This is a genomic window from Epibacterium sp. Ofav1-8, from assembly GCF_022348185.1.
GTDB lineage: Bacteria > Pseudomonadota > Alphaproteobacteria > Rhodobacterales > Rhodobacteraceae > Epibacterium.
The window spans coordinates 1-54,717 of sequence record NZ_JAKRFD010000011.1 but is presented as its reverse complement, the minus strand read 5'-3'; the positions used below and the strand labels follow the sequence as shown (position 1 = coordinate 54,717).

Below are 54,717 nucleotides of genomic sequence, written 5' to 3'. Positions count from 1 at the left end.
TTGCGCAATGATGCGTTGGAAGTTCGAGTGCTCGGGCCGGAAGGGCAGGGAGCCGCGTTTGATATGGCGCTGTCTGTGCCGACAGCGCGGCTCGACCGCCTGATCCTCGGCGCGCTACCGGGCTGGCCCGCGAGCCGCTGTCGCATCGGCCATCCTGTGTTGCATGACGCCATGGGTCGCGAGTTGGCATGCTGGGATCTAGCGCGTGCGGCGGCGCATCCGATGGCGGTTTCTGATAGGCAGCTCGGCGCTTTCGACGGCTGGCTGCACGGTGCCCCGCGCAGGGCGGTCCCCGCTCGCGGTTGGACCGGTGAGCATGTCCCTGGCACCGCACCCGAGCAGTTCAACGCGGTCGACCTGAGCGGCGACGATCTGGAGGACGCGGGCTGGCCTGTGCTGACCACCCTGACCGCGCCGGAGGAGACGGGCGTCTATTCCGCGATCCTGTCGACCGGGCCAGAGGTCAACTGGGCGGATCGCGAGAGTTTCGACGCGCTGCCTCTGTTCGTGACCCCCGGTGCGGCGACAGGCGCACGGGTCGCGCTGGTGATGCCGACCTTCAGCTATCGCGCCTATGCCAACAACAGTTTCTGGCAACCCGAAGACCCCGAGCAGTTCCCGCAGGCGGGGCCGACGCAGTCGGCGCCCCTGTATGAGGCGGCGGCGCAGATGGGGTTGAAATCGCTCTATTGCCAGCATGGCGATGGGAGCGGCGTGGCGCTGGCCTCGGCGCGGCGGCCGCAGTTGACGGTGCGGGCGGATTTCCACTCGCAGCTTCTGGGTATGCCGCATCAATTCGCTGCCGATCTTGCGATCCTCGACTGGTTGCGGGTCAGCGGAACTGCGTTTGATGTCCTGACCGACGAATGCCTCGACGATGAGACCGCGGATGTTCTGGCAGGGTACGATGTGGCGATCACCGGATCGCATCCCGAATATTGCACCCGCGCCTCGCTCGGCGCCTATGACCGGCACCGGCAGCGCGGCGGTTCGATCCTCTATGCGGGGGGTAACGGGTTCTACTGGCGCATCGCGCGTGCTCCGCAGGCGCCGCATCTGATCGAAGTGGCCCGCCGCGAGGGTGTGCGCACCTGGGACGCCGAGCCGGGCGAGGCCTGCCATGCCCTCGACGGCAGGCCGGGCGGGCTGAGCCGCAATTTCGCCCCCGCGCCAGAGGCAATCTTCGGCAACAGCTTCTGCGCCATGGGGTTCTCCGGCGACGGTTCTTACCAGCGAGCGCCGGATCTGGACAGCGGGTCTCTGCCGCCCCGGATTGCGCAGGTGTTGGCAGATCTCGGCGATGCGCCCTTCGGCGTTGCGGGGCTGGAACTTGATGGGGTGCGTCCACAGGGGTTCCGCGCCGGGCGGCGGCATGTGCTGGCGCAAGCGGTTGAATTACCCGCGGGCTATGTCCCGGCCATCGAAGATTTCCCGTCGTTGGACGGCTTTTCTACCGGTGCGGAGGCAAAGCTGCGCGCCGCGGTGCGGGGGCAAATCGTGCTGGTGGAGCATGCTGCGGGGGGCCTCGGCCTCTCCATCGGGTCCATCCGCTGGGCCGAGGGGCTGCGCGACTCGGGGGACCGCCGGTCCTGTGCGGCGCTGTTGACGGCGGCGCTGCACGACATGCTGGAGCGGTCCGGCCACAGGACAACAAAAACACAAAAAACTACAGAACAAGAACCGACAAGGAGGTCACTAGATGACGGATCAGGAGGCAAGTCACCTTGAATTTCGCGATATCAGCAAATCGTTCGGACCGGTCGTCGCCAACAACAGCGTGTCCTTCAAGGTCGAACGGGGCACCGTTCACGGGCTGATCGGCGAGAACGGCGCCGGCAAGACCACGCTGATGTCGATGCTCTTCGGGCTGTACGATCCCGACGGTGGCGAGGTGCTGATCAATGGCGCGCGGGCCGATATCAAGACGCCGAGCGATGCCATCCGCCTCGGCATCGGCATGGTGCACCAGCATTTCATGCTGGTGGAGCGGCAGACGGCGCTGCAAAACCTGATGCTGGGCAGCGAAGGGGGCTTCTGGCTGGGGCGGCGCAATGGCCAGGCCCGCCGCGAAATCGAGGCGATCCAGCAGCGCTACGGGCTGGAATTCCCGCTAGATGTGCCAGTGGGTCAGTTGGCGGTCGGCATCCAGCAGCGGATCGAGATCGTGAAGGCGCTCTATCGCGGGGCGGAGCTGCTGATCCTGGACGAGCCGACCAGCGTGCTGACGCCGCCCGAGGTGGAGCTGCTGTTTCATGTGATGCGTGATCTGGTGGCGGACGGCAAAACCGTGGTGCTGATCACCCACAAGTTGCAGGAGGTGATGGAGGCGACCCGGAATGTGACCATCCTGCGCCATGGCGAGGTGGTCGATACCCTGCGCACCGCCGAGACCAGCCGCGAGGCGCTGGCCGAGGGCATGGTGGGCCGGGCGCTGCGGGCGCGGCCGGTGGAGCGCAAGCCCTGCGGCGAGGCGGTGAAGGTGAGCGTCGAGAACCTGACGGTCTGCGACAGCCGCGATATCCGGCTGGTGCGGGATGTGTCCTTCGAGATCCGCGAGGGGGAAATCCTCGGGGTCGCCGGGGTTTCGGGCAACGGCCAGTCAGAAATCCTGCGGGCGATGGCGGGGTTGATGCCGGTCACCTCCGGCAGGATCCGCATGCGCGATATCGAGATCGGGGCGGGCGACAGCATCGGTCTGGCGGAGCTGCGCCAGCGCGGTGTCGGCCTGGTGCCAGAGGATCGGCTGGGCGAGGCGCTGGTCGGCGCCTGGCCGGCCTCGGAAAACGCGGTGCTGGGGCTGACCCGGACCCCGTTCTACGACACTTTGACCGCGCGTTATCCTGGCGCGGAGATGCACAGCGAGTGGTGCGGCGACCTGATGCGGGACCATGATGTGCGCCCCGCCGACCCGGCGCGGCGGATGAGTTTCTTTTCCGGCGGCAACCAGCAGAAACTGGTGATCGGGCGCGAGCTGAGTTTCGACCCGGATGTGCTGTTGATCGGCCAGCCGACCCGGGGCGTCGACATCGGCGCTATCGAGTTCATCCACGACCACTTGCGCCAGGAGCGCGACAAGGGCAAGGCGCTGATGGTGGTTTCGGTCGAGCTGGAGGAACTGATCGCATTGTCGGACCGGGTGCTGGTGATGTTCGAGGGGCGCTCCATGGGGGTGCTGGACAAATCCGAGTTCTCCGAGCGCCGGATCGGCATGATGATGGCGGGCTACAGCAAGGAAGCCACCGCCGAAATGTCCCAGGAGGTGGCAGAATGACCGCACATACCCAATCCGCACTCGGCGGCCTGCTGGCCTCGCTCCTGAATATCGCCGCTGCCCTGTTCCTGGGCGGGGTGCTGATCCTCGCGGTCGGCGAAAACCCGTTCCGCGCCTATGCGGCGGTGCTGGAGGGGGCCTTTGGCACCGTCGACGGCATCGGCTACACGTTGCATTACGCGACGAACTTCATCTTTTCCGGCCTCGGCTTCGCGCTGGCGGCGCATGTGCGCCAGTTCAATATCGGCGGCGAAGGGCAGGCCTATTTCGCGGGGCTGATCGTGGCAGTGCTGTGCATCTGGCTGCCGTGGATGCCCTGGTGGGCGCTGCTGCCGCTGGCGGTTGCGGGGGCGGCGCTCTTCGGGGCGGCCTGGGCGGCGGTGCCCGCCTATCTGGTGGTGCGGCGCAATTGCCACCTGGTGATCACCACCATCATGTTCAACTTCATCGCCTCGCTCCTGATGATCTACCTGATCGTGAGCGTGCTGCGCCCGGCGGGGTCGATGGCGCCTGCCGGACCGGGGCTGGAACCGGGGCAGCGGCTGCCGCAGATCATCGACATGATCAACAGTTTCGGCTTTCGCTTCCAGCCCGCGCCGCTGAACGTGATGATCTTCGTGGCGCTGGCGGTCAGCTATGCGGTCTACCGGGCGCTGTGGCGCACCAAATGGGGCTATGAGCTGCGCGCTGCCGGGGCCAACGACCGTGCGGCCCGGGTGGCCGGGGTGCCGATCGGGCGGATGACCGCGCAGGCGATCTGCCTGTCGGGCGCGCTGGTCGGGCTGATGGCGGTGAACGAGATCATGGGCGCCCAGCATCGCCTGACGCTGGATTTCGCATTGGGATACGGGTTCATCGGCATCGCGGTGGCGCTGATCGGGGCCAATACGCCCCTTGGCATCGTGGCGGCGGCGGTGCTGTTCGGGGCGCTCTATCAGGGCGGGGCCTCGCTGGTGTTCCTCTTCCCGAGCGTCTCGCGCGAGGTGGTGGTGGTGCTGCAAGGGCTGGTCATCTTCTTCGCGGGGGGCCTGGCGACGATGCTGCGCCCCTATGCGGACGCATTGACCGGGGCGCTCTTGTCGCGGTCCACGGCTAAAACAGAAGGAGCCTGAGCATGGATTTTGCAGATATTCCCCTGTTGCTGGCCTCGGCCATCCGCCTGTCGATTCCGCTGATCTTCGCGGCGATCGCGGGGCTTTACGCGGAACGTTCCGGGATCATCGATATCGGGCTGGAGGGCAAGATGCTGCTGGGGGCCTTTGCCGCCGGGGCGGTGGCCTCGGTCGCGGGCAACCCCTATGTCGGCCTTCTCGGCGCGATGGCGGTGGGCGTGATGGTTTCGCTGGTGCAGGGCGTCGCCTCGGTGCGGTTCCGTGGCAACCAGCTGGTGCTGGGGCTGGCGATCAATATCATCGCCACCGGGCTGACGGTCTTTGTCGGCATCGCGCTTTATGCCCGGGGCGGCCAGACGCCGCCCTTGCCGGACGGCGCGCGGTTCTCGGCGATTGCGCCGCAGTTTTCCTGGCTGGAGGGCGTTCCGGCGCTGCAGTCGGCGCTGGCGGGTCTGGCCGGGGGCCATACGATCCTGACCCTGGGCGCCTTTGTCGCCGTCGCGGTCACCTATCTGGTGCTGTATCACAGCAGCTTTGGCCTGCGCATGTATGCCTGTGGCGACAAGCCCGAGGCGCTGGATTCGGCAGGGGTGTCGGTCTACCGGATGCGGTATCAGGCGATGGTGATCAACGGGCTTCTGTGCGGCGCCGCCGGGGCCTATCTCGCCATCGTGCAGGGCGGGGCCTTCTACCGCGACATGACGGCGGGGCAGGGCTATCTGGCGCTGGCCGCCCTCATCTTCGGCAACTGGAAACCGGTGCGGGTGCTTCTGGTCTGCCAGCTCTTCGCGGCGACGGATGCGCTGCAAAGCCGTCTTCAGGGGCTGAGCATCGCGGAGGTCGATGTGCCGGTGCAAGCCATACAGGCGATGCCCTATGTGCTGGCGATCCTGCTTCTGGCGATCACCGCCGGCAAGAGCGAGGCACCGCTGGCAGGCGGCAAACCTTACACCAAAGGTCAACGTTAATCCCGCGCGGCTCTGCGCGGCACTATGGAGAATACTATGAAAAAAGTCATCATTGACACAGATACCGGCATCGACGACGCGCTTGGCTGTGCGCTGGCGCTGGAATCGCCCGAGCTGGACATTCTGGCCTTCACCAGCATCTTCGGCAATGTGTCGGTCGAGCTGACCACCGAGAACACCGCCTATCTGATGGAGGTCTACGACCGCACGGATATCCCGCTGGCCAGGGGCGCGGCGCGGGCACTGGTGGGCACGCCGAACTATGCGGATTTCGTGCATGGACAGGATGGGGTCGGCAACGCCGGTTATCCCAAGGCCACCAAGGTCAAGCCGGTGGAGAAAAACGCCGCGCAGTTGACGGTGGATCTTGCGCATGAGCATCCCGGCGAGATCACCTATATCGCGCTCGGCCCGCTGACCAATCTGGCGCTGGCGATGCAGATCGACCCGACGCTGCCCGAGGTGCTGAAATCCGTGGTCTGGATGGGCGGCAACGTCTGGGTGCCGGGCAATGTGACCCCGGTGGCCGAGGCCGACGCCTGGCACGACCCGGAGGCGGCGCAGATCGTGTTGCAGGAACCCGGCTGGAAGGTCACCATGGTTGGGCTGGACGTGACCGATGACACATTGTTCTACGAATCCGAGCTTGCGCACCTGAAGGCCGCCGGTCCGCGTGGTGAATACCTGGCGGCAATGTTGCCCTTTTATATCGACTTTTACGAGAACAAGCTGGAACAGCGCGCCTGTGCGATGCATTCGGCACTGACCGTGGGCGTAGTTGTGGATGAGAGCCTGATCACCGAGGTCGAGGAACTGCCAGTACAGGTGGAGCTAAACGGTACCCACACTCGCGGCATGACCGTGGCGGACCGGCGTCTCAACGCCTCCAACGGCGGCGAGAAGCAATGGCCCGATACGCCCGACACACGTATCGTGAAGGATGTGAACCGGGAAGGCTTCCGCAGCCAGCTTCTGTCCCGCCTGACCGGCGGCGCTTACGATCCCGCCAAGGCATAACGACATAGGACCCCGGGTGTAATTCGATGGCAAAGCAAGGCAAACGTCTGAGATCCCAGGACTGGTTCGACAGCGAGGACCGGCTGGATATGACGGCGCTCTATCTGGAGCGTTTCATGAACTATGGGATTACACCCGGAGAGCTGCGCGAGGGCAGGCCGATCATTGCCATCGCGCAGTCGGGCAGCGACATGTCCCCCTGCAACCGGGTGCATCTGGAGCTGGAACGGCGGGTCCGGGACGGGATCCGGGACGCGGGCGGGATCGCGCTGTCCTTCCCGACCCATCCGATCTTCGAGAACTGCCGCCGCCCGACGGCGGCGCTGGATCGCAATCTGGCCTATCTGGGCCTGGTGGAGATCCTGAACGGCTATCCCATCGACGGGGTGGTTCTGACCACCGGCTGCGACAAGACCACGCCCTCGGCGATCATGGCGGCGCTGACGGTGAATATTCCCGCCATCGTTCTGAACGGCGGGCCGATGCTGAACGGCTGGGCGGGGGAGGAGCGAGTCGGCTCCGGCACCGTGATCTGGCGGGCGCGCCGTGCGATGGCGGCGGGCGAGATCGACGGCGATGCGTTCCTCGACCGCGCCGCCGCCTCGGCGCCCTCGGTGGGGCATTGCAACACCATGGGCACCGCCAGCACCATGAATGCGGTGGCCGAGGCGCTGGGGCTGACCCTGCCCGGGGCGGCGGCAATCCCCGCCCCCTATCGCGAGCGCGGGCAGATGGCATATCGCACTGGCAAGGCAGCGGTGGATCTTGTGCAGCGCGACCTGCGCCCGCTGGATATCGTAAACCCCGCCGCGCTGCGCAATGCGATCCGGGTGATTTCTGCCATCGGCGGATCCACCAACGCACAGCCGCATCTGACCGCCATCGCCGCCCATGCGGGCCACGACCTGCCCGCCTCGGCCTGGCAGGAGGTCGGGCTGGATATCCCGCTGCTGGCCAATGTGCAGCCCGCGGGCACATATCTGTCGGAGGATTTCCATCGCGCGGGCGGCGTGCCCGCGGTCATGGCGGAACTCAACGCCGCCGGTCTGCTGGAGCCGGACTGCCTGACCGTCAATGGCCAGACTCTGGGCGCCAATCTCGCGGGCCACAAAAGCGGCAACAGCGATGTCATCCGCCCGGTTTCGACCCCGTTGGCGGAGCGCGCGGGATTTGTGGTGATGCGCGGCAATTTCTTCGATTTTGCGATCATGAAGACCAGTGTGATCTCGCCCGAGTTCCGCGCCCGTTTCCTGAGCGACCCGGAGGCGCCGAACCGCTTCCGGGCGCGGGCGGTGATTTTCGATGGTGGCGAGGATTATCACCACCGGATCAACGACCCGGCGCTGGACATCGACGCGCAGTGCATTCTGGTGATGCGCCATGCCGGTCCCCTGGGCTGGCCCGGCTCGGCGGAGGTCGTCAATATGCAGCCGCCGGATCGGCTGATCACCAAGGGGATCGCCAGCCTGCCGTCGATCGGCGACGGGCGTCAGTCGGGCACCTCGGACAGCCCCTCGATCCTGCATGTCTGTCCCGAGGCCAGTACCGGCGGCGGGCTGGCGCTGCTTCGCGACGGCGACTGGCTGTCGGTGAATCTAGCTGTGGGATGCTGCGACCTACTGGTTTCAGCAGAAGAGCTGGCGGCACGGCGGGCCGCCACGGTCGCGCAGATCACCGCACCTTCGACCCCCTGGGAGGCGATCTTTCAGCGCACCACCACCTCGCTAAGCGAAGGCATGGTGATCCGCGATGCGCCGGAGATGCGCAATCTGTCAAAACGGCTGCCGAAGCACAATCACTGAGGTGGGCACTGAGGTGGGGCCGCGGGGCGTCACAGCAGCGCCTTGATCGGTATCGGAGCGGGGGCGCGGTGCGCCGTCGCCCGGTATAGCTCGGGTTGCACCTGTTCGATGACTGGCGGGCTGTCGCCTTCCAGCAGCGCAATGGCGCGCTGGACCAGCATTTTATGGCGTTGGCGCATCATGTGAACGGGAAACCGTAGGAGTTGGCCGAAGGGTTCGTAGTCGAAACTCGGCGCTTGAAGCGCGAACGCACCACAACAAATCTGTCGTGGCGCTGGCCAACAAGCTGACCCGGATAGTTTGGGCTATCCTGACGCGACCGGGCTCCGTCTACTTGCGGTCAAAAGGGGGCAGCTCCCGTCTGAAATCTCCATACTCGAAGGCGCCGATTGGCGCAGCAAGATCTTTTCCGGGGGCTGGATCGCCTCGGAGGGCGGTACGGCAGAGGTGGTCGCATTGGCCTCCGGTGCGCCGCTGGCCGAGGTCGGCATGGCGTCTGTTACCGATGTGCGGCGCGCTGCGGAGGCCGCCCAGCCGTCCTGGCAGGCGACCCCTGCGGCGGAGCGCGCGGCGCTGCTGTTGCGGGTGGCCGACCTGATGGGAAGACACCGGGACGAATTGCTGCCTTGGCTGGTCCAGGAAAGCGGCTCTATCCCGCCGAAAGCGGCGATCGAATTCCAGCACAGCGCGGCCTTCCTTCGGGCTGCCGCCGCCACTGCCGTCGAACCGATGGGCCGGATCATCCCGTCTGACGACGGTCGCCACGAGGAACTGCACCGGGTGCCCCATGGGGTGGTCGGGGTGATTTCGCCCTTCAACTTCCCGCTGATCCTGTCGATCCGCGCCATTGCGGCGGCGCTGGCCACCGGCAATGCGGTTGTGCACAAGCCCGATCCGCGCACGCCAATTTCCGGCGGTGTCATCATGGCGCGGGTGTTCGAGGAGGCAGGGTTGCCCGACAACCTGCTGCATATCCTGCCGGGCGGCGCCGATGTCGGCACCGAACTGTGCGAAAACCCGATCATCTCCAAGGTCTCCTTCACCGGCTCGCCCGGCGTCGGCTCCAAGGTCGCCGAAGCCTGCGGGCGCAACCTCAAGAAAGTGAATCTGGAGCTTGGCGGTAAGAATCCGATCATCGTGCTGGAGGATGCGGATCTCGATACTGCCGCCTCGAACTGCGCCTGGGGGGCCTGGCTGCATCAGGGCCAGATCTGCATGGCGACCGGCAAGATCCTGGTGCCCGTCGCCCAGGCCGACAAGATGGCTGAGGCGCTGGCCGCCAAGGCGCGGAACCTGCCGGTGGGCGATCCTATCAAGGGCGATTGCGCCCTGGGGCCGCTGATCGCGGAGTCTGAGGCCAAGCGGATCGAGGGCATCGTCGAGGATGCAGTGACCAAGGGCGCGACATGTCTGGTCGGCGGCACCGCGGATGGCAAGTTTTTCCCGGCCACGGTCCTGTTCGGGGTGACCCCGGAGATGCGCGCCTTCCACGAGGTGGTCTTCGGCCCCCTTGCCATCGTCGTGGCCTATGACGATTTGGATCAGGCGGAAGTCGCTCATCAAATGGGTGTTTCACAAGGGCAGTATAGCAAAGTGGTTGCTGGTCGCGTCCCGTTGGCGCCTAAGATGGAAGCCAGGATGAAGGCTTGGTTAGAACGGCGGGAATCAAGAGTGGCCAGTGGTGATCAGGAGATTCTTGAAAAATGCATTGAGTTGATGCATTTGCTCCGTGCTCGTATCGGAGAAGGCAAAATTCCAGTCAAGGATAGCGATTAAAGGGGCTTGGCTGAGGGCTTAAGGACAGCGGCCCTGCACAAGCCGCAACAACGTGTGAATACCTGCGCAGGGAATCTGGTGCCAGCGTGGACCGGGAAGGCGGCCGTGACGGCGCTGGAACAGCGCGACCGCTTCGCGCAGGTATTGCTCCACTTGGGCTTCGGTTACATCCGCGACCGGGATATTCCGCTGCGCAAGATGGTCAAGGAAGCCGCGCGCATAGGCGCAGTAATTCCTGACCACCACCGGGCTGTATTCTTGGCTGGGCAGTACGGCTTCGAGTTCGGTGATTACTTGGCGATCGGCTTTTGTCATCGCTGGCTCCCCCGCTGGTCAAAAAACCGCAGAGGTTCGTCCGAAAATAATGCGGAGCAAAGCCGTCGATTAATGGCAGAAATACGGGGATTTCATGCGCCTGTCCCACGGTCCTTCGTATTATGGCCACCTGATGATAAGTAAAGTAATGACCACCTCTGCATTACTTCACGAATGGCTTGACGTAGGCAGGCGGCACCAATCTGATGGTATGTCCCAGAACACAGATCTCACGTGCCCAGCAGTGGGCCGTGGCGCAGGCCTCCATAGCAACCACGCAGAGCCGCAAAGCTGCAAAAAATGCCAACACCTGACCCCGTGACAGGTTCTTGCGAATAGCAACGCCGCCATCGGCCGTCGCACCATGAACCTGGAAAACCCGCTTTGCCAAATCCAGCCGAGCAATGGTAACTTCTGTCATGGATACTTCCTCCCTCTTGTGCTGTGACCCACATCACCTTGGCACATTGCGATGCCGTCGGGAGGTGTATCCACCCCATCAGCTCTCAGTGACAATCAACAGCATCGAATGCTCGGGCAGCTATGGCGCGGGATTTTTGCGTTACATGCAGGCGGCTGGTGTCGAGGTTCCGGAGGTCACTGCCCTAGACAAGTATGACCGACGACGCCGCGGAAAGAACGACCACTTCGATGCAAAAAGCGCGACTCATGCCGCCTTTGCCGTGCGGCAAACCGAGACACCAAGGAACCGTGATGGAATGGTCGAAAGTCTCGGTGTTCTAAGGGTTTGTCGTAAGACGGCCGTTCAGGCGCGCCGCATCGCCTTGCAGATGATTCAAACGACGATTGTCTGCCCGCCCGACAGGTTGGGGGACCCGTTGCGGCAGATGACCCGCATGCAGTTAATCCGCACGTTCGCAGCTTGGCGGCCTGATCTCACGGTGTATCGGACGGCGTATCGGAAGGTCGAAGAAGCCTATTGAGCCGCACCGGGTTTGCCGGAGGCTGAATTCAGTTAGTTCCACGGCAATGTCTTCAGTTTCCAGAGCGGCACAGAAATTGGCCTCTGCTTCTGTCGACGGGATGGTCGCTGTCACCAGCCTACGTTCTCAATCCGGTGCCGGTTGACATCAAGGCACGGGTGCTGACTACGGTCACCGCTACTTGACGTGAAACCGCGAAGTCGGTCGGAGCGTGATGCGCCGTGGTCAATCGCATGGCCAGCGCGTTCGAGCATGATGATCTGCAGTGCGCGCTGGGGCTATGACGCGACCATGCTTGCCCACATTTGACACGTCGACGATAAGGGTGCAGCCTTCTGAGGGCGTGCGCCAAGCGCTCGCGACAAGGATGACCCTCGGAAAGGGAAAGCGCATGATTGGTCCGATGTTCTGCATAGCTGGCATATTAATCTGCGTGGTGGGGTCCGTCCATTGCTGGCTGGTCTACCGGGGTACCTCGCGGCGGGTCTGCGTCGACCCTGAGAAGGTCAGGTACTTCGTGGAGAGCGCACCGCTGCATCTCCTGGAAGAACTGAAGGCGAAGCGCTCGGTGTGTCAGTGCTGCGGTGCGCCGCTTGAGGCGCAGGCGGAGTAAATTCAGACCGTTTAGAGCAGCTCATGGAATTTACGAGAGATCAACAATGGGGCCTGAAAATGTGCTCCGCGTGTCTCTTCATGGAGATTATTTTCCAGTAAGCCAGCTTGTAAAGACGCGCATCGCCGGGCTTGATTGTCGATCCGACGGCCAAGCTAGGTAATATCTGCCGATATTGACTGTGACACCAAAAGGCTGCGCCAAACGGTCCAGCGTGATCCAACCTTCGAACATGGCCACCGGCAGCAAAGCCGCACCTGCGCCTGAGGCGGCAAGTTCTGCCAGCGCGATTGAGCTATCGAATATCGCGCCCGTCACAGGTGGGCAGGTCGTGCCCGCAGCCTCAAACCATCCTGCCCATTCGGCACTACGATAGCTTCGCAACAGGCTCACCTGCGCCAGATCGGCGGGCTCCAGCAAACGCGTTGCATGGACGGAGCACAGAGCGGAGAGAGTGGCGCCTCGATCAACGGGACCGTCTCATGACCGGTCCAGCCACCAGTGCCGAAACGGATCGCCATATCTAGCCCTTCGCGCAGGATCTCAACGCGATTGTTGTTGGTCGAAATCCGTAGGTCGATTTCCGGATGAGCTTGCCGGAACAGATCAATTCGGGGCATCAGCCAGCCAAGCGCAAAGGTTGTGTTTACGCCGACTTGCAGCACCTCGATGTCGCGGCGGCTACCAATTCGATCCAGCACCCGGGCCATCGCATCGAACCCATGTTCCAGCACCGGAAAGAGCAAACGTCCCTCGTCAGTTGGCACAAGGCCCTGCGAGGTCCGAAGGAACAGGGTTGCCCCCAGCAGATCCTCAAGCCGCGCAACCTGATGGCTCACAGCGGCTTGCGTCACGCGCAGCTCAATCGCAGCCTTGGTAAAACTCCCCTGCCGCATGGCGACCTCAAAGACTCGAAGCGCGTTCAGGGGTAGATCTGGGCGATCCATGTCATGACCTCAGCTAATGGCAAGCTATAATATTTGTCGTTTGCGACGGCCAAACAAGACCAAATATAGAGCGTTCATGACGTCAGCTGATGTTACTGATTGGCTCCCCTCCGAGCCCTTACCATAAAGGATACTGCAATGCGGTTCACCGCTGCCTCTTTGTCGCGCCTCGCGGCAGGGCTTACCTTTGGCATAATCATTGCCTCGGCCGCGCCTGCCGAGACTTCAATCGAAGCCTTGTCCGATACTGTGACACAGGTCGAAAATCGGCTTGGGGCCCGTGTTGGCCTGTCGCTTGTCGATACTGGGTCTCAGCAAGCCTGGTCCTATCGCGCTGACGAGCGGTTCCTTATGAACAGCACGGTGAAAACTCCCATTTGCGCTGCGGTGCTAGCCCGTGTTGACGCGGGCGAGATGGCACTCTCGGACCGTCTTTTGGTGAAAGAAGACGACCTTCTCTCCTATGCGCCGGTAACCGAAGGCCGAGTCGGCGCGGAAATGTCGCTGGCGGATCTATGCTTTGCCGCGCTGGACATGAGCGACAACACAGCGACGAACATGGTTCTCGACCACTTGGGTGGCCCGCAGGAAGTGACGGCATTCTTCCGCAGCACAGGGGATGAAGTGAGCCGTCTAGATCGGCGAGAGCCTGATCTGAACACTTTCGCCGTTGATGATCCGCGCGACACAACGACTCCCGCTGCTATGTCTGAAACCCTGCGCACCCTGCTTCTGGGCGACGCGCTTTCAGAGGCCTCGCGCGATCAACTGGCAGAGTGGATGCGCCATGGCGGCGTGACTGGGGATCTGCTTCGGGCCGCGGCTCCGGAGGGCTGGCAGGTCTTCGATAAATCCGGCAGCGGCAGTCACACGCGCAACATCATCGCCGTAGTCACACCGGAGGGGAGCGAGCCCTGGGTCGTCGCCCTCTTTATTTCCGACGCCGAAGTGGACTTCGCCACTCGCAATGCGGCGCTCAAAGAGATTGGCAATGCCATCATGGCGGTGATCCGAGACTGAAACCACACCTGCCCCGAACACTTCGCTCGGGGCAGATCTATCGCGGTTGTTACATCATGCCGCGTTCTGGAACCTGTCTTTAGCAGTAGGGCGGCCTGAGTAACCTGCGTTTGGCCGGCGAACCTCCTTCGCCCTGCAGCCAAACAAAAGCAAAAGATGAACGTCTCACAAAACCTGACGACACAAGCGCCAGAACTCATTGTAAATGGGTTCGCAAACGCCACCTCGCCTGTGGTTACTTGAGCGGGCGTTCCAATGCGGTGACACTGTCAAGAACTTGCGCGACCTGACCTTGAGAACCGCGTGCTTCTCGTGGATAGTCCGCGATCTCGACTATAGTCCACTCCAACAAATCAAGCGCGTCGGCGACATCCTGCGCATTGGGAAGTTGAATCTCCGGATCGCTCCAGGCCCAAGGCGCAAGGCTTCCGTGCCCAGCAATCAAAAGGAGCCCCCCGGGTGCAACGAGGGTTGCTGCCGACCGCAACATTGCCGCACGATCAAATTCCATCGGCGTATGGGTAAACATCGACAACACAAGATCGAACGAGCCCTCAGGCCATGTCCGGGAGAGGTCATGTCGCACACAGGTGACCTTCTGTGCGACCCCGGCGGCTTCAGCGTTGTGACGAACGGTGTCGAGCGCGGTTTGCGATACATCAACAGCGACCACTTGCCAGCCGTTTCGTGCAAGCCACACCGCATCATCGCCACGCCCGCAGCCGAGATCTACGGCGCGCCCTAAGGATCGTCCTGAAACAAGGCGCTCCAACGCAGCAGACGGCGTTCCGCTACTCGGTTGGGTCATCGCCGACCAATGGCGATCCCAGAAGCTTTCCGGAGTGTCGGTATCGAGTAAGGTCGGTTTCATCTCTGTTTCCTTTTGAGTTTTCGCAGATTGCTAAGGCCGAGAAGTGCGAAGAGGATCATCGGATAGAAGCAGGCGGCAATCATGGCGGGCCGCGGCGCCCCTCCCTCCGATAGGCTGAAGTAGATGCCGGAGACGATGGCGATCCCCAGTGCCGCTCCGATCTGCTGGAATGCTTGCAACGCCCCTGAGGCAGCGCCGGAGTCGTGCGCCGCGGCAGTGGCCATAACCGACTGAAACAGAGCAACCACGACCGTCCCCATCGCAAGCCCAGAGACCAAGAGCGGGGCGGTAAGGTGCCATGGCTCCATATCACGTCCCATCCGCCAAACTCCCAGAGCAGTGAGCGCCATGCCTGCAGTAAGGAGCACTGCGCTGCATCCGATCCGTCTCGACAGCGGCCAATCGCGCAAACGGTTTGCACTCATCGAGGCCACCATGACGCCAACCGGAAACGCGGCTGTGGTTAGTCCGCTTTGTAGGGGCGTAAATCCAAGGGTCGCTTGCAGGTAAACGGTCAGCACAAGGAAGAAGCCAGGTATCCCGGAAAAGACGAAGACAACTCGGCCAAGGCCCCACAAGAAGGACCTATTGCGCAAGAGATCGGTGGAGATCAGTGCGGTATGCCCGCGGCGACCCCGCCGCAACATATGGTTCAGAGTAACCCCAGCCAACGGCACAGAGGCGACAAGAGTTGCGACGAGCCACCATGGCCAGCCCATCGCGCGCCCCTCGATCAAGGGCAACACAAGGCAGAGCGTTGTCACGGCAAAGAGCGCTGTGCTCACCCAATCCACTGCGCGCGATGTGCCGCGCTCAGCGGGCACTGTGAAGGATGCGCCGACGATGGCAACAATGCCCAAAGGCAGGTTCACGATGAAGATAGCGCGCCAATCCAGTCCCCAGAGATCCAGCGCGATCAATGCGCCACCAAGCACCGGCCCCGAAACCGAGGCTAGGCTGGAGATCCCTGCAAACAGGCCAAAAACGCGGGCTTTCTGCTCTGGAGGGAAGGTCACATTCAAGATTGCCAGGACTTGAGGGACCATCACCGCGGCTGACAGTCCCTGCGCCAAACGTGCGCCGATCAACAGAGCAATGTTTGAAGCAGCTGCGCAGGCCGCTGAGGCAAGAGTGAAGCCGATCATCCCCCAAATAAAGAGAGGTTTTCGACCCCAACTGTCACCGAACCGGCCCATAGGCAGCAGCCCCGCCGCGAGTGCGAGGACATAGATTGCCGCCACCCACGCCAGTTGAGCAGGAGACGCCGACAAATCGGACTGGATGCGCGGCAGCGCGACGGTGACGATAGTCACATCAAGGAGATTGATGAAACTGCCAAGGCAAAGGAACCCCATGGCAAGCCATCGGGACCGGGAGTTGGTCACGGTCATGTTGGAACTCTGGTATTTGGAACGAATCTTTCGTAACATCGTATGACACATTAAATGCGAGACCTCAACTCTCGCATCTTCAAAAGTATCATGAGAGGCCCCATGCGAACTGACAGCCGCCTTCCCCGCGTGCTTCACGCCCTGCTTCATATGGCGGAGATGGACCGTCCAGCGACGTCCGAGGAAATCGCCGCAATGCTGGGCACGAATGCCACCGTCGTGCGCCGCACCCTCGCTGGGCTTCGAGAGGCGCAGCTGCTTACTTCGACCAAAGGGCATGGTGGAGGATGGAGCCTATCGCGGCCGTTGACTGAAATATCTCTGCTCGATTTATATAGCGCGCTCGGCGCGCCGGAGCTGTTCGCCATTGCGCCGGATGAGGACCAACCCTCATGCCTCCTGGCCAGAGCTGCAAATGCCGCCACGAATGACGCCCTTTATGAGGCAAAGCAGGTCTTCAAAGCACGTCTCGCAGCCCGGACCGTGGCAGAGATCGTCAAACCAGATCAGTCGATTGTTGAACCTTTCAAGGGGTAGATCCGATATGTCCCTTCACACTCAGGCGGGCGATGTATTTCGCCAGCGCCTCCTGGAGCAGGTGGTTTGGGTCGAGATCAACCTCGCTTGCAAGGGCGTGAACAGCAAAAAGCAGGTCGCCCAGTTCTTCTCGCAATTCGGCCGTTAGGCGGGCCTCGGTCTGGCCATAGACCGAGGCCTTCAGTACTTCCTTGCTGACCTCACCAAGCTCACTTGAAACGTCGAGTAGGCGATGCGCGAGGCCACAGTGCATATTGTTCTTCATCAGGAAGAGGCGGACAGGATCTTCGAGTACAGGCATGCATGTTCTCCTACTTTGGGAAGGCATGTCCTGGGGGACCTGCCTCTGTGTGATACCCTCTTTTGGGGAGGTGATTGTTGGGATCACTCAGCCGCGAGTCGCTTCGGTCAGCAGGGCGGCAAGCTTCGCACCCATTTCTCCGGACCGGGCGAGGCCCGCGGCTGTACCGGCGCGGTCTCCCTCGTTCTTGTGCTGGTTGATCTTCCAGGCGCCTTCGAGCCGATCTAGCCGCATCCGAAGGCCGACAATACCTCGCGACAGCGCGGGAATGAAGCCCTCGGGCGCGTCCGAAACCGCCCAGGGTTTTGCTCGAGTGGCTTCATTTTGTTGGGTCAGTGCGTCGAGATGTTGTGCCAGCCAACTTTCATCCTGCACCGCCTCCAGTCGGCCGTGGGCGTGAACCGAGACGTATGTCCAGGTGGGCACTACCTTGCCGTGCTCTTGTTTTGAAGGGTACCAGGAAGGCGAAACATAGGCCTGGGGACCCTGGAAGATCGCCACACTCGGAGCATCCACCGCAGCCCGCCAATGCGGGTTTGGACGTGCGACATGGGTCTCAAGAAATGTTTTTTCTACCGTATCTCCAGGGCGTATAACCACCGGCGCATGGGTCACTTCGATCCCCTCGGGGGTCTGGGTGACAATTGCAGCGAACTGGATTTCGCGGATGGCAGCGACCAGCACTTCCAGCCGGTCTTCGGCAAACTGTTGTGGGCGATACATTGTGACCTCCTGTAGTTTCGGTGGGGTTTCAGGGCGTGGGGAACCTGGGGCGAAGATCCCGCCGCGCAAACGTGGCGCGGCGGGACGGGTTAGGCTGCGGCGGGTGCGCGGGCGATAACCTTGATTTCAAAATCGAACCCCGCAAGCCAGTTGACGCCGATGGCGGTCCAGTTGGGGTAGGGGGCTGCAGGGAAAATACCGGCCTTCACTTCCATGATGTCGCCGAACTGTGCTTCGGGATCGGTGTGAAAAGTGGTGACGTCGATGATATCGTCAAGGCTACAGTCGGCAGCGGCGAGGACTGCCTTGAGGTTTTCAAAAGCGAGCGCAACCTGTTTCTTGAAGTCGGGCTCGGGCGTACCATCCTCGCGGCTGCCGACTTGTCCGGAAACAAAGACCAGATCGCCGGACTTGATGGCGGCGGAATAGCCGTGCTGCTCGTAAAGCGCGTGGCGGTTGGCGGGAAAGACGGGTTGGTTGTTCAGGGGCATGGGACTCTCGCTGTTCTCTTGTGGATTTCAACTTTGCTTCCATATACGGTGCGTATGTGGAAGTAGTCGCATACACCCCGTATGTCAAGTCACATACGAGGTGTATGCGAAAGGAGGGCCTATGGCCAAGCAGACCCGCGTCGAGAAAATGGAAGAAAACCGGGCCAAGCTTATTGCGGCTGGCCGCAAAGCCTTTGCCGCGAAAGGTTTTGCCGAGGCGTCTATGGACGAGTTGACGGCGGAGGTGGGGCTGACGCGCGGCGCGCTCTATCATAATTTCGGTGACAAGCGCGGCTTGATGGCGGCGGTGGTGGACCAAATCGACACAGCGATGGCAATCACGGCCAAAGCTGCGGGCGAGCGCGCCGGTGGAGGTTGGGCCGGGTTGATGGCGGAGGGCGCGGCTTATATCGAAATGGCGTTGGAACCCGAAGTGCAGCGTATCGTCCTTTTGGACGGCCCTGCGGTTCTGGGCGATCCCGCGCAATGGCCGAGCCAGAACCGCTGCTTGCAGGCGACCATTACCACGCTCACGAAGTTGGCCTCCGCGGGCCGGATCAAGCGGGTGGACATTGAGGGCATCGCGCGTCTGCTGAACGGTGTTGCTCTGAATGCCGCGCTCTGGGTCGCGGCGAGCGAAGATGCGAAGGCGACCCTTCCCAAGGCGATTGCCGCCTTTGAATGCCTCGCCTCCGGAGTTCTCGCGCAGACCGACGACGACGGGTAAGGTCTCAGTCCGATACATTTTTGCCCTTCAGGCCAGTCTGGTCGGGTGTGCCATTTGGCATCGCAGAAAGTGCGAGTTCCGCAACCGCTGCGAGTTGGTCGCGATTGAAGCCTGCCTTGGCCTGAACCGCCATCCCGTGCGAGACCGCGAGGACAAAGGCGGCCAGCGCCGCCGGATCTGACGAAGCGGGCAGGTCGCCCTCCGCGCGTGCCTGCTCGAGCCGAGCGCGCAGCTTTGCCTCACCTTGGGCGCGCTCTGCGATAAGGGCGCGCCTCACCGGCTCAGCCTCGTCAGACACTGCCAGGGCGCCGTTGATGCCGAGGCAACCCGATTGATCGGGAAAGCGGGTGTGCAGCTCCAGCGCGCCGAAAAGCATGCCCCGCACCACGCCGTAGGCAGTCGGCTGCGCCAGCGCCTCGGGGATGAAATCCATATAAGTCTCGAAATAGCGGTCCAGGGCCTTGCGAAACAGGGCTTCCTTGTTGCCGAAGGCGGAATAGAGCGCTGGACGCTCCACTCCGGCGGCTGCAGTCAGGTCGGCATATGAAGCCCCCTCATAGCCCTTGCGCCAGAACACGCAGAGCGCGGCATCTAGTGCCTTGTCTACATCAAACTCGCGGCGTCGTCCCATCTGGGCTCCTCAGCTTATTTCATAATGACCATTACTAAACCACTTGACAGCCCTTGTCCAGATTTCATACCGATCATTACGTAATGACCATTATGGAATCGGATCGCATGCGGCGCTTCGACCCGGTCTGTGCAAAGAACAAAAGGAAAATTGCGATATGACACAGGTATTTGCGGGCAAAGTTGCCTTGATCACTGGCGGTTCGCGTGGTCTGGGCGCGGAGATGGCGGAAGCCTTTGCTGCGCTGGGTGCTGATGTGGCGATCACCTATGTCGCCGCGCAGGAGAAGGCCGAGGCGGTGGCCGAAAAGCTTCGGGCCAAGGGGGTGCGCGCTATGGCGCTGCGCTGTGATCAAGGTGATCCGGCATCTGCAAAACCGATGATCGACCGTGTCCTTGCCGAATTCGGTAGGCTCGACATCCTGATCAACAATGCGGCTATCGTCGTCCCGGGTACCCCTGTGGACGACCCAAGGCATGATCCTGTGAAACTCGACCGGCTGTGGCAGATCAACGTAATGGGTGCGATTGCGACCACACGAGCAGCGGCGCCGGTGATCTCGGACGGCGGGCGGATCATCTTCATCGGCTCGCTCAATGGCACCCATTCACTGTTTCCGGGTGTTGCCGATTACGCTGGCAGCAAGGCGGCCATCAACGGCTACGCCCGCGGTATTGCGCGGGATTTGGGGAAGCGCAACATCACCGTCAATGTGGTGCAACCGGGGGCGATGCCGACGGACATGATGGCTGAGGCACTCGGCAGCACCGAGGCGCCCGACTTCTTTCTCGACATGCATCCGATCCGCCGCGTCGCTGCGCTGCGCGAGGTTGCGGCCATGGTGACCTTCCTTGCGGGCCCGGAAGCCGGATACATGACCGGCAGCACCTTCGATGTCGCTGGTGGCCTAGGGATCTAGGCCTACAGCACTTCTGAAATCAAAGTCACAAAACTAACAAGGTATAGATATGACACAACGTTTCAACGCTAAATCCAGCGCCGATGAGGTCCTTGCAGGCCAGGACGTCTCGGGTCTTCGCGTGCTCATAACAGGTGTGGCTTCGGGCATCGGGCTTGAGACCGCGCGCAGCCTTCTTGCAAAAGGTGCCAAAGTTGTTGGCACAGTTCGCTCCGTTGAGAAGGCGGAAAAAGCAACGACAGTGCTGCGGCAGGCTGCGGCTCTCGGCGGTGGAGAGTTGGACTTTCTTGAGATCGATTTGGCTTCCCTCAAGAACGTCGAGGCTGCGGCGAAGAATATTCTGAGTGAAAATCGTGTCTTCAATGCGGTGATCGCAAACGCTGGAGTTATGGCTACACCGTACGGCCTGACCGAGGATGGCTATGAGATCCAGTTTGGTACCAACCATCTTGGGCATTTTGCACTCATTAATCGGATTGCTTCGCTTATTGCAGACAACGGACGGGTCGTTGTGTTGTCTTCTCAAGCGCATCGGGTAGCAGATGTAGATCTGGTCGATCCGAACTTTGAGCAACAGGAATACGATCCCTTTGTTGCCTATGGCCGGTCCAAGACAGCAAATGCTCTATTTGCTGTCGCCTTTGACAAGCGTCATCGGAGTCGGGGAATTCGAGCGGCTTCGGTAATGCCCGGAAATAGCCTTACAAATCTACCACGCAACTTCTCGGAAGAAGCTCTGCAAGGCTTGTTTGCTACCGTTGGTAAGGCAAGGGAAGATGCCGGACTGCCGCCTGCTGAATTGAAGTCAGTCGAGCAGGCCGCAGCAACCTCGGTGTGGGCAGCTGTCGTTGCGGATGGCGACACTATTGGTGGCCAATACCTTGAGGACTGTGGCGTTGCCCAGGTCAATGACCTTGAAAACCCCTTTGCAGACGGCGTTCGCCTCTACGCGTTGAACGAGAAGCGAGCCGAGGCACTCTGGGCAGCAAGCCAAGCCATGATCGAGGCGGTCTGAGCATCAAGTTGGGCGGACGCGCGGTGCGTGTCCGCCTAATACGAAGAGAGGTCCGTTTCGCGTGATGCCGATGCCGGGCCTTTGGAAGTTCCATTTTGAGAGTATCAGGTGAAGCATGTCGAAAATTGGGATCATCGGGGCCGGCGAGGTTGGCAGTCATATCGCGCAAGCGGCGCTGCTTACAGGCCACCGTGTTGTACTGGCCAATTCGCGTGGACCGGAGACACTGAAGGACTTAATCGACGAGCTCGGCCCAAATGCCAGCGCGGCCACAGCCGTTGAAGCGGCGCAAGCGGGTGATTTTGTGATCATCGCGGTGCCCATGAAGCGCGAAAACGACATGCCGACGGAGTCGTTGGCCGACAAGGTTGTGATCGACACGAACAATTACATGGCTTGGAGGGACGGGCCATGGCCGATCATTCAATCTTTTGAGAAGACCGAGCATGAGATCCGACAGGAACAGCTTCCCAAGTCGAAAGTAGTCAAAGCCTTCACACATATTCAGGCGCCCCGGATTCTGACATGGGGCAAACCTGCGGGCGCCCCGGACCGTCTTGCGCTAGCCGCGTCCAGCGATTTCCCCGAGGCGATTGCGGTCGTGCGCGCGCTTTACGATCAGTTCGGTTTTGACACCCTGGCTCTGCGCCCGCTGTCGGAATCCTGGCGGATCACCCCTGGCCAGCCCGCTTGGAAGCAGGAGCGTCACAGCGCCGCTGCCTTGCGCGAAAATCTGGCCAAGGCGCGGCCCGTTCCCCGCCCATAATCCCAGCACTCAGTGTGACAGACCTCGGGCAACCGAGGTCGTCACGCTTATCAAGGATCTAGCCCATGTCTCTTTTGTCCGAAGCCCCAGTTCAGCCTGCTTGGGGTGCCGTCCTGTCGATGAGCCTCGGTGTGTTTGGCATCGTCGGAGCGGAGTTCTTGCCCGCTAGCTTGCTGACCGCCATGGCGACTGACCTTGGGGTCAGCGAAGGTCAGGCAGGGCAGGCCGTGACTGTCACAGCCGGTGTCGGTCTTATTTCAAGTCTATTGGTCACTGCAGTCAGCGGTCGCGCAGATCGCAGGACCGTTCTGCTGCTTCTGACATTGCTTCTGGTGCTCTCCAACATCTTGGTGGCAATCGCGCCCTCGCTTGGTGCGGTTTTGGTGGCACGAGTTCTGCTGGGCGTGTCACTGGGCGGCTTTTGGGCGCTTTCTGCGGCTACCATGATGCGGCTGGTACCGGTGGCCTTGCTGCCAAGAGCCTTGGCTATCCATTTTGGAGGCGTGACCGCCGCAACCGTCTTTGCCGCGCCTTTGGGTAGCTTCCTTGGTGAAGTCTACGGCTGGCGCACTGCCTTCGCTGGCGCCGCCGGATTGGGCGTTCTGGCGTTCTTGGTGCAACTTCTCTGCCTGCCATCGATGCGGGCTGACAGGGCGGCTAGACTATCGACGATCTTCGCCGTGTTGCTGCGCCCAAGGATGGCGCTTGGGATGGCGACCTTTTTGACCGTTTTTGCTGGGCATTTTGGCTTTTTCACCTATCTACGTCCCTTTCTAGAAACCGTGACACGGGCTGACGCCCAAATAGTGACAGCGGTTCTGCTGATCTTTGGCTTTGGGACCTTTCTGGGCAACTCGATCAGCAGCTTTCTCATCTCCCGATCTCTTGCGGCGGTGCTGGCCCTTCTGCCTCTGATGCTGGCAGTGGTGGCCCTGTTGCTGGTGAAACTGGGCGGTACGCTGGTGCTCGATGCCACGCTGACGGGGCTTTGGGGCGTCGCTTTCGGGATCATTCCCGTGTCCTGGTCGACATGGGTCACCGGTACTGTGCCGGACGAGGCGGAAACTGGCGGCGGCGTCTTTGTCGCTACCGCCAATCTGGCGATTGCCATTGGCGCCGGGCTTGGCGGGGTCGTGGTCGACCGATTTGGCATAGAGGTGCAATATCTAGTCTGCGCAGTGCTACTGTTGATCGGGTCTTTCGGCGCGCTGCAGCTGGGTCGAAAGACCCGATCAGAGTGATGCACGCTGAGGTGGTTGCAGAGGCGGAAAACACGCAGGGTTCGCTGTGCGATGTTGATTTTTTCAACGGAACGCTTGCGTTTCGACCATCGAGCCCCAACATCAAGGCCATCTGTATCAGAGAAAGGATAGATCGATGGCTCATCCAGATGTGTTTCCCCCTTTGACCAACCTCTTGCGCGGTAGCTTTGGTGACCTTCTGGCACCGGCGGACAGCTTTGCGGATATGTGCGCAGAGGATGTGGTCTTTGAGGCGCCTTATGCGCCGGGAGGCGCCAACAAAATCCACGGGCGCGAGACTGTTGCCAAATACATGCCCGTAGTGCCCGAGTATTTCCATATCGAGGAACTGGTTGAAACCGCGCAATACCGCTGCACTGATCCGGAGCTGGTGGTCGTGGAATTTTATGCCAAGAACGCCCATGGGGTCAAAACCGGACTGCCCTACGACCAGCGTTACATCAATGTGATCCGCATCCGTGACGGCAAAATTGTCGAGTATCGCGACTATTGGAACCCGCTGGTGGTGCTTTCGGCCGCCGGCGGTGCCGAGGCCCTGCCGGATCATGTGAAGGGTAGCACCGCCGACTGACCTGCTTCAAAGGCATCCCGGTGGCGGCAGTCACATAGTTTTACCTTTAGGGGTGAAAAATTTCTAATGAAAACAGGGAGGGAAATCTCTGCGCTGAGCCGGGATTGCCTCCTTCGTCAGAAGGGTTTGCCTCAATCCCGCAATAGGGATTGTTACTCTCTAGGGTCAGGACTCGTTCTTGATTCATAGCCAGAACATGACGGTTGCGGCGAGGGCGATGGCGGAGAGGAAGACCTTGGGGGATCTGTCGTAGCGGGTGGCGACGCGTCTCCAGTCCTTGAGCCTTCCGAACATGATCTCGATCCGGTTGCGGCGTTTGTAGCGGCGCTTGTCGTGCTTGGTTGGTTTTTCGCGAGATTTCCGGCCAGGAATGCAGGGCTTTATTCCCTTGTCTTTTAATGCTTCCCTGAACCAATCAGCGTCATACCCACGGTCGGCCAGCAGCCAGTCCGCCTTTGGCAGGCTGCCCAGCAGGGCCGCTGCACCGGTGTAATCGCTGACCTGGCCTGCGGTCATGAAGAACCGGATCGGGCGGCCATCGGCATCGGCGACGGCATGCAGCTTGGTGTTCATGCCGCCCTTGGTTCGACCGATCAGACGGCCCCTTTGGTCGCCTGGCCCCCCTTTTTTGACCGCAGGCTGGTCGCCGTGCGGTGGGCTTTGAGATAGGTCGCATCGATCATCACCGTCTTCGGCACAGCGGCCTCGGAGGCCAGGCCAACCATCATCCGGGCGAAGACGCCCTTGTCACTCCACCGCTTCCAACGGTTGTAGAGGGTCTTCGCAGGGCCATACTCCTTCGGTGCATCGCGCCACCTCAACCCATTGCGATTGATGAAGATAATGCCGCTCAACACCCGTCGATCATCGACGCGCGACTTACCATGGCTTTTGGGAAAAAAGGGCTGCAATCGCGCCATCTGCGCCTCACTCAGCCAGAAAAGGTTGCTCATCGATCGGTCTCCTTGCGGAGCGTGAATCACGACGACACCCCAAAATCAATGGGTCCTGACCCTAGGGCGGAGGCTACCTGTTTCATATGACCATACACCCTCTCAAGATGCCCCTGCTTACCGGCCGGGCGGAAAGCGGAACTTCTCTGCGAGTGCGAGCTAACAATGACCGCGCACAGAAAGCCGACATCTAGGAGACGTAAAACCTAGAAAGTGGCTTGCATTGCCGCAAGACGGCGTCGTGCCCACCGCGGGCGGTTCAGGCCACAGGGCGCTTGGAGTTGGTCAAGTAGGTCTCTTCAGAAAAGACTCCCTTATAGACGCTTTCCTCCAAGAAGCTGAGGACCGTTTTTAGGTTGCGCTTGACGGATGGTAGAACAATGCGACCACGGTCTTCGTCCAGCGCAAGCCCTACGTTTTTTGCCCGGGCGATGATCTCTGCGGCATTGTGATCGACCAAGACACCCGATTTATGGATGCCCCGTATCAATTTTCGGCAGCGTTCATCCATGTGGCTGTCGAAAGCGGCTCGATTCTCAATGTGAAAAGATGGATGCTTTGCGAAGTCGTCGACTTCCTGAGCGGTCGCTTCGGCAAAATGCTCTTGAACCGTCAAGATCGACCGCAGCACGTGGAAGCTGACGAACATGACGGTGTCGCCGCGAACAACAGCGCCCAGCCGTTCATCCAGCGAAAACCCTTGCTCTGAAAGCTTGCCAAACTGGTTGTTGTTAAACGTCAGCGTCAGACCCTTGCGTTGCAGATACTGGGACGTACGAAACTTCTGCATTAGAATATGCCCTTTGATCTGTTCGGAGTGCATGAACAGAGCTTTGACCCCAGCCTCATCATAGTTGGTGATGTCCAAACGGTCGTAGGCCCCCGCGCCGTTGACCAACGTCTCATTCAATTGCGCAAGAAGATCAGCGTCCGAGATGCAAAGCAACTCGTTTCCGTCGGGCTTCCAATCGCCGTTAAACTCGATGGGCTCATCCTTGCCGTAAAAAAAGGACTGTTCCTGTTCATCGAAGATCGCTTCGACCTCGCCCTGCACGCCGGCTTCCAAAGGCACCCGTCGCACAACATTCTGCCCGTCCTGTTTACAAAGCGCAAAAAGCGTTCTCGGCATTGGTCACTCCGTTTCCAAAATTACATAGTCCCCCAGTTCGATCCCGTTGATCGTCTGGTCGCCTTTGCGGATCGTCCGCTTGGTAATCAAGATGTTGGTGACGTTCTGTGGTGTGCTGACACGGTAGAAGTGCCAGCCGAACGCACCAAGTAGGGGGTTGAAAAAGTAGCTGTGGCTGGTCACCGCGATGAAGGCGAAAATCGCAATCGTGGGCACCCACATGATCCAGTTCAACTTGTCGAAATCGGCCGTAAACAACGGCAAGAGATACAAGAGCATAATTGCCATGTTCTCTCGATCAGCAGGCTCCACCGTGGTGACCTTGTGTTGCTCAGCGGCAGGGGCGCGGTTGGAGCGGGTCGTCTTGAGAACCCATAGGCACACCACAACCAATGTCGTTGAGCCGAGCAACAGCCACACCATAGTTGACCACGCATCGTTGAAGGCGGCGACGAACGCATAGGTGTACCCAACGGGCGCGATAGCCGTGGCAGTCAGAGCAAGGCGGGCGAGGCTGTTAAGCAATTTCCAGAACCTTCTGCTTGTTCGCGTGGACTTGCGGGAGCAGCGCGTCAGACAGCATTGAGTGATCTTCGCCTAGTTGGACGCTGGCTCCGTTCAGTTCCCGTCAGGCTCCCAATAAGGCTGTCCAGTTCATCGACCGGCAGACCCAGTTCCTCAGAAATATCGTCGCGAGTGACTCTTTCTTGCCAAAGTAATGTCAGCACCTTCTTCCACAGTACCGAGGTTTCCCGCTCGATGCCGACAGGCTCGCCTGACCGATAGCCTCGGCGTGAAAGGTCGATGCAAATTGACTTGTATTGCCAATCCGACAGCCGCCCTATGTGGTGCAACCGATAGGCCAAAGCCATCGCAGACACGCGCCAGCGTAGCTTGGCCTTGAGGATGATTTCGGTCGAGTTCACGCGCGGAACGCGCGCCCGCACATCGTCGGCAGGCATCAGGAAGGCAGAGGCAAAGCTGTTGGCCTCTTTCTCAAGAGAGCGGTCGCCTTTGGGATCACCGTGCCTGTGCAAGACTAGGTGGCCAAGCTCGTGGGCCGCATCGAAGCGGCTACTTTCGGCGCTTTTGAAGTTGTTAAGGAATACGTAGGGCTTTCCACCACGCCAGAACGAGAAGGCGTTGACCGATGCCGTATTTTCAGACAGCGACAGCATCCGTATACCTTTGGTTTCCAGCAAACCCAACAAATTGCCGATTGGCTGTTGCCCGATCCCCCAATGCTGGCGCAGGCGGGTCGCGGCGACTTCGGGGTCGGTTTCCTCCGACAGCTCTTCAGGGAAATCCGGATCGGGCAAGCCGAAACGGTCCTCAATCCAGCTGTTGAGCAGCAAACCGAGTGATCCGGCAGCGATGGCCGCGTTTCGCTCGCGGGCAGTCATCTTTGAGAAAGAGCGGAAGCTGACGGCCCCGACATCAACTTCCTCAATATCCTCGCCCATGAAGAAGCTTGGCGGATAGCCCAAGGCCTCGCCCAACTTCTCAATGGTTTCGGGTTCCGGCTCATTGCGGCCTTTTTCAAGCCGAGTGATCGTGTCCACCCCAACCCCGGCCTGTTCGGCCAAGGCTTTGGCCGTCATGCCGCGCCTTGCGCGCGCAAGTGATAGTCTCCCAGCGTTGAACATCGGCGTTCTACTTGCGAACGATTTGCGGCTCGAAATCATCCGCGATATCATCGGTGTCGAGCGGCAGGATCGTTTCGTCTTCCTCAACGTCCTCGATAAGAAAGATGCGCTCCACAGCCGCCACGAAGGTGCGGCGAGCAATCACCGGGCGCGTGAGTTCTGCCCGGCCCTGCTGATCCACCATCAGGTAAAACAGCGCCGGGCCATCAACCGGCTTCGGCGCATGGGGTGCGAGATCGTCCACTCCAGCGTGCTCAAAGAGATTCGGCCCGCTGGCGCGTTCCGCCCCCGCGCCCTTTTCCGAGCGCGGTTTAGGGTGATCGCAGCCGCATGCTTCATCGACGTTACAGAACGAGACCTTGACCCCTAGGGCTTCATTGCGGATCGCCTCGATCCCGTGGCGGCGATCAATTTCCCAATCGTCCCCCAAGTATTCGCGGCGGATGGCCGCCACGCCGTGATGGTAGGAAAAGGTGCCAGCCGCGTTCGACGGATGCAGGCCAGTGGCGTTGTTGCGTTCGGCTAGCGCCACCTGGACCGCGCGGATCAACCCCTCGCGGGTCAACCCAAGCTGGGCAAGCCGCTGGTTGATGTCGGCGGGCTCCTGCAGAATGCTGGTTTCGATATGCTCGGTCATGCCTGCGCCTCATGTCGATTTTCTTGACCTACAAGTTGGTCGAAAAAATCGACAAGGTCAAGTTTCAATTCGTAATGACCCCACGAATAGTGCAGGGCAAAACTTCGCGCCTCCACAGTTGCGATGTTTCAAGTGCTGCACGTTGCGCGTACGGCAGCAAAGTGAGACGCCGCGTCGCGGTATCTTGGCGCCTAACGAGTGGCAGGTATGGGCCGACCCAATCTGCATCGTGGCTGCCGAGCGCCAACTTTGCGAAGGTCACTTTCTGCGCATTTCAGCGCCCCACATGCTCCCTTGACGCCAAAGTCACCGGCATGCCAGTAAATATGCATCATCACTAATTGCGCCCACGGGAAACCGGCGGGCGCTTTTGCGTTCCGGGGGTATGGTATGACGGCACGGAGCGAGTATCACCATTTGTACAACCTGTCGGCGTGGCGACGTCGGCTGCGGCCTCAGCATCTGGCGCGGGAACCGCTGTGTCGGGCGTGTCTGCGGCGGGGGATCCTGAACGATGGTTCGCTGACGGCCTCGGGATCTCGACAGGGGAACCCAAAGCGCTGCCGCCTGGTGGTGGATCATGTGATCCCGCATCGGGGTGATCCGGCGCTGTTTCTGGATCCGGGCAATCTGCAGACGCTGTGCCCGGATGATCATGATCAGAACAAACAACGGCTGGAGGCGCGCGGGTTCTCGGAAGAGCGCGGCGCGGATGGCTGGCCGGTGGATCCACAGCACCCGGCCAACCGCTGACGCAGCGGAGCGAATGCCCCGGGGGGAGGGGCCGAAGGAATTCCGGAAGCACTGGCAACCGGAGGGGGAGCCTTTTTCTGCGCAAAGTGGAAATTGAATAAAAAAAGCCACATGAACAAGGAGTTGATCGGGATATGCGAGGGCGCAGACCGGCAGAGGAAAAAGTTGTGGCCCTCGCGGAAGAGGACGCACCGCTTCACAATCTGGAAGAGCGGGCGCGGCTGCGCCTGGAGGAGATCCGGCCCGAGGGGCTGACCGGCGAGCTGCGCTGGACCTTTGACCGGCTGGCGCTGCCGCTGTGTCACCCGACCGTGGATCGGCTCAAGCCCAGCAATATGATGATGTTCACACAGCTCTGCAAAGCGGTGCTGCGGTTTGAACGTCTGGAGCTCGAGCTCGAAGAGACCGGCGAGACCTATGAGAGCGAGACGCGCAACGGGGTGCAGATCAAGGCGCGGCCCGAGGTGGCGCAGCTCAATGAGACCTTCCGCCAGATCCGCGGGCTGGCCAATGACTTTGGCATGACGCCGGCGGCGGAGCGGGGTCTGTCGGGGGCAGGGCAGATGGGGTTCAGTTTTGCCGACCCCGAAGGCCCCGAGAGCTATCTGACGTGAGCGCATCCCCGGACCGGGTCTCGGCCAGCGAGGATCCGGTGACAGCCTGGGCGCAAGCAGTGCAGGCTGGCGAGGTTGTTGCCGGGCCCTATGTGCGGGCGGCGGATCGGCATCTGCACGATCTGGCGGCGGTCCCACGCTGCACGAGCAATGGAAAGAGCAGACCTTCGCCGCAGGTGCAGCCTCCGACCACCATGGAACGGCTAGGAGCGGACGAAGCGGACCTTAACTGGTGCGTCACAATTGGCGGCTTTAAGATAGCTACAAGGCACGGTGCTATTGGATCACCAATGAGCGTATGGCGACATTAGGTGGTTGATTGAGGATGAAGCCGGCCAAAAAACCTTGCCAAGGGGCGCTTTGACCGTAAGCATGACCCTCAACGTGGGTCAATTGGGAAAGACCGGTTCATGCCGTATCGTATTTTTTTTCTAGCCTTCTCCCTTCTGTCCTCCCCCGCGCTTGCGGAGGTTTGCACCGAGCAACCGACCGAGAGTCCTGCAGACGATTTTCCTCCTTATTCCATGGAGAGCCAAGGTGACCGCAGCCAGATCCAACTTGAGTGGATGGCAGATGCCGATCCCGGACAGACCGCGATGGGAGGCCCCTCGGGGGACTGGACGGCCTGGCACAGGGTCGAGAATTTTCATGAAGACCCGCTGTCGTTTCGCTGGGAGAAGATCGGGTGGATCGTGTATTTCGATGCGCCTATCGAATCTCGGGAGGCCGATTGCACCACGGATAATGGCTGGTTTGCGCTCGACAGCGATGCTCCGATCAAGACCAGCCGGGGAGCCAGCGTGAATGCGCGCGCCTATGTTAAGGTCAAGGAGGAAGACTACGAAGCCCCCGAGATCCCGCCGGACGCGGAGGAGAAGGCGCGCCAGCCCGAACCTGGGGACGCGCCTTATCGGACGGGAGGAAGCATACGGCGGGGTACCGTCACCGAAGAGGGCTTCCAGACCCGCATCGCTGTGACCACCGAGTTCACCTTCCTGCCAGACGACGGGATCCTGAGGACCACGTTCGGATCCGAGGGTGGAGCGTTCCTGGGGTGGTCTCCGGACTCGCTCGCCGTGAGCTTCGAAGCGGCCCTTGCCGCGATCAAGGAGGAGGGTCTCGATGTCGAGGTGATCGAGCCCGGTGCGAGCGTGGGCAGGGGCGAATTGAGCGTGGCCGACGTGACGGAGGACGAGCTGACCTACCTCGTCTTCAGCCCCGAGGGGCTGGAGCTGGAGTTCAGCGCGGAAACGGGAGAGTTCGCCCCATCAGAGGCCCGGCCCGAGACCCGCATCGTCATGTTTTCGCCGGACCGACTGGTCATCGGGGTCCGGAGCTATGACGTTCCCTGGGCGGAGGCGGAAGAATGAAGGAAGCGATCTTGGTCGGCGTCGCGGGCGGCGTGGGATTCCTCCTTACTCTGCTGATCCCCAATGCCGAGTTCTTCCGCGAGAGCGACATTCGCCTCCTCAGAGGCGTGGGTGTTGGCGGTTCGCTCGCAGGAGCCGCGATCTGGGCGGTGGTCCTCAAGGTGTCGGCCGGACGAATGTGGTGGGCCATCGTCACTGCTGTTATCGCGGCCTCGCTTGCCGTGTTCGTTTTCAGCGCCCTGTCTGTCAGGGGAATTGCTCTTGGCGCTCCCGGTGCGGAGCAGATTACCCCGCTGGTCGTCTGGACGGCCGTGGGGCTGTTCGCCTTCGGGGTGCTGCTCGAAGCAGCTGGTGTGGAGGTCATTGATCGCAGCGGAGGAGGCGATGGAAATGATCAGGACGACGACTGACCAAGAATCATGATTTCTGCGACGGCCCGGAGGAATCCACGTTCCCGTCGGCTGGCGTTCCCTTTACGTTCTGGCCATAGGCATCAAATATCGGACCTTATGATGTCGAACGCTTTCGAATACGGCTTTTGAGCGTTCAACCGACCGGACCCGAGCTAATCCCCGACGCGCGAGCCGCGCAACCTCCAGGCGAAGCCGCCGATTTCGACGGGCACTCGCCTCGCCAAACGTGCTGGGCTGTGCGCGAGGCCCGCGCGGGCAGAGCATGCTAAAATTGTCTGTAGCACTGTAGCGAAATCCGTGAAAGCTGCCGTACATGCATGGCGCAGCATCGGTCAAAGAGGGCTCACACCGGACTTGCGGCGATGCGGCTGCAAGTTTGCAGCGAATCCACACCAGATCCATGCTGCCAGATGACGCCAGCCAGCCCAAAGCGGACCCGATCATCCAACCGCTTCAAGTGGGTCACACCCACAGGTCGGGCGTATTTCGTTGAAAAACTCGCGCTTGATCGGAGGGCCGTCGGCTGATTCAATTCCTGTAGGGGATGGGAGGATTGGCGATGATGGGACCGCGGCAGTAGGCGCAGCCAGCGCTGTTCTATGAGTTCTCGCTCGAGGATCATGCGCCCCGGAGCCACCTCCTGCGCTCCATCGACCGGTTCGTGGACCTGTCCGGCATCCGCAGCTACCTCGCCGATTTCTACAGCCACGCGGGGCGGCCTTCGGTCGATCCTGAACTCCTAATACGGATGCTGCTGGTGGGCTATTGCTTCGGCATCCGGTCAGAGCGGCGGCTCTGCGAAGAGGTCCATCTGAACCTGGCATATCGCTGGTTTTGTCGGCTCGATCTGAGTGACCGCGTTCCTGACCACTCGACCTTTTCCAAGAACCGGCACGGGCGTTTTCGCGACAGCGAATTACTCCGTCACCTGTTCGAGACGACCGTCGCGCGGTGCATTGAGGAGGGCCGGGTCAGCGGACAGCGCATGGCGGTGGATGCAAGTCTGATCGAGGCGGATGCCAACAAGCAGAATTCGACTCCGAATGAGGATTGGGACCCCGCGCAGGTCGATCCGGTCGACGCGCCCCGCGCTGTGCGTGAGTATCTCGCCACCCTGGATGAGGCTGCCTTTGGTGCCGCCAGCGAGGTCCAGCCCAAGTTCACGTCCCATTCCGACCCGGCCAGCCAGTGGACGGCCGCCCGTAAGGGACCGGCATTCTTCAGCTATTCCGACAATTACCTGATCGACACTGATCACGGTGTCATCGTGGACGTGGAGGCGACGAGATCCATCCGCCAGGCCGAGGTCGGTTCGACCAAGACCATGCTGGAGCGCGTGAAGACCAAGTTCGACCTTCATCCCGAGCGGCTCATCGCGGATACCGCCTATGGCACCGCGCCAATGCTGGGCTGGCTGGTCGACCGCAAGATCGCGCCCCACATTCCCGTATTCGACAAGTCAGGGCGCAATGACGGGACATGGACCCGCGCTGACTTTGAATGGGATGCGGAGAACGACCAATACATTTGCCCTGAGGGGAACGAGTTGAAGCAGTTCCGCCGGAACTACTCCGATCCGAACCGCGGGCCAACCGGCAAGGGCACAGCCCGCTATCGGGCGCTGAAAGAGGTCTGTCAGGCCTGTCCATCCAAGGCAAAGTGCTGCCCGAAGGCAGATGCCCGCAAGATCACCCGCGAGGAAAATGAAGATGCCCGGCAGGTCGCCCGCGACATCGCCAAAACCGACCAATACGTCATCTCGATCAAGCTAAGGAAGAAGGTCGAGATGCTCTTCGCCCATCTCAAGCGGATCCTCGGCCTCAACCGGCTCCGATTGCGCGGACCGTGCGGTGCCAATGACGAATTTCTCCTCGCTGCAACCGCCCAGAACCTCCGCAAGCTGGCCAAGATCCTTCCTGCACCGCAGCAACCACGAAAAGCCTGACAGGAAAGGCGCTCGCGCCACGTTCAGCCGTCGATATCCTGCGCCAGCGAACGGGTGTTTTCCACGGAATGGGCGGAAAGCGGTCATTTGCTGCGAGTGCGAGATCGCAATGCTGCTATCGGGAAGCCGACATTCAGAGCGTTGCGATCTGAGACGGATCACTGCATTGCCTCGGGCCGAATCGATACCTCTTTAAGTCTATCATTCATTCAGCCTGGCAATAGCGTTCGACCGGAGGCACTCTGAAGTGAACTCTGTGGCCCGGTCTGGTCAAGACCGCACGTTCCGGTAGGATGGGCAAACGAAGACGTCGCTTCGGGGAATTCTAAGTCAAGGGCAGGCATAATGGGTTATCGACCAGAAGAGGCTTCTGTGATCGCGGGAGTAAAACACAGCATTGCTTGGATTGATCGATTGGCGTGGTTCGCATTAGTTTTCACTTTGTCCGCCGCTGCTGCCAGAATCTTCGGCCAAGACGGAGTATCACTTGTTGGCATTCGGCTGCCCTTCGCAGGATCAGTTCTCGGCTTAGGGGCGATCACATTAGTCCATTTTTTTGTGTCGCGGCATATTATTCGATCTTGCGCCGACGCATGGAGCCACCTTAGCAATAAGCAACGCAATGCTCTTTTCGATGATATTGTAAGGACTGGCGGCATACTCACGAAGGGAGCAAACACTTATCGAGGAGCCATTACCGAAAGTAGGTATAGCCTTGAGTTGAAAACTGAAATTTCAGATCCGCCAACCTGGGTCCACTTTGCTTTGGTGCTCTCCACTCTCCTTGCTATAGTAAACATCGAATGGAGTTTTTTGGCATTATCTCAGTTTTGTTTTGCAATAGCGTTTATTCTCACAAATTGGAATATTGGCGCAGGCTGGGCATTGTGCCTCGGAGATTTGGGCTCCGACAGAAATTCAAGCGCCTATTTTTTGGATGGAACAGCGCGGCCGCGCGGGATTAGCTACATGAGCGGGCTCATCATATCAAACAACATAAGCTTCAAAAATTATCTTGGAGGAAGCGTCGTTGAGGCGGCAATAGCCTCAATACTACTCTGGATACTCCTACTAATTCCGTTTCTTACAATTTCAGGACTCGTCCTGCTTGGTAAGGCAATTACGGATTTCTGAGCGCGCATGAGGAGGGGAGGGTAAGAAGGCCCTTCACTGCCGACCTTCCCCATGCAAAAATGCTGCGCGATGGACGAACGGTCGGTCTATTGAAGCTGCACTGCGGCGTTCGGCCATGAACCGAAAGGCAGCAACGGGCCGGGTTTGCCATGAGGGGTAGCCAAAGTTCACAGTTTTGCAGGGTCTGCTTTTTCGCTTCGCGGACGTCCGTCCAGGCGCAGCGAAGCATGGCTCACCGGCAGCCTGCTCGACCGAAGCGACCGACCCGCAGTGTCGGAAGTTGCGCAGTCGTCGAATGAGCGTTATGACGGATGCCTGTGTTACCAAGGCTGTTCTACTATCAATTTAAACTGCAGAATGTTGTTCGCAGCAGGGAACTTTCCATGACGTTCACTGCAGAGACTGCACTATTTCGGTCGGTCCAACACTATCTCAGCCAAGCGGATCACCTGCTGGGCATTTTAGAGAACGAACCGCAGGCCGAGGCGTTGATGGCGATTCAGCTCGCGCCCGACAGCTTTGACACTGGCTTTCATCTCGCCGTTGCGATTAAATTTGCAAGCCGGGCACTGTGTCTTCCTGCTGGCGTTGCTCTGCCCGAGATTGAAGAGCCTTACAACATTGGAACTTTGCGAGCGTTGCATACAGCGGTTGCCACGAGCATCAGCGATTTACCGAAACCCGAATGGACGGCGCGTGTGCGGCACGTGGCAGGGGAGGCATTACTTGAACAGCCGACCGCCGACTACATCGCTCGCTTCGCACTGCCAAACATGCTGTTTCACCTGACGATGGCATATGCGGGGTTGCGTCATGGTGGCTTAAAGATTGGAAAAGCTAATTTTGACGGCCTTCACGAATATTGAGTTGTTGCAGCATCGTAAGGAAAGCTGAATTGGAGAAGTGGACATTGATCCTTCGATCCTTAAAGGGAGCAGTGTAAAAATGAGGGGACGCTTGAGACAGCCGCAGGGAATGGCTGCTTTGGCTTAGGTCGCCTGGTCAGAGGCAGATCTTCTGTCAAGAAAGGCAGAACTATCTGATGCTTCTCACCCAGGGCGATACCTCGGAACACCGAAGAATTCCGTTTCAATTGGGCCCGCCGTGCGCTCAGCAGGCCGCCAGGGCCGCCGCCACGGCCCTGATCTGGCGCTCCAGCTCCGCGCTGGACACCCTCTGGCCGCGCACGATCATGCGCATGAATAGGAAGGCCGGAATGACATCGAGCGCCAGCTCGCGATCCAGATCCGGTCGCAGCTCGCCCCGCGCTATTGCACGGTCAAGCATCAGATTGCCCTGCTGTCGCCGCTCTGACGCCAGCAAGTCAAGCGCGCTGGAGAGCTCTGGCGACCGGATCCGCTGGGCGATGATATCTGGCAGGATTCGTCGTATCAGGCGGTGGCGCATGGCGACATGGCTGGTCCTGAGATAGGCCTGCAGATCCGCTGTCAGCGAGCCATGGTCGGAGAAGTCCGACAGGGCGATGCCCGCCGACTGCAGCGCTTCGGTGGCGAATTGCAGCTTGGTAGGCCAACGCCGATAGATCGCCGCCTTGCCGGCGCCGGCCCTGGTCGCGACCCTTTCTAGGCTAATGGCGGAATATCCGGTTTCGGCCCATTCCTCAAACAGCGCACGGTAGAGCGATTGGGTGACATCCGGGCGGATCACCGCCGCGCCGCTTGGCTTTCGCTTACCTTTCACGTCGATACCCTTGCGTTCCGTCCGTATCTTCTACAGTTCCGGCACGATAGCTGTTTGCAGGCATCGCGAAAAGGCTGGAGCGGCACGGGCCTGCGGTTTCGCAACCGGCCAACCGAACGCGCTGTGACGCACTAATCCCGGCACGTGGGGTTCTGCTTGCCGATCCTTTTCGACCATGTGCCTTGCGGGGGTAGGGGCGTGACCTGTGGATCTTTGCCCCATCAACAATAGCCCGACCCTCAAAAGGAGAGTCCGATGGACCCCGACCACCCGATTTCAAGTTTCGGCGCAATGCTGCGGATCGCCATGGGCGAAGCCCTCGCCGAGGATGCCGGCGATGATGTTCTGGCCATGTGCGCCGAAGATATCGTTTTTGAGTTTCCCTATGCGCCGGAGGGCGCGGTTGCGTATCTGCGCGGCAAGGACCGGATGCGGGCCTATCTTGCCCGGATCGGACCGCTGCTGGATTTTGACGGCCTGTCCCATCCCGTGGTTCATCGGGTCGAAGGCGGCGCGTGCTTCATCCTTGAATTTTCCTGCAAGGGGCGTGGCGCCGCCGGAGACTATGATCAGGTCTATATCTCCGTTATCACCCTGAAGGAGGGCAGGATCCGGCATTACAAGGACTATTGGAACCCCTCGTTTCTGCTCAAGCCCATTGGCGGCGCCGAGGTGTTGCGGGCGCATATGCAGGGCTTTGCCGCCGACTGACCTGTGCGCCCTTGCCTCGGGTCTCAACCGGCAGGACCGAAGGTCTCGAAGTGGATGCGTGTGGCGTCCACGCCGGCGGCTTCGAGACCGTTGCGGAGGTCGGCGACAAAACCGGATGGCCCGCAGAGGAGATATTGAGCCTGCGAACCGGCCCTTAGAGCGAGCAGATCCGCCGCCGTGATACGGCCTTCGACGTCGAAATCCCTGCCGCGCTCGTCCTCTGTCAGGGGGCTGCTGTAGAAAACCCGTTGCTGCAGGTGATCGGCGCTATTGACCAGGGCCGCGACCTCAGCGCCAAGGGCGTGATGCCGGCCATTGCGGGTGCCATGCACGAACCAGACCGGGCGCGCCGAGGTCTTCTCTGCGGCGGCGGCGTGCAGCATCGACAGCATCGGTGTCAGACCAACGCCAGCGCTGACCAGAACCAGAGGGTCCTCGCCCTCGGGGATCACGAAATCGCCTGCGGGTGTGCCGACGTCGATCAGGCTGCCCACCTGCAGGCGGTCGTGCAGATAGCGGGACACGAGGCCTTTGCCCTCGCGTTTGACGCTCAGCCGGTAGCGCCCGTCAATGCCGGGCGCGCCGGAGAGGGAATAGCTGCGTTTGGCAACGGCGCTCTGACCTGGGATCCGCAGTTCCACCGGCAGATGCTGGCCCGCTTTGAACGGCTCGAGGGGGCGACCGTCGGCGGGCGCGAGGTAAAAGGAGGTGATCGCCTCGGACTCCCGATCCTTTTGTACCAGTTTCAGCCGCCGCAACAGGTGATCCTGCCGCGCCCATCGCAGGCCGGTGGCGCCGGGACGGTCGCGCACCTCGTCGATTTCCACATTGATGAGGCGAAAGGCCTCCGGGTCATGGGTCCCGCTGGGGGACCAGTCGATCGTCGCGCGGCCGGTGATATGCAGCAGCCCGCCGGTCTCGAAATCCACGAACAACAGCCCCACCCGCGGATCGGAGAGGAGATTGCCGATGGTGTTGAAGAAATTGTTGCCGGCGTAGTCGGGGATCTGCAGGTGAGTGCCGTCCAAAACCCGAACAAAACCCGGCGCGCCGCCGCGATGCGAGGCGTCATAGCCGTTGGAAGCGGCACCCGCGCGCCCCTGATGGCCCGAGCCGATGAACATCGTATCCGCCGCCCGGATCCGGTCGATCTGGGCCTCGGTCAGTGCTGTGCCGTGCCTGGCCTCGGGGGCCGGACGGGCCGTGACCCGCGACCAGGCACGTTCGTGAATATACTGAGGGCAATTGCCGAAGCTCTGGCGCACATCGATGCTGTAGCCCTCAGGCGTCGGGCGGATGCGCCCGCTGAAGCGGTTACGGCGGCGGGTGGCAAGTTCGATGCCTAAAACCCCGATATCGGCACCTTCTGCCCCGGAGCCTTGTGCAGAGGGTGCCTCAGACGGGGCACCGGCAAATCGCGCGGCCAGGGGATCAGAGCGGTCGAGCCGTGTCGCCAAGGTGAGGTGGCGCGGGTCGGGGGAGCGGGCAAAGCCCTCCGGTCCGTCGAGGAGGGTGATCCAGGTGCGGCCCTCTGCATCCCCGCCGGCCACGATCAGAAAGGGCTGTGCGGTGTGGAACTGGCGGTGCTGCTCCGGCAGGTAGTCGCGAATGAAGCCGCCGGCCCATTTGGCGACATCGCCGACGCCGGCGCGGGTTTGCGCCTCCCGTTCGCCCGCGTGGAACGGGTTGGAGGTCTCGATTTCGATCTCGGTCTCGGTATGGGGCATGGCGAGCACCTATCGTGTCAGGGGTGAATTGGGGTGCCGGGGCGGCTGCGGCCCCGACCTTCTGTCTGGATCAGGCTAGTTCCGGGATCGGCGAGGTCGCCATGGGCACAAAATTCGGCCGTGCCTCGATCCGGTTGAGCCAGGCCCGCAGATTGGCATAGGGGGCCAGATCGACGCCGCCCTCGGGGGCATGGGCTATATAGCTGTAGCCGGCCACATCCGCGACGGTGATCCCATCGGTTGCCAGCCAGTCGCGGCTGGCCAGATGTTGATCCATGACCTTGAACAGCGCGTGGGCCTTTGCGACCGAGCCCGCGTGATCGAGGGCGGCGCCAAAGACCTTGACCAGCCGCGCGGCACAGGGGCCGGAATAGATGTTATCCGCCGCAACCGTCAGCCAGCGCTGTACCTCCGCCGCCTCCTTGGGGTCCTCGGGCAACCAGGCGGAGTCCTTGGCGTAGGTCTGAACGAGGTAGATCAGGATCGCGTTGCTGTCCGCCAGCCGATAGCCGTTGTCGTCGATGGCAGGCACCAGTCCAAAGGGGCTGATCGCGAGGAAATCCGCCTGTTTATGTGCGCCATTGGCCATATCGAGGTCGATGGTCTCATAGGGCAGGCCCAGGAAAGCCAGCATCAACTCGACCCGATGGCAATGACCGGATTTGGGGTGGCGATAGAGTTTTATTGCTGTGGTCATGGAAGGTGTCCTTTCGATGAGGTCCGCGTGTTGGTCCTGCGTCCTGAGATCTTGTGCGCCGCAGAGAACGGAAGCGAAAACGATGTCGAGGCTCAACCGCAACTGGCGGCGGTCATACTGTGTTCAGAGAACTAATTACCAACGATCGACAACATAATGATCAAATAATGAATGAGACTATTTTACATTGTGACGACAATTGTTGCCGGGAGATTGTCAGCTTCATGGGGCCACTGTTCTGAAAAATTCTAAAGCGAGGTTATTCCGTCCAATTTGACGGGCCGTTGGGAAATGCCGCTGTACGGCTTGCAGATGACAACCCGCTGCTTCTGGCAACCGCGCGATCATTAGAGGTGGAATGGGGGAAACCTACAGTGCTGAAGGGAACTGGCGGCGCCATCCCGCTGGTCGACGCCCTCAGCGACGGGCTCGGCGTTGATTGCGTGGTTTTGGGGTTCATCCTCGAAAGCGACGTCATCCACGCGCCGGACGAACACTACGACGTCGGCCGGTTTCACAAGGGGACTCGCAGCTGGATTCGCATCCTCGACGCGGTGAGTTCCGCCCCCTGAGACCGGTCGCACTGCGGGTCCCCTCTCAGTCGCGGGCCAGTTCCTGGGACACAAAGCGTCCGAAGGACCGGACCGGCTTGGTGGGGCGCGCGGAAGCAAAGGCTAACGAGATTCCGATCTCGGGCAATACCGGCAGTCCTGTGGAGACCGTGTGCAGATCCGTCGGCACCGCCGCGCGGGTTGCTACACTGATAGCCAGACCGGACCGTGCTATGGCCAGAAGCCCCGCCAGACCATTGCTGGCATGGGCCACACGATAAGCGATGCCGCTTGCATCCAGCGCCTTTCGAGCCTCGACGTGATCGAGCGTGCCGGGGGCGGAGAGCGCCAGCGGCACAGGCCCCTCAGTTAGGTCCACCGGGCTCGCCTCGGAGGCGATCCAGACCAGGGGTTCTGTGCGGATCACTTGTCGAGCCCGGATATCCACTGCGGCTGTATCAGACGGCACGACGGGCAGAGAGACCAAGGCGAGGTCGATGCGCCGCTTCTGCAGCAGGGGATGCAGATCCATCGTTGGTGCGCAGATGATCTCCAGTTCGATACCAGGATTGGCACGGCCATATCGGCGCAGGAGGTCGGGAAAGAAGGCCGTCAGATAGTCCTCAGGACAGCCGAAGGCGATTGAACCGCCGACGCTTTCCGCCTTCAGGCCTTCGACTGTTTCGTCATGAGCCGCCAGAATGCGATCCGCCCCCAGTACAAACCGTTCTCCCGCTAGTGTCAGCACCAGACCTGTGCCGGTGCGGTGAAATAGCGTGTCGCCGACGATCTCCTCCAGACGTTTGATCTGTAGGCTGATTGCTGATTGCGTTCGCCCGATCCGCCCCGCAGCGGCCCGGATCGAGCCGGCACGCGCCACTGCGATGAAGCTACGCAGAAGTGCGATGTCGAGCGTTGGCATGATGTGAGAAATCCTTGATTCAGACCTTTAAAGAACAAGCTACGCTTGATTCACTCCCCGCGCTAGGCTGCACACAGAAAGCCCGATCACAATGGAGTGGAGCATGTCCGATCGCAGTAAAGACGATTTTTTTTGGATGCAGGTCGAACGGCATGTCCTGCGCTATGGCCCTGTTTTTGAGGCGCGGATCATCGACCGCGCCGAAGGCAGCTTTGTTTACGATACTAAAGGCCAAGCGATCCTAGATTTCACCTCAGGCCAGATGAGCGCGGTATTGGGCCATTCGCATCCCGATATCCTACGAGTGGTGCGCGACCAGATTGGGCGGCTCGACCATCTTTTTAGCGGCATGTTGTCGCCGCCTGTCGTCAATCTCTGCGCTCGGTTGGGCGGCATGGTGCCGGGTTTGGAGAAGGTAATGCCGCTCTCTACAGGCGGCGAGAGCAATGAGGCGGCGATCAGGCTGGCGAAATGCGTCACCGGCAAACATGAGATCGTCGCTTTTACCAAGAGCTGGCACGGCATGACAGGGGCGGCGGCTTCGGCCACCTATAGTGCCGCGCGCAAGGGCTACGGTCCCGCCGCGGTCGGATCCTTTGCCATCCCGGCGCCGCAGACCTATCGGCCCCGTTTTACCCATGCGGATGGTAGCCTCGATTGGCAGCGCGAATTGGACGATGCCTTTGCCTTGGTGGATGCGCAATCCACGGGCAGCCTGGCTGCCTTCATCGCCGAGCCCATCCTGTCCTCCGGCGGGATCATAGAGTTGCCGCTTGGTTATCTCGCGGCGCTGAAACGCAAATGCGAGGAACGCGACATGCTGCTCATCCTCGACGAAGCTCAGACCGGTATTGGCCGTACCGGCACCATGTTCGCCTTTGAGCGCGACGGGGTGACGCCGGACATTCTGACGCTCTCCAAGACGCTTGGTGCTGGCTTGCCACTGTCAGCGGTACTGACCAGCACGGCGATCGAGGAAGCCGCCCATGCGAGGGGCTTTACCTTCTTGACCACCCATGTGTCAGATCCGCTGCCGGCGGCCATCGGCCTCGCGGTCCTCGATGTAGTGGAGCGCGAGGGATTGATCGCGCGGGCAAGCGAGGCCGGAGCTTTGCTTCGCGATGGGTTAACAGCGTTGATGCAGCAATACGACTGCATCGGTGACGTGCGCGGGCGCGGCTTGCTGCTTGGTCTGGATATCGTGACGGATCGCCAAAGCAAGGTCCCCGACCTCGAGATGGGCGATCGGATCGCGCAGGCGGCGATGGAGCGGGGTCTTAGCATGAACATTGTCAAAGTACCCGCCATGGGTGCGGTGTTTCGGATCGCGCCGCCGCTTACCGCATCAAACTCCGAGATTGAGCTCGGGCTTGATATCCTTGGTGCTGCGATCAACGCAGCCACGCGGGCAGGGTGAGGTACATCTTTCTTTTATGAAATCAGCTTGGAAACCCGTTGGGAGTCGTCGGGTCATTCTTCAGGTAACAAATGCCGGTTAGAGGTTCTTAGGCAATCAGGCTCGAGGGCTCGTGAAGCGCTACATTGGCATTAGAACGGCACCCCGGTTGGGCGGGGTGCCGGCTTTGCGGATGTAGAAATCCTTCTCGCTCATAGATTATTTGTTGGAGTTCTGGGCCTCTGATTTAGCAAGAGTCGTAAATGACAGAACATACGGGCTGCCGCCGTCCGGCCCGTCGCAGTCCTCGTCCTCGTCCTCGTCCTCGTCCAAGATTGCGTGACGCATGTCGTCGAGATCGCCACTATGCCATCGCCGTGATTGCATGTTCGGGAGAATGAATGTCGCAAACATGGGTGTCTCCTAGCTCCATTCCTGTTGTGCGAAGTGGGTCTGTCCGATCGGCTGCAGCCGTTTGGCGCAACTGACGATTTCATCCTTGATCCGCAACCGCTGACGTTTCAGCATCTGCAGACTGGCACTGCAGGGGGACGGCCGCCGCATCTCCTGCGCAATCCGAGCTTTGAGCGTTTGGTGTTTCATACGTAGTTTGGTCAATCGAACCTCCAGAGAGAATGCTTTGACCTTCGGGCTGTCTTTCATTTCGAACCTCCATTTACCAAACAAGCCTGCAGAGATGTCTTGCAGATGAAGGGAATGTGGGAGTGGTACTTCTCTCGGCCAATACAATCCTATTAGGAAGTAGAATAGGAAATACCTATACTTCTGAAAGCCCCCTTCCCGGAGAGTGACATGCCCGAGCTCAGCCTGAGACATCTACGCTATTTTGTCGTACTCAGTCGCGCCCTTCAGTATCGACGCGCAGCTCGGCAATTGGGGATCAGTCAACCCTCACTCAGCCTCCAGATCGCCGCCTTGGAAGAGATCGTCGGAAGTGAACTGGTCGAGCGACGGCGAAATGGATTGATCCTGACCGCAACGGGCCGCGACATTGCGACAAGAGCCGAACGAATTTTGGCGGACTGCGACCTGTTGGTGAATGCGTCAGCCACCAGGCTAGAAGGACTGACGGGTACTCTGAGGCTCGGGTCTTCCCCAACGATCGGCCCATATATCCTTCCGCAGGTTCTGAAGCGACTGCATGAGGTGTATCCGGAGTTTAAACTCATCATTCGAGACGGTCCCTCGCGAGAGCTGCTAGATGACCTTGCTGCGGGAAAACATGATTTGATCCTCACACAGGCGCCGGTACTTAGGGATGACATCCACTTTCATCCCCTGTTCAGAGAACCGCTGTATTTGGTCGTTCCTCGTGATCACCCATTGGCTGAGGCTGGAAGCGCGCATCGACGAGAGTTGGGGCTAGAGCAATTCTTGAGCCTAAATCCGGCTTACTCGCTTCGCAATCAAGTGGAGGCCCTTGCTCGATCGGTAGGCGCCCGGATGCGGGATGATATTGACGGAACGAGTTTGGATGCGATCCGCCAGATGGTTGCGCTTGGTATGGGGGTAACAGTGTTGCCACGCTCATACACGCAATCAGAAATCGACAACCGCAAGGGTGATGTTTGCGTCGTCCATCTCAAGCCTGGACTGGATCGCCAAGTCGGTTTGGCTTGGCGTGTTTCAAGCGGCAACCCTGCAAGTTTTCTGCAACTGGCCGAAGCGATTGCTGTCGCGGGGCAACGCGCCCATCAAATGGAGTAGTTTTCTCCCAAAAACAGATGTTGATCGCGTCCGTGATCAACGGCTTCCTACCCGGAGAAAGTGAAAGTCATACCCGGTAACTTCTTCGGAAGAAGATCAGGCCAACAAGCCTGCCACGGTTCAGTCATTCTTCTCAATCAAGTCTGCTAGGCCCTGACCAGCCACTTGGAGAGCGTCGCGCCCTTCGAACCATTCCTTAGACCCCAATCCCATTGACTTGCGCAGCCACGCGAGACTAAGGCGACGAGTTGTTTCGAGAGCATCTGGTACCTCCGCCTCGGTTTCTCTGGCATCCCATCCAGCAATGCCTCCGAGGCCATGACCCATGCCCAAGATCGTCAATACGGCCTCGGCCCCGGGCGCATCACTAAAAACATCTGCATGCCATTCTGGGCCACGTTTAGTGAAGTGCGGATTATCCTCACCACCGCAGACCACTAGGGTCGGCGTATTAATTTTCGTGAAATCCACGTCAAAGAATGGAAAACGCTCGGCATGCTCGGGCTTAAGATCTCTCCCACCGCGTCCTGGAGCAGCGAGGAGCACTCCGGCCATGATGCGGGGATCTGAAAAAGTCTCTCCATGGAAAGACGCTCCTAGAAGCAAGCTACATGTATGACCGCCGAACGAATGACCTGCCACTGCTATGCGCGAGTGATCAATGCGCCCTTGTATTTCCCTTGCTTGGCGCTCGACTTCGTCCAATTGGTCAAGGATATATCGCATCTCGGCCACCCGCTCGCGCCAGAAGAACGGTGCGTTAGGTCTATTCGCATCCAATCCCGCTACACGGGAATTTGCATGTGTTGGCTGTATCACAGCGAACCCGCGCTCCGCCCAGAATTGCACTATTGGAGCGTAGCCCTCCTTGGAAGGGATGTAGTTCGATGGCCCATGCCCATGCGAGAACAAAACAAGCGGCAAAGACGTTCCTTTTACAGGGGCGGTGAGGCGTAACTCTAGTGGAGGACGGTCCGGCATTGGGAGCCGGATCGGTGAATAGGCAACGGTCAACTCCGCATGAGGCGTTGGCAGGTGCCGTGCCAGGTCAATCAATCTGTTCATCGGGCCAGCTATCCTTTGTGGTAAAGTCGCAGCTATGACAGCTGCGACGTCAATCGTTCATGCGGTAGTGCGACCGGCCTCGTGGAACCATGCCTCGGCGTCTGCTCCCGCGGGCAGCATCATCGGAGCATCTGGGTCGGTCACCGCACGCCACGTAGCAGCTGCGACATCCTGCGCTTTGGTCTTCTCTGTCACGCCCTGAAGCGTTTCAATATAATTCCGGACAAAGGTGCTGTATTCGCTTGGAACATTCATGCCCATCCGGGCTACGGCATTCTTTCCGAAGGATCTCTCTGGCGCGCTGCCGGGCAAAACGATCCGCGTGCGCACGCCAAAGTTTGCAGCTTCTAGCGCAAAACTCTCGGTGAAAGCATTAACCGCCGCCTTACTTGCTGAATACACGGACAGTGCAGGGAGGGCGCGCAGTGTAATGCTCGAGCTAATATTGACGATCACTCCGCCGCCGCGCTCACGCATGCCAGGCATTACAGCCTTACTCATCGCCATGGTGCCAATGACGTTCGTCTCGAACAATTCCCGGGCTTTCGCGATTTCGAGACCTTCGAGCACGTTCAGCATGCCGACGCCGGCGTTGTTCACAAGCGCGTCAATCGGTGCTGCATCGGAAATGGCTGCCTGTATGCTGCCGTGGTTCGTTACGTCGAGTTGGAGGATGCGAAGTTTGTCTGAGGGGGATAGAATGTCAAAGGAGGGGTTTCGCATAGTCGCGACGACGTCCCAACCTTCCCTGAGGAAATGGGAAGCTATGGCCTGGCCAAAACCTGAAGAACAGCCGGTGATAAGGATACGAGGCATGTGGGTTACTCCTGATAGTGTCAGCAGAGAGTTAGACACAACTCACGGGACGAACTATGTATGAAAGTCCAAACTGATTCAGAGATTGTTCAAAATGAGTCCCGAGGAAATTCTTGATCCCATCTCAAGTGTCGTAGCGCTGCTGAATCCGCGTCCATCGATTTCCAAGATGATTGAAGCGGGAGGGCGATGGCGCGTGGAGCGGACCGATCTAGACAGTCCCTTTTATGCCGCCATACTTGAGGGCCAATGCCGCCTGATCGTTAAGGGGAGGTCACCCATGTTGCTAGGTGCGGGTGATTTCGCACTGATACCTGACCTCGGGAGCTTTATCATGGAAAGTGTGGCCACTCCGCCGCCAGGCGCAGCCCGCTTTCCGCGTAAATTGGGGCCAGGTTACTTCCGGCTAGGGCCGAGCGAAGAGCCGGTGGAGATGCGAGCTCTCATCGGACATTGCCGTTTTAACGCATCAGCACGCGACATACTGGTGAGCCTTTTGCCAGACATGATCCACCTTTCCGGCCATAAACGTCTTATGATGTTGGCTACTATTATACACGAGGAAACCCAGTCCAGCCGACCCGCAAGGCATATGATCTTACAGCGTCTTCTCGAGGTTTTGATGATCGAGGGGTTTCGTTCGAGCCCGGGTCCTAACCGCCCTCCTGGCTTGCTCAGAGCTTTGTTCGACCCACAACTTTCTGCCGCATTGCACCGGATACACCTCAACACAGGAGAAGCGCTGTCGGTTTCTAGGCTTGCGCAAGAGGTTGGCATGTCCCGGTCGTCATTTTATGCAAAGTTCCAAACAGCTCTCGGATGCGCACCAATGGAATATGTGACTGCTTGGCGCATGGCTTTGGCACGCGAACTTCTGATGAAGAAAGAGCTGACCAATTCAGAAATTGCAGAGCGTATCGGGTATGGTTCCGCAAGCGCTTTTGGGATGGCGTTTCTTCGTCATGAGGGCGTCTCTCCACGCCAGTTCGTGTCTCAATGGAGAGAGAATGTATCAAAACAAGAAGACGAAAAAATCCCGTCTGCGTGACGATGATTTATTGCGACGGGCTGATTTGCGCGCCCCCAAGTGACAAACAGCGAGGAGAGGGAGCAAACACGACCAGATTACAACCAAGCATCGAGTACAGTTCTACATGGCTTCCTTCTGGACTTTGAAAGTTAGGGATCTGCATTCTGCTTGGCGGAACTCTTTCGAGGATCGACCCTGCTGATGCCAATCCGGCCTTCACTGCCTTTCAAATGAGAGACACACACGTCGGCGGCATCCCGCGAGCTTATGAAAACCAACTGGAAGAGAGTTGGAATCTTCGGCACACTGCCTCCAAGAATGAGCCTCATCGCAAGACGAATATTGAGGGAAAGCATTTTGAAGAACATCTCACGACGTTTTTTTGCTGCAGGGGCTGCGTCTTTGGTTGCTTCGCTCGCGAGCGCCAACCAATCCACCTATGGGACACGAGAACTACAACCTCGAACCCACGATAACGGGCTTATCCCGAGATTCTCTTTCGAGGTGATTAGCCTTGATGTCAGGGGTGACCTCGGCGTTTCTGTTTTAGACACGGAAACCGGACGCTCTAGCGGGTGGGACGAAAACTCTCTCTATCCGCTCAACAGTACGTTTAAATTCTTGCTGGCGGGAGCTGTTCTTCAACGCGTAGACCGTCGGCAGCATCACCTTGAGCACAGACTTGAAATCCATGCCTCTGATATCGTTTCATGGTCCCCAGTTGTCCAACATTCGATCGGCGGCACCATGAGTGTGCGCGAACTATGCGAGGCTGCAATGACGCGCAGCGACAATGCAGCGGCCAATATTCTATTACGCAACCTCGGTGGTCCCGAAGCACTCACCGCAATTCTGCGTGACATGGGTGATCCGATTACCCGTATTGACCGCTTCGAGACTGAGTTGAATGATGTTTCTCCTGGCGAGGTGAGGGACAGCAGTACTCCGCTACAGATGTTGAAGTCTATGAATTCACTTTTGCTCGGGGATGTTCTGTCAGCGAACGGTAAGGACCAGCTTGTCGCATGGATGATCGCCAACACGACGGGTGCGGCTAGGATCCGCGCTGGGGTACCAATGGGATGGTCGGTTGGTGACCGCACCGGAACTGGATCGTCTGGGGAGACCTCAACCATTGCAGCGATCTATCCGCCGGACCGGAAGCCTTTGTTGATGTCGGTCTACATTAGAGGTCCATCAGACCGCGCTGAAGCTCAAGATAGTACCCATGCTGAACTGGCTCGCATCGCAACCACTAATGTTCTTCTTCCACCTTTGAAGCCTTATCCCGATGAATAGCGTGCTTTCCTTTGCCCGGGTCATATCGGCGGCATTGATTTGTTGGTCACAACCCGTCATCGCGCAAGATCTGGAAGGTTTAACTTGGAGAGAACAGAAGTGCGTTCTTTATGGACGAGCCGTCGAAACGGCAGTTGCATCTGTTGGCAAAGATGGACTGAGAGAGAGTTTTTTGGCTGACAACCTAGCGTTCATCGATGGCGGTTGTCAGGGAAAGGGCAATATTTGCCCTGTCACAGGTGCTGAGATCGAGTTTGCCAATCTTCTGACGGTTATGACCATGAATGAGGGCATGGCGAGTACCTTTGTTCCCTTCAATTGCCCTTAATCATTTTTCTCATGAGTTAATCTGAATGCAGACGTTGGTGTCTGCGTTCTTGAATGCTTTGTGCAATCCCTCAGTTTTATGGAGGGACAGTTTACTTTAATCCTGCCCGCACAACCCAGTTGTAAACAGGAGTTATACATCTGCATTGAATTTCGATGGTCATTCAGATGCGCTGATCAATAAATCGACCCCTGGCGCATGGAGGCATTTGGGCGAAAGTGTAAATATCTCGAATCCATCCGCCGTAACGCCTATTGAATGTTCAAACTGAGCGGACAGTGATCTGTCCCTCGTCACTGCGGTCCAATTGTCTTCTAGCAATTTGACCTCCGGATTACCTATATTGATCATCGGTTCTATCGTGAAAATCATTCCCTCACGCAGTTCAGTGCCAGTGTTCGGTCTACCAAAGTTGAGAATATTTGGTGCGTCGTGAAAAACCTGACCGATGCCATGACCGCAAAAATCCCGGACGACTGAACACCGTTCGGAAGTGGCGTAATGCTGAATGGCAAAGCCTATGTCTCCGAGCCGAGCGCCTGGACGGACTGCTTCTATGCCGCGCATCATCGCTTCATGGGCGATATTAATCAGGCGTTCAGCTGCCCTCTTTGGCCGTCCGACCGAATACATACGGCTGGAATCGCCATACCAACCATCAACTTCGAGTGCGACATCGACGTTCACGATATCGCCGTCGCGAAGCTTCTTGGCGTTCGGAAAACCGTGACAAACTACATGGTTTACAGATGTACAACAGGCGTATTCGTAGCCCTCGTAGCCCAGGGTCGCCGGTCTCGCATGGTGTTGTTTGGCGAAGTCGATAACGAAAGAGTTAATGTCTGAGAGAGGGGTTCCGACGCGCACGAGATCTGCGACTTCATCTAGGCAAACTGCTGTCAGAGCGCCTGCGCGACGCATCCCTTCAAACGCTTCAGGGCCGTAAAGTTTAATGCTCTCGGTTCTTCGTACATTTCGGTCTTTGGGGGCGTCAGTAACATAAATATAGGTATCCAAGTGAATTACTCCCCGCATCAGCGACATTCTCAAGCCAACAGTGTTTGACGAATGCAATCCGTCACAATATACGATTCGTATATGGTTCGTATATGTTTCGTATCACTGCTGAAGGACAAGTGTCTATGGGATCGTGAAAATCACTGATGAACTGCATGAAGAACTGCGCAAATCAAGCGGAGTGATGTGCCGATCAATCAATGCACAAGCTGAGTTTTGGATAAAGGTCGGGATGCTGGCCGAAGCAAACCCAGGTTTGTGCTTCACAGAGATAATGGCTCGACAACTCAAAGAAGCTGACGTCCAGCTTCCTGGAACCAACGCAGCTTGAGTTCAGAATAACATTATACCTTTGTTCGCGCTGCAAGGCTTTAAAAACGGAGCGATGACATTGATGATATGTGTCGGCTGACCGATGAACCAATTGCGCCGATGTAGAAAAGACGCTCTGCGGCTGTTGGGAGAGTCCGCTTGGGCAAGCAGTACACTCGAGACGGGGATGCTTGAAGTGTTACTTTTTCTGGGGGGTGGGAGTTTCAATAACATCCAACCGTTCGCTTGCGTAGCGACGTGGCGAGTGGCCCATTTCTCGTCTGAAGGCTTGAGCGAAGGCACTCTCCGAGGAGTAGCCAGCCCTTTCCGCGATACGAGCAATGGGATCATCCGTACGGGAAAGTCTATCGGCCGCGCGGAGCATGCGCCATCTAGTGAGGTAAGCCATAGGCGTTTGCCCGACCACGCGCCTAAAGCGAACCGCGAAGGTCGTGCGCGACATGGCTGCCTCTCCGGCAAGCGCCGCGACCGTCCAGCACCGAGCAGGATCCGCATGTAGTGCGGCAATAGCGGGTGCGAGTGCCGGATCTGAGAGACCCGCCATCCAGCCGGTTGCCTCAATCGGAGCTGCGGATAGGTGTTGGCGCATCACTTCAATCAACAGAATATGCGATAGGTGCGCGATAACAAGCGCCTGCCCCGGCGTAGGCACACGTAGTTCGCCAATTATCCAATCGAGCGCGCGGCGAACCGCTTCGCTGCGTGCAGCATGCCGGATGACCAGTACCTGCGGTAAGGCGTCCAGCAGCTCGCGGGCCATAGGTTCCGCGACAAGAAACCGCGCGCCGGTCATAAAAAAATCACCGCCTTCGCCATGCACTGCCGTGCCTCCATGCTGCACCGGCGCGTAGAAAGTCTCGACATCCCTCTCGCCCGTTGCGTTCGGTGAAGAGATGAGAAAGGGGAGGCCGTGTGGAAGCACGAAGCAATCCCCCTCCTCGAGCCGGATCGGGATGTTGGGAATAAATTTGCTATCGCTTGTGCCGACTACTTCCCGTGCGCCAAGCACAAGTTCGCAATTCCCTTTCACGACCGCATTGCATTTGACGCCCTCGTGCCGCCCAAATCGGATCGCCCAGGTGCCACCAGCATCGAGCCCTGCGGCCACGCAGTCGTGAGGGCGAAGTAAACCGATAATGTCCGACAGCGTGTCCAACGGTGCGGCAGAGGGCAGTGTCATCTATTTGTTCCGAACGATGGCGACAGGAATGAGTATCATTGCGCATTGTCCGTTCACAACACCCAATTTAGCTAATTGATATCACAGTCACAAAGCCGGGAGACCAAACATGATACTCATCACCACCCCAACCGGAGACATAGGATCGCGCGTGTTGAAGCGTGTCCTCGATACCGGGCAAAACGTTCGCGTCGTTCTGCGCGATCCAACCAAGCTTCCTGACGAAGTGCGGCAACGAATAGAGGTTATCGAAGGTTCGCATGCGGACCGTACCCCAATAGACCGAGGATTAGATGGAGCTTCAGCGGTGTTCTGGCTGCCACCGGGCAGCCCGACGGCCGCGAGTGCGCGCGAGGGATACGTTGAGTTTTCCCGCGCCTTTGTCGAGGCACTTCCCGCGTCCGGCGTCTCCCATGTCGTCGGCATCTCCGCGCTTGGCCGCGGTTGGCACCATCCCGCGGGCCTCGTGACTGCGACTCTGGAAACGGACGACATGATCGGCGCTACCGGTGTGAACTATCGCGCGCTGTGCTGCGCGTCATTGATGGACAATGTGTTGCGACAACTCGGAACGATCCGGGACAGCGGCACGTTCTACGCGCCAACTCCTGGCGATCTGGCGCTACCGGTCGTCGCTAAGTCAGACGTGGCTGATGTGGCTGCAGGCTTGCTCGCAGGGCGGGACTGGTCGGGTGTCGACGAAATGCCGCTTTGCGGTCCCGGAGATATGACACATGATGCGATGGCAGAGATCATGACGGAGGTTCTGGGCAAGCCGATCCGCTTTGAACAAATGTCGGCGGACGCATTTGAAGGAATGCTGGCGGCCATTGGGACGAGCCCGGGTATGGTCCGGGATTACTCAGCGATGATGCGCGCCAAAAATGAAGGCATGGACACCACGTACGCTACCGAAGTGTCCCAGAGACAGTGGAGGACTCCGACAACGTTCCGGCAATGGTGCGAGCGTGAATTAAAGCCTGCCATCTGACAACTATTCCGATGTCCTGCGGTCTCTCCGTAAGGTCGTGTCGGGCTTCCGGTCGCATTCATCATTTCGGCGCTTTGCACCAAGAAGGTTCGCAGGCGCCGAGTTTCTCAGCCTTCAGCACTTCCGAGCCAATGGGAAGGTGTACCATCCCATTGGCTCAAGAGCCTTGTAAACTCTCCAGTCACGCTCACGTTTCTAAACGATGATCGCCTATTTTGGAGGATTTTCAGTTGGATGTTTTGCAATTCCTAGCGAGGGTAGAATATGTAGCCTGCGTGGTACAACACACCGTTCCGAAACTGGCCATCAGCGTAAAATCCGGTGTCATCCCAGTATTGGATGATGTCGCCGGTGACGCGGTAGCGACCTTGCCAAGCGCTCTCGCGAGTGCCGCGTGCCTCGTCATAGCGACCGTTATCGAGCAGCAAGTGGCGGATGTGACCATCTTCAGTGACCCACATCCCGACGTAGGGGTGGTCCTGAGCCTCGGTCTCAGACTCTGGCCTCGGCCCGGGTGGGAAATCGGTGGTGATGAATTGGCCCTGGGCTCAGGTCGCGCTCATGAAAGCGATCCCGCAAGTAAAAAGTAGCCTGAAAATTGCATGTCTGTTTATCCTCATACCTGGTTTTTTGGGGTGGACAGGTTGTGTTTGCTTATGCCGAGCAAAGAAAACTGCGGCGACAAATTTCCCGGACCGACCTTGAAGGTAGGTCCGCGTCCCTAGGGCGTCGGGAACGAGGGCCTCAATGCCGTCAGCGAGGCGGAGACATCCTTGGCGCAGTCGGGACAGAACCTCACGTGCAACGCCTGCAATCGGCTTCGGGATGAGATCGGCGCCTTGTTGACAGCGGTCGTCTCTCTTCTTCTCCCAAGTCGCCTCGTCCCGCGCGTGAGTTCTGGTCGAAATCCTGCTGCCCGCCGCTTCGGTAGTCTGTGCTTCTTTGAACATGGGTTTCTCCTGTGAAGGTGCCGCGGGCCTCGCCGAGCCGGTTTGGACTGGATTCCGTGCTCTGAATTGCGACCGGTAGGCAGCGGTTTTTGCTCGAATGGGGTGCCACCCTGGGGATCCAAGGCTGACAATTGCGAGCGCTGCGAAATGGGTTTCGGTCAGTCAAGTTTCGGGGCGTTGTTCTCCACAACCTCATCATAAGCCCTTAGGTCAAGAAACACCTCGGCCTCGACCACGCGCCCCTCTTGCATCTTTAAAATCCAGACGAACTGGTTGTTGTAAGCTGAGCCTGAAGTTGTAGTTGCAGCGCCGTCGAAGCGGACGATCACGGTGTCCCGGACCGCCCAGAATTCGTGAACCTTGGGGATGAGGGGTGTCGCCAGACGGCTGACCAGCGGAGTGGAAGCCTTCTCGACGAAGTCTGCCATACTCGTGTAGCGCCCTGCCGCCGGCCCGGAGCCGTGGACAGTCCAGACGACATCGGGTGCAAGAATTTGATCGAAGATATACGTCCCCTCGCTCCAGGTCTCGAATGCGTTGCCGACGATCGCAGCATTCTCGACGGCTTCGTTCGCGCGTGCGACGAGAGGGTTAAGTGTCAGAGCAAGCGTGCAAGTGGCCAAGCGTAAGCAGTGATTGAACTTTCTCATTGTTCCATCCTTCATAAACTCAAGGTGGTTGCTAAGCGGCCTTGCTCTACCAAGGCCGCTCGCTGTACTCACGCGGGCGAAGCGGTCGGACGAATGGTGATTTCGGTGGTGTCGACGTCGCCTGGCGCTTCGATCACATGGCGCACCGCCCGCGCGATGTCGGCCGGCTGAAGACAGATCGCCCGGTAGTCGTCGATGAACGCCTTTGTTTCCTCATGGGTGATAGTCCCTGCAAGGTCGCTCTCGACGACGCCGGGATTGACGCAGGTCACGCGGAGCTTGGAGCTCTCCTGGCGGAGCGCATCCGAAATTGCACGAACCGCGAATTTGGTGCCGCAATAGACGGCAGCCGTCGGCACGGCCTGCAGCGCCCCGATGGAGCCGATGTTGATGATCTGGCCTTCGCCTTGTCGTTCCATGGTCGGCAGAACTGCCCCGATCCCCCAAAGGACGCCCTTGATATTCACGTCCACCATCCGGCCCCATTCATCGAACTTGAGGGCGGACAGAGGCGATAGCGGCATGACGCCTGCATTGTTCACCAGAACGTCAATCCGGCCCCACAGGTCGAGCGCTGCCTCCGCAAACTCCTGCATGGACTCGAGGTCGGTAACGTCGAGGGCGCGAGTCTCGACCTCTGCACCCGTGCTGCGCAGTTCCTCTGCGATGGCATCCAGCCGATCGGTGCGGCGCGCGCCCATAAGGATTTTCGCTCCCCGCGTCGCAAGCTCGCGCGCGATGCCTTCTCCAATGCCGCTTGACGCGCCGGTAATCAGAATAACCTTCTCCATGGCTTTCTCCTTTTCAGCCTCTTGCAATACGCAAAATGGACTGGGATGATCGTCCATGGTACCGGTCTATTTCTGGACTTTGTGGTTAGCTTTACTTTACAAATGGAGCGCGCCTTGGAGGTTTGAACCGCCCCGGTTTTTCCGGAGACTGTTGAGTTCGTATTTCAAGCTGCGATTTTGTCTGACTTCAAGGCTTCCTCGTATTTCTCCTCAGCTTCGATTGGCGTGATGTATCCGAGCGGCGCAAGCA

The 54,717-nt window shown here is 59.5% G+C and carries 59 protein-coding genes and 3 pseudogenes (1 of these 62 only partly in view); 32 read left to right on the top strand and 30 right to left on the bottom strand.

Going from position 1 to position 54,717, the window contains the following annotated elements; translation table 11 throughout:
• The 6 genes in view from MHM97_RS17065 to MHM97_RS17040 are tightly spaced (at most 36 nt apart) and all read left to right on the top strand, a layout consistent with a single transcriptional unit that may run on beyond the window.
• Positions 1-1,728, top strand: the 3' portion of a protein-coding gene (locus tag MHM97_RS17065; protein ID WP_239323660.1) for a N,N-dimethylformamidase beta subunit family domain-containing protein. The gene continues 465 nt to the left of window position 1, outside the view; the window shows 1,728 of its 2,193 coding nt (coding positions 466-2,193); the start codon falls outside the window, past its left edge; its stop codon occupies positions 1,726-1,728.
• Positions 1,700-3,271 carry an ABC transporter ATP-binding protein gene (locus tag MHM97_RS17060; RefSeq protein ID WP_239323658.1) on the top strand — a complete coding sequence of 524 codons (1,572 nt, stop codon included), beginning with the start codon at positions 1,700-1,702 and terminating at the stop codon, positions 3,269-3,271. The genes MHM97_RS17065 and MHM97_RS17060 overlap by 29 nt, the downstream gene beginning before the upstream one ends.
• The gene (locus MHM97_RS17055; protein ID WP_239323656.1) at positions 3,268-4,383 is read left to right on the top strand and encodes an ABC transporter permease; all 1,116 of its coding nucleotides are present in this window, start codon (positions 3,268-3,270) and stop codon (positions 4,381-4,383) included. The genes MHM97_RS17060 and MHM97_RS17055 overlap by 4 nt, the downstream gene beginning before the upstream one ends.
• Positions 4,384-4,385: 2 nt before the next feature.
• Positions 4,386-5,351: an ABC transporter permease gene (locus tag MHM97_RS17050; RefSeq protein ID WP_239323654.1), complete on the top strand. Its 966-nt coding sequence runs from the start codon at positions 4,386-4,388 to the stop codon at positions 5,349-5,351.
• A gap of 36 nt (positions 5,352-5,387) precedes the next feature.
• On the top strand, positions 5,388-6,368 hold the full coding sequence (locus MHM97_RS17045) for a nucleoside hydrolase (RefSeq protein ID WP_239323652.1): 981 nt from the start codon (positions 5,388-5,390) through the stop codon (positions 6,366-6,368).
• Positions 6,369-6,394: 26 nt separating this feature from the next.
• Positions 6,395-8,170 carry an IlvD/Edd family dehydratase gene (locus tag MHM97_RS17040; RefSeq protein ID WP_239323650.1) on the top strand — a complete coding sequence of 592 codons (1,776 nt, stop codon included), beginning with the start codon at positions 6,395-6,397 and terminating at the stop codon, positions 8,168-8,170.
• A 29-nt stretch (positions 8,171-8,199) separates the two neighbouring features.
• On the opposite strand, the gene MHM97_RS17035 is transcribed toward MHM97_RS17040, so the two are convergent.
• Positions 8,200-8,352, bottom strand: coding sequence for a hypothetical protein (locus MHM97_RS17035; RefSeq protein ID WP_239323648.1), 153 nt, complete (start codon positions 8,350-8,352; stop codon positions 8,200-8,202).
• A gap of 118 nt (positions 8,353-8,470) precedes the next feature.
• Here MHM97_RS17035 and MHM97_RS17030 point away from each other — a divergent pair, with 118 nt between their 5' ends.
• Entirely contained in the window at positions 8,471-9,946 is a 1,476-nt protein-coding gene (locus MHM97_RS17030; protein ID WP_255729883.1) for an aldehyde dehydrogenase family protein, read from the top strand.
• Between the two features lie 18 nt (positions 9,947-9,964).
• On the opposite strand, the gene MHM97_RS17025 is transcribed toward MHM97_RS17030, so the two are convergent.
• Together MHM97_RS17025 and MHM97_RS17020 are read right to left on the bottom strand one after the other, a co-directional pair.
• Positions 9,965-10,261: a hypothetical protein gene (locus MHM97_RS17025; RefSeq protein ID WP_239323646.1), complete on the bottom strand. Its 297-nt coding sequence runs from the start codon at positions 10,259-10,261 to the stop codon at positions 9,965-9,967.
• Between the two features lie 166 nt (positions 10,262-10,427).
• Positions 10,428-10,682: pseudogene (locus MHM97_RS17020) on the bottom strand (IS110 family transposase); the annotation flags it as partial.
• A gap of 103 nt (positions 10,683-10,785) precedes the next feature.
• Between MHM97_RS17020 and MHM97_RS17015 the strand changes: the two are divergent.
• Positions 10,786-11,202 (top strand): annotated as a pseudogene (locus MHM97_RS17015) (IS110 family transposase); the annotation flags it as partial.
• Between the two features lie 703 nt (positions 11,203-11,905).
• Here the strand turns inward: MHM97_RS17015 and MHM97_RS22775 are convergent.
• A complete protein-coding gene (locus MHM97_RS22775) occupies positions 11,906-12,202 on the bottom strand; it encodes a LysR substrate-binding domain-containing protein (RefSeq protein WP_255729880.1) in 297 nt (98 codons plus the stop codon).
• A 5-nt stretch (positions 12,203-12,207) separates the two neighbouring features.
• Positions 12,208-12,765: a LysR family transcriptional regulator gene (locus MHM97_RS22770; protein WP_255729878.1), complete on the bottom strand. Its 558-nt coding sequence runs from the start codon at positions 12,763-12,765 to the stop codon at positions 12,208-12,210.
• A 138-nt stretch (positions 12,766-12,903) separates the two neighbouring features.
• Between MHM97_RS22770 and bla (MHM97_RS17005) the strand changes: the two genes are divergently transcribed.
• Positions 12,904-13,785 carry a class A beta-lactamase gene (bla, locus tag MHM97_RS17005; protein WP_239323644.1) on the top strand — a complete coding sequence of 294 codons (882 nt, stop codon included), beginning with the start codon at positions 12,904-12,906 and terminating at the stop codon, positions 13,783-13,785.
• Between the two features lie 235 nt (positions 13,786-14,020).
• Here the strand turns inward: bla (MHM97_RS17005) and MHM97_RS17000 are convergent, their stop codons facing one another.
• On the bottom strand, positions 14,021-14,656 hold the full coding sequence (locus tag MHM97_RS17000; RefSeq protein WP_239323642.1) for a class I SAM-dependent methyltransferase: 636 nt from the start codon (positions 14,654-14,656) through the stop codon (positions 14,021-14,023).
• Complete coding sequence (locus MHM97_RS16995; RefSeq protein WP_239323640.1) at positions 14,653-16,047, bottom strand: MFS transporter; 1,395 nt, start codon at positions 16,045-16,047, stop codon at positions 14,653-14,655. The genes MHM97_RS17000 and MHM97_RS16995 overlap by 4 nt, the downstream gene beginning before the upstream one ends.
• Positions 16,048-16,149: 102 nt before the next feature.
• Between MHM97_RS16995 and MHM97_RS16990 the strand changes: the two genes are divergently transcribed.
• Complete coding sequence (locus MHM97_RS16990) at positions 16,150-16,584, top strand: Rrf2 family transcriptional regulator (protein ID WP_239323638.1); 435 nt, start codon at positions 16,150-16,152, stop codon at positions 16,582-16,584.
• Here MHM97_RS16990 and MHM97_RS16985 read toward each other — a convergent pair.
• The 3 genes from MHM97_RS16985 to MHM97_RS16975 all read right to left on the bottom strand — a co-directional run bounded on the left by MHM97_RS16985 (position 16,574) and on the right by MHM97_RS16975 (position 18,099).
• Positions 16,574-16,885, bottom strand: a complete 312-nt coding sequence (locus tag MHM97_RS16985; protein WP_239323636.1) for a MazG-like family protein — start codon at positions 16,883-16,885, stop codon at positions 16,574-16,576. The genes MHM97_RS16990 and MHM97_RS16985 overlap by 11 nt on opposite strands.
• A gap of 87 nt (positions 16,886-16,972) precedes the next feature.
• Entirely contained in the window at positions 16,973-17,608 is a 636-nt protein-coding gene (locus MHM97_RS16980) for an FMN-binding negative transcriptional regulator (protein WP_239323634.1), read from the bottom strand.
• Between the two features lie 89 nt (positions 17,609-17,697).
• Positions 17,698-18,099, bottom strand: coding sequence for a RidA family protein (locus MHM97_RS16975; protein WP_239323632.1), 402 nt, complete (start codon positions 18,097-18,099; stop codon positions 17,698-17,700).
• A gap of 121 nt (positions 18,100-18,220) precedes the next feature.
• Here MHM97_RS16975 and MHM97_RS16970 point away from each other — a divergent pair, with 121 nt between their 5' ends.
• Positions 18,221-18,826 (top strand): TetR/AcrR family transcriptional regulator, encoded by a 606-nt coding sequence (locus tag MHM97_RS16970; RefSeq protein WP_239323630.1) that lies wholly within the window; start codon positions 18,221-18,223, stop codon positions 18,824-18,826.
• 4 nt (positions 18,827-18,830) lie between these two features.
• Here MHM97_RS16970 and MHM97_RS16965 read toward each other — a convergent pair whose 3' ends face one another.
• Positions 18,831-19,457 carry a TetR/AcrR family transcriptional regulator gene (locus tag MHM97_RS16965; protein ID WP_239323628.1) on the bottom strand — a complete coding sequence of 209 codons (627 nt, stop codon included), beginning with the start codon at positions 19,455-19,457 and terminating at the stop codon, positions 18,831-18,833.
• Positions 19,458-19,614: 157 nt separating this feature from the next.
• On the opposite strand from MHM97_RS16965, the gene MHM97_RS16960 reads away from it, so the two are divergent.
• The 5 genes from MHM97_RS16960 (at position 19,615) to MHM97_RS16940 (ending at position 23,990) form a co-directional block, all read left to right on the top strand.
• Positions 19,615-20,376: an SDR family NAD(P)-dependent oxidoreductase gene (locus MHM97_RS16960; RefSeq protein ID WP_239323626.1), complete on the top strand. Its 762-nt coding sequence runs from the start codon at positions 19,615-19,617 to the stop codon at positions 20,374-20,376.
• A 49-nt stretch (positions 20,377-20,425) separates the two neighbouring features.
• Entirely contained in the window at positions 20,426-21,391 is a 966-nt protein-coding gene (locus tag MHM97_RS16955) for an SDR family NAD(P)-dependent oxidoreductase (protein WP_239323624.1), read from the top strand.
• Between the two features lie 115 nt (positions 21,392-21,506).
• Positions 21,507-22,157 carry an NADPH-dependent F420 reductase gene (locus MHM97_RS16950; RefSeq protein WP_239323622.1) on the top strand — a complete coding sequence of 217 codons (651 nt, stop codon included), beginning with the start codon at positions 21,507-21,509 and terminating at the stop codon, positions 22,155-22,157.
• A 65-nt stretch (positions 22,158-22,222) separates the two neighbouring features.
• A complete protein-coding gene (locus MHM97_RS16945) occupies positions 22,223-23,398 on the top strand; it encodes an MFS transporter (protein ID WP_239323620.1) in 1,176 nt (391 codons plus the stop codon).
• A gap of 136 nt (positions 23,399-23,534) precedes the next feature.
• Entirely contained in the window at positions 23,535-23,990 is a 456-nt protein-coding gene (locus MHM97_RS16940; RefSeq protein ID WP_239323618.1) for a nuclear transport factor 2 family protein, read from the top strand.
• A 183-nt stretch (positions 23,991-24,173) separates the two neighbouring features.
• On the opposite strand, the pseudogene MHM97_RS16935 reads toward MHM97_RS16940, so the two are convergent.
• From MHM97_RS16935 to MHM97_RS16915, 5 genes and pseudogenes are all read right to left on the bottom strand, one after another.
• Positions 24,174-24,943, bottom strand: a pseudogene (locus MHM97_RS16935) (IS5 family transposase).
• A 259-nt stretch (positions 24,944-25,202) separates the two neighbouring features.
• Positions 25,203-26,072: a Kiwa anti-phage protein KwaB-like domain-containing protein gene (locus tag MHM97_RS16930; protein ID WP_239323616.1), complete on the bottom strand. Its 870-nt coding sequence runs from the start codon at positions 26,070-26,072 to the stop codon at positions 25,203-25,205.
• 3 nt (positions 26,073-26,075) lie between these two features.
• The gene (locus tag MHM97_RS16925; RefSeq protein WP_239323614.1) at positions 26,076-26,597 is read right to left on the bottom strand and encodes a hypothetical protein; all 522 of its coding nucleotides are present in this window, start codon (positions 26,595-26,597) and stop codon (positions 26,076-26,078) included.
• A 47-nt stretch (positions 26,598-26,644) separates the two neighbouring features.
• The gene (locus MHM97_RS16920) at positions 26,645-27,718 is read right to left on the bottom strand and encodes a helix-turn-helix domain-containing protein (protein WP_255729902.1); all 1,074 of its coding nucleotides are present in this window, start codon (positions 27,716-27,718) and stop codon (positions 26,645-26,647) included.
• Positions 27,719-27,725: 7 nt separating this feature from the next.
• Positions 27,726-28,355 carry a hypothetical protein gene (locus MHM97_RS16915; protein WP_239323610.1) on the bottom strand — a complete coding sequence of 210 codons (630 nt, stop codon included), beginning with the start codon at positions 28,353-28,355 and terminating at the stop codon, positions 27,726-27,728.
• 390 nt (positions 28,356-28,745) lie between these two features.
• Between MHM97_RS16915 and MHM97_RS16910 the strand changes: the two genes are divergently transcribed.
• From MHM97_RS16910 to MHM97_RS16880, 7 genes are all read left to right on the top strand, one after another.
• Entirely contained in the window at positions 28,746-29,108 is a 363-nt protein-coding gene (locus MHM97_RS16910) for an HNH endonuclease signature motif containing protein (RefSeq protein WP_239323608.1), read from the top strand.
• Between the two features lie 134 nt (positions 29,109-29,242).
• Positions 29,243-29,722 carry a P27 family phage terminase small subunit gene (locus tag MHM97_RS16905; RefSeq protein ID WP_239323606.1) on the top strand — a complete coding sequence of 160 codons (480 nt, stop codon included), beginning with the start codon at positions 29,243-29,245 and terminating at the stop codon, positions 29,720-29,722.
• A gap of 410 nt (positions 29,723-30,132) precedes the next feature.
• The gene (locus tag MHM97_RS16900; protein WP_239323604.1) at positions 30,133-31,092 is read left to right on the top strand and encodes a hypothetical protein; all 960 of its coding nucleotides are present in this window, start codon (positions 30,133-30,135) and stop codon (positions 31,090-31,092) included.
• On the top strand, positions 31,089-31,502 hold the full coding sequence (locus MHM97_RS16895; protein WP_239323602.1) for a hypothetical protein: 414 nt from the start codon (positions 31,089-31,091) through the stop codon (positions 31,500-31,502). The genes MHM97_RS16900 and MHM97_RS16895 overlap by 4 nt, the downstream gene beginning before the upstream one ends.
• A gap of 595 nt (positions 31,503-32,097) precedes the next feature.
• The gene (locus MHM97_RS16890) at positions 32,098-33,450 is read left to right on the top strand and encodes an IS1182 family transposase (protein ID WP_239323860.1); all 1,353 of its coding nucleotides are present in this window, start codon (positions 32,098-32,100) and stop codon (positions 33,448-33,450) included.
• Positions 33,451-33,795: 345 nt separating this feature from the next.
• On the top strand, positions 33,796-34,584 hold the full coding sequence (locus MHM97_RS16885) for a hypothetical protein (RefSeq protein ID WP_239323600.1): 789 nt from the start codon (positions 33,796-33,798) through the stop codon (positions 34,582-34,584).
• A gap of 383 nt (positions 34,585-34,967) precedes the next feature.
• Positions 34,968-35,450, top strand: a complete 483-nt coding sequence (locus tag MHM97_RS16880) for a DUF1993 family protein (RefSeq protein WP_239323598.1) — start codon at positions 34,968-34,970, stop codon at positions 35,448-35,450.
• Between the two features lie 244 nt (positions 35,451-35,694).
• Here MHM97_RS16880 and MHM97_RS16875 read toward each other — a convergent pair whose 3' ends face one another.
• On the bottom strand, positions 35,695-36,285 hold the full coding sequence (locus MHM97_RS16875) for a TetR/AcrR family transcriptional regulator (RefSeq protein WP_239323596.1): 591 nt from the start codon (positions 36,283-36,285) through the stop codon (positions 35,695-35,697).
• A gap of 255 nt (positions 36,286-36,540) precedes the next feature.
• Here MHM97_RS16875 and MHM97_RS16870 point away from each other — a divergent pair, with 255 nt between their 5' ends.
• The gene (locus MHM97_RS16870) at positions 36,541-36,996 is read left to right on the top strand and encodes a nuclear transport factor 2 family protein (protein ID WP_239323594.1); all 456 of its coding nucleotides are present in this window, start codon (positions 36,541-36,543) and stop codon (positions 36,994-36,996) included.
• 23 nt (positions 36,997-37,019) lie between these two features.
• On the opposite strand, the gene MHM97_RS16865 is transcribed toward MHM97_RS16870, so the two are convergent.
• Both MHM97_RS16865 and MHM97_RS16860 read right to left on the bottom strand, forming a co-directional pair.
• Positions 37,020-38,723 (bottom strand): FAD-binding oxidoreductase, encoded by a 1,704-nt coding sequence (locus MHM97_RS16865; RefSeq protein ID WP_239323592.1) that lies wholly within the window; start codon positions 38,721-38,723, stop codon positions 37,020-37,022.
• 70 nt (positions 38,724-38,793) lie between these two features.
• Positions 38,794-39,420 (bottom strand): glutathione S-transferase family protein, encoded by a 627-nt coding sequence (locus tag MHM97_RS16860; protein ID WP_239323590.1) that lies wholly within the window; start codon positions 39,418-39,420, stop codon positions 38,794-38,796.
• Between the two features lie 374 nt (positions 39,421-39,794).
• Here MHM97_RS16860 and MHM97_RS16855 point away from each other — a divergent pair, with 374 nt between their 5' ends.
• Positions 39,795-39,992, top strand: a complete 198-nt coding sequence (locus tag MHM97_RS16855) for a hypothetical protein (RefSeq protein WP_239323588.1) — start codon at positions 39,795-39,797, stop codon at positions 39,990-39,992.
• A gap of 25 nt (positions 39,993-40,017) precedes the next feature.
• Here the strand turns inward: MHM97_RS16855 and MHM97_RS16850 are convergent, their stop codons facing one another.
• Positions 40,018-40,893 carry a LysR family transcriptional regulator gene (locus MHM97_RS16850; protein ID WP_239323587.1) on the bottom strand — a complete coding sequence of 292 codons (876 nt, stop codon included), beginning with the start codon at positions 40,891-40,893 and terminating at the stop codon, positions 40,018-40,020.
• Between the two features lie 103 nt (positions 40,894-40,996).
• Between MHM97_RS16850 and MHM97_RS16845 the strand changes: the two genes are divergently transcribed.
• Positions 40,997-42,310, top strand: coding sequence for an aspartate aminotransferase family protein (locus tag MHM97_RS16845; protein ID WP_239323586.1), 1,314 nt, complete (start codon positions 40,997-40,999; stop codon positions 42,308-42,310).
• A 198-nt stretch (positions 42,311-42,508) separates the two neighbouring features.
• On the opposite strand, the gene MHM97_RS16840 is transcribed toward MHM97_RS16845, so the two are convergent.
• Positions 42,509-42,703, bottom strand: coding sequence for a hypothetical protein (locus MHM97_RS16840; protein WP_239323582.1), 195 nt, complete (start codon positions 42,701-42,703; stop codon positions 42,509-42,511).
• Positions 42,704-42,712: 9 nt separating this feature from the next.
• Positions 42,713-42,952: a YdcH family protein gene (locus tag MHM97_RS16835; protein ID WP_239323580.1), complete on the bottom strand. Its 240-nt coding sequence runs from the start codon at positions 42,950-42,952 to the stop codon at positions 42,713-42,715.
• Between the two features lie 150 nt (positions 42,953-43,102).
• Here MHM97_RS16835 and MHM97_RS16830 point away from each other — a divergent pair, with 150 nt between their 5' ends.
• Positions 43,103-44,017: a hydrogen peroxide-inducible genes activator gene (locus MHM97_RS16830; RefSeq protein WP_239323578.1), complete on the top strand. Its 915-nt coding sequence runs from the start codon at positions 43,103-43,105 to the stop codon at positions 44,015-44,017.
• A 120-nt stretch (positions 44,018-44,137) separates the two neighbouring features.
• On the opposite strand, the gene MHM97_RS16825 is transcribed toward MHM97_RS16830, so the two are convergent.
• Positions 44,138-45,082 (bottom strand): alpha/beta hydrolase family protein, encoded by a 945-nt coding sequence (locus tag MHM97_RS16825; protein ID WP_239323576.1) that lies wholly within the window; start codon positions 45,080-45,082, stop codon positions 44,138-44,140.
• A gap of 57 nt (positions 45,083-45,139) precedes the next feature.
• Positions 45,140-45,898, bottom strand: coding sequence for an SDR family oxidoreductase (locus tag MHM97_RS16820; protein WP_239323574.1), 759 nt, complete (start codon positions 45,896-45,898; stop codon positions 45,140-45,142).
• 94 nt (positions 45,899-45,992) lie between these two features.
• On the opposite strand from MHM97_RS16820, the gene MHM97_RS16815 reads away from it, so the two are divergent.
• The 3 genes from MHM97_RS16815 (at position 45,993) to MHM97_RS16805 (ending at position 48,555) form a co-directional block, all read left to right on the top strand.
• Positions 45,993-46,946 carry an AraC family transcriptional regulator gene (locus tag MHM97_RS16815; RefSeq protein WP_239323572.1) on the top strand — a complete coding sequence of 318 codons (954 nt, stop codon included), beginning with the start codon at positions 45,993-45,995 and terminating at the stop codon, positions 46,944-46,946.
• 300 nt (positions 46,947-47,246) lie between these two features.
• Positions 47,247-48,227 carry a class A beta-lactamase gene (gene bla / locus MHM97_RS16810; RefSeq protein WP_239323571.1) on the top strand — a complete coding sequence of 327 codons (981 nt, stop codon included), beginning with the start codon at positions 47,247-47,249 and terminating at the stop codon, positions 48,225-48,227.
• Positions 48,220-48,555 carry a hypothetical protein gene (locus MHM97_RS16805; protein WP_239323567.1) on the top strand — a complete coding sequence of 112 codons (336 nt, stop codon included), beginning with the start codon at positions 48,220-48,222 and terminating at the stop codon, positions 48,553-48,555. The genes bla (MHM97_RS16810) and MHM97_RS16805 overlap by 8 nt, the downstream gene beginning before the upstream one ends.
• 159 nt (positions 48,556-48,714) lie before the next feature.
• Here the strand turns inward: MHM97_RS16805 and map are convergent, their stop codons facing one another.
• Entirely contained in the window at positions 48,715-49,572 is an 858-nt protein-coding gene (gene map, locus MHM97_RS16800; RefSeq protein WP_255729861.1) for a type I methionyl aminopeptidase, read from the bottom strand.
• A gap of 130 nt (positions 49,573-49,702) precedes the next feature.
• On the opposite strand from map, the gene MHM97_RS16795 reads away from it, so the two are divergent.
• Positions 49,703-49,903, top strand: a complete 201-nt coding sequence (locus MHM97_RS16795; protein ID WP_441316275.1) for a ParD-like family protein — start codon at positions 49,703-49,705, stop codon at positions 49,901-49,903.
• Between the two features lie 180 nt (positions 49,904-50,083).
• Here MHM97_RS16795 and MHM97_RS16790 read toward each other — a convergent pair whose 3' ends face one another.
• On the bottom strand, positions 50,084-51,085 hold the full coding sequence (locus tag MHM97_RS16790) for an AraC family transcriptional regulator (RefSeq protein ID WP_239323554.1): 1,002 nt from the start codon (positions 51,083-51,085) through the stop codon (positions 50,084-50,086).
• A 109-nt stretch (positions 51,086-51,194) separates the two neighbouring features.
• On the opposite strand from MHM97_RS16790, the gene MHM97_RS16785 reads away from it, so the two are divergent.
• A complete protein-coding gene (locus tag MHM97_RS16785; protein ID WP_239323552.1) occupies positions 51,195-52,076 on the top strand; it encodes an NAD(P)H-binding protein in 882 nt (293 codons plus the stop codon).
• 248 nt (positions 52,077-52,324) lie between these two features.
• Here the strand turns inward: MHM97_RS16785 and MHM97_RS16780 are convergent, their stop codons facing one another.
• From MHM97_RS16780 to MHM97_RS16765, 4 genes are all read right to left on the bottom strand, one after another.
• Entirely contained in the window at positions 52,325-52,609 is a 285-nt protein-coding gene (locus MHM97_RS16780) for an Atu4866 domain-containing protein (RefSeq protein WP_370645752.1), read from the bottom strand.
• 15 nt (positions 52,610-52,624) lie between these two features.
• Positions 52,625-53,026 (bottom strand): hypothetical protein, encoded by a 402-nt coding sequence (locus tag MHM97_RS16775; RefSeq protein ID WP_239323547.1) that lies wholly within the window; start codon positions 53,024-53,026, stop codon positions 52,625-52,627.
• A 158-nt stretch (positions 53,027-53,184) separates the two neighbouring features.
• On the bottom strand, positions 53,185-53,676 hold the full coding sequence (locus MHM97_RS16770) for a nuclear transport factor 2 family protein (protein WP_239323546.1): 492 nt from the start codon (positions 53,674-53,676) through the stop codon (positions 53,185-53,187).
• A gap of 68 nt (positions 53,677-53,744) precedes the next feature.
• Entirely contained in the window at positions 53,745-54,524 is a 780-nt protein-coding gene (locus MHM97_RS16765; RefSeq protein ID WP_239323545.1) for an SDR family oxidoreductase, read from the bottom strand.
• Positions 54,525-54,717: the final 193 nt, after the last annotated feature.

Excerpts from the sequence above, each read along its gene's own strand:
- MHM97_RS17060 (WP_239323658.1), top strand. The coding sequence starts at position 1,700 with ATGACGGATCAGGAGGCAAGTCACCTTGAATTTCGCGATATCAGCAAA.
- MHM97_RS16850 (WP_239323587.1), bottom strand. The coding sequence starts at position 40,893 with ATGCCAACGCTCGACATCGCACTTCTGCGTAGCTTCATCGCAGTGGCG.
- MHM97_RS16975 (WP_239323632.1), bottom strand. The coding sequence starts at position 18,099 with ATGCCCCTGAACAACCAACCCGTCTTTCCCGCCAACCGCCACGCGCTT.
- MHM97_RS17035 (WP_239323648.1), bottom strand. The coding sequence starts at position 8,352 with ATGATGCGCCAACGCCATAAAATGCTGGTCCAGCGCGCCATTGCGCTG.
- MHM97_RS16805 (WP_239323567.1), top strand. The coding sequence starts at position 48,220 with ATGAATAGCGTGCTTTCCTTTGCCCGGGTCATATCGGCGGCATTGATT.
- MHM97_RS17040 (WP_239323650.1), top strand. The coding sequence starts at position 6,395 with ATGGCAAAGCAAGGCAAACGTCTGAGATCCCAGGACTGGTTCGACAGC.
- MHM97_RS16950 (WP_239323622.1), top strand. The coding sequence starts at position 21,507 with ATGTCGAAAATTGGGATCATCGGGGCCGGCGAGGTTGGCAGTCATATC.
- MHM97_RS16915 (WP_239323610.1), bottom strand. The coding sequence starts at position 28,355 with ATGACCGAGCATATCGAAACCAGCATTCTGCAGGAGCCCGCCGACATC.
- MHM97_RS16900 (WP_239323604.1), top strand. The coding sequence starts at position 30,133 with ATGCCGTATCGTATTTTTTTTCTAGCCTTCTCCCTTCTGTCCTCCCCC.
- MHM97_RS16845 (WP_239323586.1), top strand. The coding sequence starts at position 40,997 with ATGTCCGATCGCAGTAAAGACGATTTTTTTTGGATGCAGGTCGAACGG.
- MHM97_RS16825 (WP_239323576.1), bottom strand. The coding sequence starts at position 45,082 with ATGAACAGATTGATTGACCTGGCACGGCACCTGCCAACGCCTCATGCG.
- MHM97_RS16870 (WP_239323594.1), top strand. The coding sequence starts at position 36,541 with ATGGACCCCGACCACCCGATTTCAAGTTTCGGCGCAATGCTGCGGATC.
- MHM97_RS16815 (WP_239323572.1), top strand. The coding sequence starts at position 45,993 with ATGAGTCCCGAGGAAATTCTTGATCCCATCTCAAGTGTCGTAGCGCTG.
- MHM97_RS16955 (WP_239323624.1), top strand. The coding sequence starts at position 20,426 with ATGACACAACGTTTCAACGCTAAATCCAGCGCCGATGAGGTCCTTGCA.
- MHM97_RS16895 (WP_239323602.1), top strand. The coding sequence starts at position 31,089 with ATGAAGGAAGCGATCTTGGTCGGCGTCGCGGGCGGCGTGGGATTCCTC.
- MHM97_RS16820 (WP_239323574.1), bottom strand. The coding sequence starts at position 45,898 with ATGCCTCGTATCCTTATCACCGGCTGTTCTTCAGGTTTTGGCCAGGCC.
- MHM97_RS17045 (WP_239323652.1), top strand. The coding sequence starts at position 5,388 with ATGAAAAAAGTCATCATTGACACAGATACCGGCATCGACGACGCGCTT.
- MHM97_RS16910 (WP_239323608.1), top strand. The coding sequence starts at position 28,746 with ATGACGGCACGGAGCGAGTATCACCATTTGTACAACCTGTCGGCGTGG.
- MHM97_RS17000 (WP_239323642.1), bottom strand. The coding sequence starts at position 14,656 with ATGAAACCGACCTTACTCGATACCGACACTCCGGAAAGCTTCTGGGAT.
- MHM97_RS17050 (WP_239323654.1), top strand. The coding sequence starts at position 4,386 with ATGGATTTTGCAGATATTCCCCTGTTGCTGGCCTCGGCCATCCGCCTG.
- MHM97_RS22770 (WP_255729878.1), bottom strand. The coding sequence starts at position 12,765 with ATGGATCGCCCAGATCTACCCCTGAACGCGCTTCGAGTCTTTGAGGTC.
- MHM97_RS16765 (WP_239323545.1), bottom strand. The coding sequence starts at position 54,524 with ATGGACGATCATCCCAGTCCATTTTGCGTATTGCAAGAGGCTGAAAAG.
- MHM97_RS16835 (WP_239323580.1), bottom strand. The coding sequence starts at position 42,952 with ATGAAAGACAGCCCGAAGGTCAAAGCATTCTCTCTGGAGGTTCGATTG.
- MHM97_RS16860 (WP_239323590.1), bottom strand. The coding sequence starts at position 39,420 with ATGACCACAGCAATAAAACTCTATCGCCACCCCAAATCCGGTCATTGC.
- bla (WP_239323571.1), top strand. The coding sequence starts at position 47,247 with ATGAGCCTCATCGCAAGACGAATATTGAGGGAAAGCATTTTGAAGAAC.
- MHM97_RS16945 (WP_239323620.1), top strand. The coding sequence starts at position 22,223 with ATGTCTCTTTTGTCCGAAGCCCCAGTTCAGCCTGCTTGGGGTGCCGTC.
- MHM97_RS16905 (WP_239323606.1), top strand. The coding sequence starts at position 29,243 with ATGCGAGGGCGCAGACCGGCAGAGGAAAAAGTTGTGGCCCTCGCGGAA.
- MHM97_RS16790 (WP_239323554.1), bottom strand. The coding sequence starts at position 51,085 with ATGACACTGCCCTCTGCCGCACCGTTGGACACGCTGTCGGACATTATC.
- MHM97_RS16770 (WP_239323546.1), bottom strand. The coding sequence starts at position 53,676 with ATGAGAAAGTTCAATCACTGCTTACGCTTGGCCACTTGCACGCTTGCT.
- MHM97_RS16990 (WP_239323638.1), top strand. The coding sequence starts at position 16,150 with ATGCGAACTGACAGCCGCCTTCCCCGCGTGCTTCACGCCCTGCTTCAT.
- MHM97_RS16980 (WP_239323634.1), bottom strand. The coding sequence starts at position 17,608 with ATGTATCGCCCACAACAGTTTGCCGAAGACCGGCTGGAAGTGCTGGTC.
- MHM97_RS16830 (WP_239323578.1), top strand. The coding sequence starts at position 43,103 with ATGCCCGAGCTCAGCCTGAGACATCTACGCTATTTTGTCGTACTCAGT.
- MHM97_RS16960 (WP_239323626.1), top strand. The coding sequence starts at position 19,615 with ATGACACAGGTATTTGCGGGCAAAGTTGCCTTGATCACTGGCGGTTCG.
- MHM97_RS16785 (WP_239323552.1), top strand. The coding sequence starts at position 51,195 with ATGATACTCATCACCACCCCAACCGGAGACATAGGATCGCGCGTGTTG.
- MHM97_RS16880 (WP_239323598.1), top strand. The coding sequence starts at position 34,968 with ATGACGTTCACTGCAGAGACTGCACTATTTCGGTCGGTCCAACACTAT.
- MHM97_RS16885 (WP_239323600.1), top strand. The coding sequence starts at position 33,796 with ATGGGTTATCGACCAGAAGAGGCTTCTGTGATCGCGGGAGTAAAACAC.
- MHM97_RS16995 (WP_239323640.1), bottom strand. The coding sequence starts at position 16,047 with ATGACCGTGACCAACTCCCGGTCCCGATGGCTTGCCATGGGGTTCCTT.
- MHM97_RS17025 (WP_239323646.1), bottom strand. The coding sequence starts at position 10,261 with ATGACAAAAGCCGATCGCCAAGTAATCACCGAACTCGAAGCCGTACTG.
- MHM97_RS16985 (WP_239323636.1), bottom strand. The coding sequence starts at position 16,885 with ATGCCTGTACTCGAAGATCCTGTCCGCCTCTTCCTGATGAAGAACAAT.
- MHM97_RS16865 (WP_239323592.1), bottom strand. The coding sequence starts at position 38,723 with ATGCCCCATACCGAGACCGAGATCGAAATCGAGACCTCCAACCCGTTC.
- MHM97_RS16970 (WP_239323630.1), top strand. The coding sequence starts at position 18,221 with ATGGCCAAGCAGACCCGCGTCGAGAAAATGGAAGAAAACCGGGCCAAG.
- MHM97_RS16940 (WP_239323618.1), top strand. The coding sequence starts at position 23,535 with ATGGCTCATCCAGATGTGTTTCCCCCTTTGACCAACCTCTTGCGCGGT.
- MHM97_RS16965 (WP_239323628.1), bottom strand. The coding sequence starts at position 19,457 with ATGGGACGACGCCGCGAGTTTGATGTAGACAAGGCACTAGATGCCGCG.
- MHM97_RS16920 (WP_255729902.1), bottom strand. The coding sequence starts at position 27,718 with ATGTTCAACGCTGGGAGACTATCACTTGCGCGCGCAAGGCGCGGCATG.
- MHM97_RS16775 (WP_239323547.1), bottom strand. The coding sequence starts at position 53,026 with ATGTTCAAAGAAGCACAGACTACCGAAGCGGCGGGCAGCAGGATTTCG.
- MHM97_RS17055 (WP_239323656.1), top strand. The coding sequence starts at position 3,268 with ATGACCGCACATACCCAATCCGCACTCGGCGGCCTGCTGGCCTCGCTC.
- bla (WP_239323644.1), top strand. The coding sequence starts at position 12,904 with ATGCGGTTCACCGCTGCCTCTTTGTCGCGCCTCGCGGCAGGGCTTACC.
- MHM97_RS16930 (WP_239323616.1), bottom strand. The coding sequence starts at position 26,072 with ATGCCGAGAACGCTTTTTGCGCTTTGTAAACAGGACGGGCAGAATGTT.
- MHM97_RS16840 (WP_239323582.1), bottom strand. The coding sequence starts at position 42,703 with ATGTTTGCGACATTCATTCTCCCGAACATGCAATCACGGCGATGGCAT.